General features: G+C 63.8%; 58 protein-coding genes (2 of these 58 cut by a window edge). 35 read left to right on the forward strand and 23 right to left on the reverse strand.

Going from position 1 to position 56592, the window contains the following annotated elements:
* Position 1: a 1-nt sliver of an MBL fold metallo-hydrolase gene (locus tag G4G27_RS13975; protein ID WP_183109224.1), read on the reverse strand. 1115 nt of this gene lie to the left of the window's left edge; only 1 of the gene's 1116 nt is visible here; the start codon is cut by the window's left edge — 1 of its three bases falls inside, at position 1; its stop codon lies beyond the left edge, outside the window.
* An 82-nt stretch (positions 2-83) separates the two neighbouring features.
* Positions 84-764 (reverse strand): DUF1013 domain-containing protein, encoded by a 681-nt coding sequence (locus G4G27_RS13980; RefSeq protein ID WP_183109225.1) that lies wholly within the window; start codon positions 762-764, stop codon positions 84-86.
* 193 nt (positions 765-957) lie between these two features.
* Here G4G27_RS13980 and G4G27_RS13985 point away from each other — a divergent pair, with 193 nt between their 5' ends.
* Together G4G27_RS13985 and G4G27_RS13990 are read left to right on the forward strand one after the other, a co-directional pair.
* Complete coding sequence (locus G4G27_RS13985) at positions 958-1803, forward strand: YwqG family protein (RefSeq protein WP_183109226.1); 846 nt, start codon at positions 958-960, stop codon at positions 1801-1803.
* Positions 1804-2042: 239 nt separating this feature from the next.
* Positions 2043-2420 (forward strand): VOC family protein, encoded by a 378-nt coding sequence (locus tag G4G27_RS13990; RefSeq protein ID WP_183109227.1) that lies wholly within the window; start codon positions 2043-2045, stop codon positions 2418-2420.
* A 13-nt stretch (positions 2421-2433) separates the two neighbouring features.
* Here the strand turns inward: G4G27_RS13990 and G4G27_RS13995 are convergent, their stop codons facing one another.
* The 4 genes from G4G27_RS13995 to G4G27_RS14010 all read right to left on the reverse strand — a co-directional run bounded on the left by G4G27_RS13995 (position 2434) and on the right by G4G27_RS14010 (position 5819).
* Positions 2434-3459, reverse strand: coding sequence for a glycosyltransferase family 1 protein (locus G4G27_RS13995; RefSeq protein ID WP_183109228.1), 1026 nt, complete (start codon positions 3457-3459; stop codon positions 2434-2436).
* 5 nt (positions 3460-3464) lie between these two features.
* A complete protein-coding gene (locus tag G4G27_RS14000; protein ID WP_183109229.1) occupies positions 3465-4367 on the reverse strand; it encodes a UDP-2,3-diacylglucosamine diphosphatase in 903 nt (300 codons plus the stop codon).
* A 91-nt stretch (positions 4368-4458) separates the two neighbouring features.
* The gene (locus G4G27_RS14005) at positions 4459-5076 is read right to left on the reverse strand and encodes a glutathione S-transferase family protein (protein WP_183109230.1); all 618 of its coding nucleotides are present in this window, start codon (positions 5074-5076) and stop codon (positions 4459-4461) included.
* Positions 5077-5249: 173 nt separating this feature from the next.
* A complete protein-coding gene (locus tag G4G27_RS14010) occupies positions 5250-5819 on the reverse strand; it encodes a hypothetical protein (protein ID WP_183109231.1) in 570 nt (189 codons plus the stop codon).
* Positions 5820-5911: 92 nt separating this feature from the next.
* Between G4G27_RS14010 and G4G27_RS14015 the strand changes: the two genes are divergently transcribed.
* On the forward strand, positions 5912-6880 hold the full coding sequence (locus G4G27_RS14015) for a WYL domain-containing protein (protein WP_183109232.1): 969 nt from the start codon (positions 5912-5914) through the stop codon (positions 6878-6880).
* 4 nt (positions 6881-6884) lie between these two features.
* Here G4G27_RS14015 and G4G27_RS14020 read toward each other — a convergent pair whose 3' ends face one another.
* The 4 genes from G4G27_RS14020 to G4G27_RS14035 all read right to left on the reverse strand — a co-directional run bounded on the left by G4G27_RS14020 (position 6885) and on the right by G4G27_RS14035 (position 10959).
* The gene (locus tag G4G27_RS14020) at positions 6885-7466 is read right to left on the reverse strand and encodes a hypothetical protein (protein WP_183109233.1); all 582 of its coding nucleotides are present in this window, start codon (positions 7464-7466) and stop codon (positions 6885-6887) included.
* A gap of 58 nt (positions 7467-7524) precedes the next feature.
* Positions 7525-9234: a flotillin domain-containing protein gene (locus G4G27_RS14025; RefSeq protein ID WP_183109234.1), complete on the reverse strand. Its 1710-nt coding sequence runs from the start codon at positions 9232-9234 to the stop codon at positions 7525-7527.
* Between the two features lie 5 nt (positions 9235-9239).
* The gene (locus G4G27_RS14030; RefSeq protein WP_183109235.1) at positions 9240-9851 is read right to left on the reverse strand and encodes a YqiJ family protein; all 612 of its coding nucleotides are present in this window, start codon (positions 9849-9851) and stop codon (positions 9240-9242) included.
* 82 nt (positions 9852-9933) lie between these two features.
* Positions 9934-10959, reverse strand: a complete 1026-nt coding sequence (locus tag G4G27_RS14035; protein ID WP_183109236.1) for an NAD(P)H-quinone oxidoreductase — start codon at positions 10957-10959, stop codon at positions 9934-9936.
* A gap of 216 nt (positions 10960-11175) precedes the next feature.
* Between G4G27_RS14035 and G4G27_RS14040 the strand changes: the two genes are divergently transcribed.
* Both G4G27_RS14040 and clpA read left to right on the forward strand, forming a co-directional pair.
* Complete coding sequence (locus G4G27_RS14040) at positions 11176-11373, forward strand: DUF1192 domain-containing protein (protein WP_183109237.1); 198 nt, start codon at positions 11176-11178, stop codon at positions 11371-11373.
* A gap of 126 nt (positions 11374-11499) precedes the next feature.
* Entirely contained in the window at positions 11500-13818 is a 2319-nt protein-coding gene (gene clpA, locus G4G27_RS14045; RefSeq protein WP_183109238.1) for an ATP-dependent Clp protease ATP-binding subunit ClpA, read from the forward strand.
* Between the two features lie 50 nt (positions 13819-13868).
* On the opposite strand, the gene G4G27_RS14050 is transcribed toward clpA, so the two are convergent.
* A complete protein-coding gene (locus G4G27_RS14050) occupies positions 13869-14324 on the reverse strand; it encodes a UrcA family protein (protein ID WP_183109239.1) in 456 nt (151 codons plus the stop codon).
* A gap of 132 nt (positions 14325-14456) precedes the next feature.
* Here G4G27_RS14050 and G4G27_RS14055 point away from each other — a divergent pair, with 132 nt between their 5' ends.
* Positions 14457-14798: a hypothetical protein gene (locus G4G27_RS14055; RefSeq protein ID WP_183109240.1), complete on the forward strand. Its 342-nt coding sequence runs from the start codon at positions 14457-14459 to the stop codon at positions 14796-14798.
* A gap of 22 nt (positions 14799-14820) precedes the next feature.
* Here G4G27_RS14055 and map read toward each other — a convergent pair whose 3' ends face one another.
* On the reverse strand, positions 14821-15609 hold the full coding sequence (gene map / locus G4G27_RS14060; protein WP_183109241.1) for a type I methionyl aminopeptidase: 789 nt from the start codon (positions 15607-15609) through the stop codon (positions 14821-14823).
* The gene (locus tag G4G27_RS14065) at positions 15593-15817 is read right to left on the reverse strand and encodes a ParD-like family protein (RefSeq protein WP_183109242.1); all 225 of its coding nucleotides are present in this window, start codon (positions 15815-15817) and stop codon (positions 15593-15595) included. The genes map and G4G27_RS14065 overlap by 17 nt, the downstream gene beginning before the upstream one ends.
* A 206-nt stretch (positions 15818-16023) precedes the next feature.
* On the opposite strand from G4G27_RS14065, the gene G4G27_RS14070 reads away from it, so the two are divergent.
* The 4 genes from G4G27_RS14070 (at position 16024) to G4G27_RS14085 (ending at position 20822) form a co-directional block, all read left to right on the forward strand.
* Positions 16024-17730: a diguanylate cyclase gene (locus G4G27_RS14070; protein WP_183109243.1), complete on the forward strand. Its 1707-nt coding sequence runs from the start codon at positions 16024-16026 to the stop codon at positions 17728-17730.
* A 232-nt stretch (positions 17731-17962) separates the two neighbouring features.
* On the forward strand, positions 17963-18163 hold the full coding sequence (locus G4G27_RS14075) for a hypothetical protein (protein ID WP_183109244.1): 201 nt from the start codon (positions 17963-17965) through the stop codon (positions 18161-18163).
* A 149-nt stretch (positions 18164-18312) separates the two neighbouring features.
* Positions 18313-19935: an AMP-binding protein gene (locus G4G27_RS14080; RefSeq protein WP_183113798.1), complete on the forward strand. Its 1623-nt coding sequence runs from the start codon at positions 18313-18315 to the stop codon at positions 19933-19935.
* A 155-nt stretch (positions 19936-20090) separates the two neighbouring features.
* A complete protein-coding gene (locus G4G27_RS14085; protein WP_183109245.1) occupies positions 20091-20822 on the forward strand; it encodes a class I SAM-dependent methyltransferase in 732 nt (243 codons plus the stop codon).
* 77 nt (positions 20823-20899) lie between these two features.
* Here G4G27_RS14085 and G4G27_RS14090 read toward each other — a convergent pair whose 3' ends face one another.
* Positions 20900-22258, reverse strand: a complete 1359-nt coding sequence (locus G4G27_RS14090; RefSeq protein WP_183109246.1) for an NAD-dependent succinate-semialdehyde dehydrogenase — start codon at positions 22256-22258, stop codon at positions 20900-20902.
* Positions 22259-22377: 119 nt separating this feature from the next.
* Between G4G27_RS14090 and G4G27_RS14095 the strand changes: the two genes are divergently transcribed.
* The 7 genes from G4G27_RS14095 (at position 22378) to G4G27_RS14125 (ending at position 27346) form a co-directional block, all read left to right on the forward strand.
* Positions 22378-22617 (forward strand): exodeoxyribonuclease VII small subunit, encoded by a 240-nt coding sequence (locus G4G27_RS14095; RefSeq protein ID WP_183113799.1) that lies wholly within the window; start codon positions 22378-22380, stop codon positions 22615-22617.
* 4 nt (positions 22618-22621) lie between these two features.
* Entirely contained in the window at positions 22622-23521 is a 900-nt protein-coding gene (locus G4G27_RS14100; protein ID WP_183109247.1) for a polyprenyl synthetase family protein, read from the forward strand.
* 29 nt (positions 23522-23550) lie between these two features.
* Positions 23551-23904, forward strand: coding sequence for a hypothetical protein (locus tag G4G27_RS14105; protein WP_183109248.1), 354 nt, complete (start codon positions 23551-23553; stop codon positions 23902-23904).
* A 100-nt stretch (positions 23905-24004) separates the two neighbouring features.
* Positions 24005-24505 (forward strand): pantetheine-phosphate adenylyltransferase, encoded by a 501-nt coding sequence (coaD, locus tag G4G27_RS14110; RefSeq protein WP_183113800.1) that lies wholly within the window; start codon positions 24005-24007, stop codon positions 24503-24505.
* Positions 24506-24609: 104 nt separating this feature from the next.
* Entirely contained in the window at positions 24610-25389 is a 780-nt protein-coding gene (locus G4G27_RS14115; RefSeq protein WP_183109249.1) for a peptidylprolyl isomerase, read from the forward strand.
* Between the two features lie 36 nt (positions 25390-25425).
* Positions 25426-26505, forward strand: coding sequence for a tRNA preQ1(34) S-adenosylmethionine ribosyltransferase-isomerase QueA (queA, locus tag G4G27_RS14120; protein WP_183109250.1), 1080 nt, complete (start codon positions 25426-25428; stop codon positions 26503-26505).
* Between the two features lie 172 nt (positions 26506-26677).
* Positions 26678-27346 (forward strand): hypothetical protein, encoded by a 669-nt coding sequence (locus G4G27_RS14125; RefSeq protein ID WP_183109251.1) that lies wholly within the window; start codon positions 26678-26680, stop codon positions 27344-27346.
* A 253-nt stretch (positions 27347-27599) separates the two neighbouring features.
* On the opposite strand, the gene G4G27_RS14130 is transcribed toward G4G27_RS14125, so the two are convergent.
* From G4G27_RS14130 to G4G27_RS14140, 3 genes are all read right to left on the reverse strand, one after another.
* Positions 27600-27902, reverse strand: coding sequence for a hypothetical protein (locus tag G4G27_RS14130; RefSeq protein WP_183109252.1), 303 nt, complete (start codon positions 27900-27902; stop codon positions 27600-27602).
* A gap of 183 nt (positions 27903-28085) precedes the next feature.
* Positions 28086-28589 carry an SRPBCC domain-containing protein gene (locus G4G27_RS14135; protein ID WP_183109253.1) on the reverse strand — a complete coding sequence of 168 codons (504 nt, stop codon included), beginning with the start codon at positions 28587-28589 and terminating at the stop codon, positions 28086-28088.
* The gene (locus G4G27_RS14140) at positions 28576-28932 is read right to left on the reverse strand and encodes a metalloregulator ArsR/SmtB family transcription factor (RefSeq protein WP_183109254.1); all 357 of its coding nucleotides are present in this window, start codon (positions 28930-28932) and stop codon (positions 28576-28578) included. The genes G4G27_RS14135 and G4G27_RS14140 overlap by 14 nt, the downstream gene beginning before the upstream one ends.
* A 1109-nt stretch (positions 28933-30041) precedes the next feature.
* Here G4G27_RS14140 and istA point away from each other — a divergent pair.
* Together istA and istB are read left to right on the forward strand one after the other, a co-directional pair.
* Positions 30042-31556 (forward strand): IS21 family transposase, encoded by a 1515-nt coding sequence (istA, locus tag G4G27_RS14145; protein WP_183109255.1) that lies wholly within the window; start codon positions 30042-30044, stop codon positions 31554-31556.
* On the forward strand, positions 31556-32287 hold the full coding sequence (gene istB / locus G4G27_RS14150) for an IS21-like element helper ATPase IstB (RefSeq protein WP_275944100.1): 732 nt from the start codon (positions 31556-31558) through the stop codon (positions 32285-32287). Before istA ends, istB begins: the two co-directional genes overlap by 1 nt.
* Here istB and G4G27_RS14155 read toward each other — a convergent pair.
* A complete protein-coding gene (locus G4G27_RS14155) occupies positions 32271-33533 on the reverse strand; it encodes a S41 family peptidase (protein ID WP_202049576.1) in 1263 nt (420 codons plus the stop codon). The two genes, istB and G4G27_RS14155, sit on opposite strands and share 17 nt — an antisense overlap.
* A 50-nt stretch (positions 33534-33583) precedes the next feature.
* Here G4G27_RS14155 and G4G27_RS14160 point away from each other — a divergent pair, with 50 nt between their 5' ends.
* The 5 genes from G4G27_RS14160 (at position 33584) to G4G27_RS14180 (ending at position 38829) form a co-directional block, all read left to right on the forward strand.
* Complete coding sequence (locus tag G4G27_RS14160) at positions 33584-34135, forward strand: XRE family transcriptional regulator (protein ID WP_202049577.1); 552 nt, start codon at positions 33584-33586, stop codon at positions 34133-34135.
* A gap of 774 nt (positions 34136-34909) precedes the next feature.
* Positions 34910-35734: a phytanoyl-CoA dioxygenase family protein gene (locus G4G27_RS14165; protein WP_202049578.1), complete on the forward strand. Its 825-nt coding sequence runs from the start codon at positions 34910-34912 to the stop codon at positions 35732-35734.
* A gap of 1015 nt (positions 35735-36749) precedes the next feature.
* Positions 36750-37919 carry a DUF2157 domain-containing protein gene (locus tag G4G27_RS14170; protein ID WP_183109258.1) on the forward strand — a complete coding sequence of 390 codons (1170 nt, stop codon included), beginning with the start codon at positions 36750-36752 and terminating at the stop codon, positions 37917-37919.
* Positions 37916-38521 (forward strand): GDYXXLXY domain-containing protein, encoded by a 606-nt coding sequence (locus tag G4G27_RS14175; RefSeq protein ID WP_183109259.1) that lies wholly within the window; start codon positions 37916-37918, stop codon positions 38519-38521. The genes G4G27_RS14170 and G4G27_RS14175 overlap by 4 nt, the downstream gene beginning before the upstream one ends.
* A gap of 107 nt (positions 38522-38628) precedes the next feature.
* The gene (locus tag G4G27_RS14180) at positions 38629-38829 is read left to right on the forward strand and encodes a hypothetical protein (RefSeq protein ID WP_183109260.1); all 201 of its coding nucleotides are present in this window, start codon (positions 38629-38631) and stop codon (positions 38827-38829) included.
* Between the two features lie 391 nt (positions 38830-39220).
* Here the strand turns inward: G4G27_RS14180 and G4G27_RS14185 are convergent, their stop codons facing one another.
* Positions 39221-39619 (reverse strand): hypothetical protein, encoded by a 399-nt coding sequence (locus G4G27_RS14185; RefSeq protein ID WP_183109261.1) that lies wholly within the window; start codon positions 39617-39619, stop codon positions 39221-39223.
* A gap of 93 nt (positions 39620-39712) precedes the next feature.
* Positions 39713-41194 (reverse strand): hypothetical protein, encoded by a 1482-nt coding sequence (locus tag G4G27_RS14190; protein ID WP_183109262.1) that lies wholly within the window; start codon positions 41192-41194, stop codon positions 39713-39715.
* Between the two features lie 367 nt (positions 41195-41561).
* Between G4G27_RS14190 and G4G27_RS14195 the strand changes: the two genes are divergently transcribed.
* The 6 genes from G4G27_RS14195 to G4G27_RS14220 all read left to right on the forward strand — a co-directional run bounded on the left by G4G27_RS14195 (position 41562) and on the right by G4G27_RS14220 (position 46203).
* A complete protein-coding gene (locus G4G27_RS14195; RefSeq protein ID WP_183109263.1) occupies positions 41562-42086 on the forward strand; it encodes an EF-hand domain-containing protein in 525 nt (174 codons plus the stop codon).
* Positions 42046-42816 (forward strand): HAD hydrolase-like protein, encoded by a 771-nt coding sequence (locus G4G27_RS14200; protein ID WP_244624336.1) that lies wholly within the window; start codon positions 42046-42048, stop codon positions 42814-42816. Before G4G27_RS14195 ends, G4G27_RS14200 begins: the two co-directional genes overlap by 41 nt.
* Before the next feature lie 3 nt (positions 42817-42819).
* A complete protein-coding gene (locus tag G4G27_RS14205; RefSeq protein ID WP_183109264.1) occupies positions 42820-43626 on the forward strand; it encodes a nucleotidyltransferase domain-containing protein in 807 nt (268 codons plus the stop codon).
* Positions 43619-44755, forward strand: a complete 1137-nt coding sequence (gene tgt, locus G4G27_RS14210; RefSeq protein WP_183109265.1) for a tRNA guanosine(34) transglycosylase Tgt — start codon at positions 43619-43621, stop codon at positions 44753-44755. Before G4G27_RS14205 ends, tgt begins: the two co-directional genes overlap by 8 nt.
* A gap of 53 nt (positions 44756-44808) precedes the next feature.
* Positions 44809-45015 (forward strand): hypothetical protein, encoded by a 207-nt coding sequence (locus G4G27_RS14215; RefSeq protein ID WP_244624337.1) that lies wholly within the window; start codon positions 44809-44811, stop codon positions 45013-45015.
* A 159-nt stretch (positions 45016-45174) separates the two neighbouring features.
* On the forward strand, positions 45175-46203 hold the full coding sequence (locus tag G4G27_RS14220) for a cell wall hydrolase (RefSeq protein ID WP_244624338.1): 1029 nt from the start codon (positions 45175-45177) through the stop codon (positions 46201-46203).
* A gap of 132 nt (positions 46204-46335) precedes the next feature.
* Here the strand turns inward: G4G27_RS14220 and G4G27_RS14225 are convergent, their stop codons facing one another.
* Both G4G27_RS14225 and G4G27_RS14230 read right to left on the reverse strand, forming a co-directional pair.
* Positions 46336-46695, reverse strand: coding sequence for a hypothetical protein (locus G4G27_RS14225; protein ID WP_183109266.1), 360 nt, complete (start codon positions 46693-46695; stop codon positions 46336-46338).
* Between the two features lie 183 nt (positions 46696-46878).
* On the reverse strand, positions 46879-48132 hold the full coding sequence (locus G4G27_RS14230) for an N-acetylmuramoyl-L-alanine amidase (protein WP_183109267.1): 1254 nt from the start codon (positions 48130-48132) through the stop codon (positions 46879-46881).
* A 507-nt stretch (positions 48133-48639) separates the two neighbouring features.
* Between G4G27_RS14230 and G4G27_RS14235 the strand changes: the two genes are divergently transcribed.
* From G4G27_RS14235 to G4G27_RS14255, 5 genes are all read left to right on the forward strand, one after another.
* Positions 48640-51369, forward strand: a complete 2730-nt coding sequence (locus tag G4G27_RS14235; RefSeq protein ID WP_183113806.1) for a ribonuclease E/G — start codon at positions 48640-48642, stop codon at positions 51367-51369.
* A gap of 356 nt (positions 51370-51725) precedes the next feature.
* A complete protein-coding gene (locus tag G4G27_RS14240) occupies positions 51726-53078 on the forward strand; it encodes a M48 family metalloprotease (RefSeq protein WP_183113807.1) in 1353 nt (450 codons plus the stop codon).
* Between the two features lie 139 nt (positions 53079-53217).
* A complete protein-coding gene (locus G4G27_RS14245) occupies positions 53218-53886 on the forward strand; it encodes a DsbA family protein (protein ID WP_244624713.1) in 669 nt (222 codons plus the stop codon).
* Between the two features lie 186 nt (positions 53887-54072).
* Positions 54073-55017 carry an ABC transporter ATP-binding protein gene (locus tag G4G27_RS14250; protein WP_183109269.1) on the forward strand — a complete coding sequence of 315 codons (945 nt, stop codon included), beginning with the start codon at positions 54073-54075 and terminating at the stop codon, positions 55015-55017.
* Positions 55014-55790: an ABC transporter permease gene (locus G4G27_RS14255; protein WP_183109270.1), complete on the forward strand. Its 777-nt coding sequence runs from the start codon at positions 55014-55016 to the stop codon at positions 55788-55790. The genes G4G27_RS14250 and G4G27_RS14255 overlap by 4 nt, the downstream gene beginning before the upstream one ends.
* Before the next feature lie 146 nt (positions 55791-55936).
* Here G4G27_RS14255 and G4G27_RS14260 read toward each other — a convergent pair whose 3' ends face one another.
* Positions 55937-56592 carry the end of a CocE/NonD family hydrolase gene (locus G4G27_RS14260; RefSeq protein ID WP_183109271.1) on the reverse strand. Its footprint extends 1213 nt past the window's final position, so 656 of the gene's 1869 nt are visible here — the last part of the coding sequence; its start codon lies off the right edge, out of view; the stop codon is at positions 55937-55939.

Below are 56592 nucleotides of genomic sequence, written 5' to 3' on the forward strand. Positions count from 1 at the left end.
TAGGTTGCGGGTAGCAACGGAATGCGCCCAGTGCCAACCTTCTTGTTGTTCTTCCCCGGCCTGCGCCGGGGGAGAACGTCAACTTAGCGCTTGAACAGGTTCTCGGCGGTCGGTTCGGCGGAGACCGGCGCGTCGCCCGCCTCGACCGCTTCGGCATCGAGCACCGCCTGGGCACGCTGCGCGCGCAATTCGGTGATCAGTGCCTCGCGATCGCCCTCGAGCCGCGTATCGACTGGGGCTTCGAGGCCGGCCGCCTTGGCTGCCTTGCCGACTGCCGCGTCAAGCTCGCGCTGCGTCGTCAGGCCGAGGGTCACCGGGTCCTTCGGCGTGATATTGGCAATGTTCCAGTGGCTGCGGTCGCGGATCGCGGCGATCGTGGTGCGGGTCGTGCCGATCAGATTGCCGATCGCGCCATCGGTGATCTCCGGATGGTTACGGATGATCCACGCGATGCCATCGGGCTTGTCCGAACGCTTCGACACCGGCGTGTAGCGCGGCCCCTTGGTACGGCGGACCTGCTCGGGCCCTTTGAGGATCTGCAGCGAATAATCGGGGTCGGCCTGACCCTTGTCGATCTCGTCCTGCGTCAGTTCGTGCGCACGCACGGGGTCGCGGCCAGTGAGCTTGGTCGCGGCGGTATCGTCGGCGATCGCCTGGATTTCGAGGATGTGCAGGCCGCAGAATTCGGCGATCTGCTCGAACGAGAGCGAGGTATTGTCGACGAGCCACGACGCGGTCGCATGCGGCATGAGCGGCTGAGCCATGGGGAAACTCCTTAAAAACAGAAAGGGCCGCCCCTTTCGGAGCGGCCATGTGCTAACGCCCGACTTACTGCGGATGGCGCGGGGTGGCAAGGTGCGAGCGCCTGTTGGCGAACCAGGACGAAAATGGCCGAGGCTGATATCGTAAGGTCATCGACCCTAAACTCGAATGGACCCGCTGCGAATGTTGTCCTTCATGCGACGTTTCTTTTCCCGCCAGGCCCAGATCACCGAGCGGCAACCATCGACAGTTGCAGCCACGTTGCTCGCCGAGATGGAGCGCGAGGCCCTTCCCGCAGTGGTGATCGAGCATGACGATGGCAAAGGCGCGTCCAGACTGGGCGGTTTGCCGGATTTACCCGAACGCCATGCCTGGCCGATTTGGCGAGACGCGCCACTCGCCTTTCTGGCTCAACTCGATTGCAGCGAGATCAGGGCGGCGAACGGGCCAGCCTGGTTACCCGATCAAGGTGTGCTCTTCTTTTTCTATAATGCCGAGCAGGAGACTTGGGGTTTCGATCCGGAGGATCAGGGGAGCTGGGCAGTCATTTACGACAGTGCAGCCACGCGGGACAACGCGATCAAGCCGCCGACCGATCTCAAACTGGTATTTGAGGCAGTTCCTCTGCGTTTCAGGTCGATAGCATCGATGCCAAGCGTCGATAGGATCATTAGTCCGCACGATACGCTCGAAGACGCTGATTGGGATCACCTGTACGATGCACGCGCGGCGCTTTTTGGCGGAAACCCACATCATCAGGTCGGTGGTTTCGCCGATCCGGTGCAGGGTGACGACATGGAACTCGACTGCCAGCTGACATCGAACGGCATCTATCTTGGCAGTGGTGATGGATACAGATCACCCGAGGCAAGATCACTTAAGGCAGGCAAGGGTGATTGGCGCCTGTTGCTCCAACTCGATACCGACGACAAAGCCGACATGATGTGGGGCGATGCGGGCATGCTCTATTTCTGGGTACGCGAACGCGATGCTCTCGCGAAGGAATTCGGCTCGACCTGGATGATACTGCAATGCAGCTGATCAGCTGACCGATCTGCGCGCAGAGCCGGATTGCGTCAGCCTGCTTGACGAGTTATTCCCGTCCTGTCGAAAAAGGCAGGGTCGGATCACGGTAAGCCCGACCCCTTCCAACTCGGAAGCTCTGCTCCACGCATCCGCGTGAGAACCCACGACGCGAGCCCGGCCTGTGCCGGGGGCTCGCGTTGGGTGTGCCGGTCGTCTTCTGGTTCCAGCGCGAGCTCTTTGTTGGAGCCTGTACCATGCGACTGAACCATCTCGACCTTCATGTGCCCGATATTGCCGCGACACGCGATTTCCTAATCGACCATTTCGGCTTCAGCGAAGTTGAAACACGCGGCAATGACGGATTGGCGATCCTGACCGACGATGCCGGCCTTGAGCTGGTGATCAGCCGGCCGATCGCGAAATTCGGAGGCTCGGATCAGGTCTCGATCGGCTGTGCGACCTATCATATCGGCTTCATCCTGCCGCAGCGCGAGGCGGTGGACGCGCTCCACGCCAGGCTGGCTGCGGCGGATGCCGAGATCTGGAATGCGCCCAGCGCGATCCGCGGCGGCTGGGTATTTTATTGCTTTGCCCCGGGCCATATCCTGATCGAAGTCGGGTGGCGCCCCTGAAACCCTTTTCGTGTCAGGCCGCGATCGACGCGGCGTCGAATGCGGGCACGAGCGCGCTCAGGAACTGATGCGCGCTCGCTTCCCAAGTGAAGGTCCGGCCATAGGCGGCACAGGCTGCGCGGTCGCGGGTCAGCGCGATCGCGATGGCGCTGTCGAGGTCATCGTCCATCGCGCCGGTCTCGGGCGTCAATATGTCGATCGGGCCAGTCACCGGATAGCCCGCGACCGGCACGCCGCAGGCCAGTGCCTCGATCATCACCAGTCCGAACGTGTCGGTCTTGCTGGGAAAGACAAACACATCGGCGGCGGCATAACAGGCGGCGAGATCGGCGCCGAAACGCGGGCCGAGAAATTTCGCCTCGGGGTATTTCGCCTCCAGCGCCGCCCGCGCCGGGCCGTCGCCGACCACCACTTTGGTGCCGGGCTGGTTGGTCTGCAGGAACGCCTCGATATTCTTTTCGACCGCGACCCGGCCGACATAGAGCTGGATCGGGCCGGGCAACGCCTTGATCTCCGGATCGGACACGACATGGGTGCCGAACATCGCGAGGTCGACCCCCCTGCCCCAATGCTTGATCCGCGTCAGGTCATGCGATTTGAGCGTCTCGACGATCGACGGGGTCGAGGCGAGGATCGATTGCGCGGGCGAATGGAACCAGCGGATATAGCGCCAGATCCATTCCGGATTCACGCCGGTGCGCGCCGCGACATAATCCGGAAACTGCGTGTGATAGGCGGTGGTAAAAGGAAATTCACGGGCGAGGCACCAGCGTCGCGCAGCGACGCACACCGGCCCTTCGGTCGCGAGATGGATCGCGTGCGGCGCGAAATCCTCGAGCATCTTGCCCACCGCATGCGTGCTGGCAAAGGCCAGGCGAATCTCGGGATAGGTCGGGCACGGCACCGAATAGAACAGATCGGGCGAGACGATCAGTACCTCATGCCCCTGACGTTCAAGCTCGGCACGGACCATTTGCAGGGTCCGCACGACCCCGTTCACCTGGGGCGTCCACGCATCTGTGGCGATCGCGATCCGCACCTTGGTCAGGCCGCCAACATCTCGATCTCCGCGGTCGCTCGCCCCGGCGCGTCATCGGGCAGTTCGCGCTTGGCGATCTCGTCGGCCCAATGGAGCAACTCCATGCGGCCATCGAAATGCTCGACCAAAGCGGTGCAGCCCTCGACCCAGTCGCCGTCGTTATAATATTCCACGCCGCCGATGTCGCGGAACTCGGCGGTGTGGATATGGCCGCACACCACGCCATCGACGCCGCGGCTGCCCGCCGCCTGCGCCACCACTTCCTCGTAATTGGAAATGAATTCGACCGCGTTCTTCACCTTGGCTTTCGCGTGTTTCGACAACGACCAGTAAGGCAGGTCGAAAAAGCGTCGATACGCGTTTACCCAGCGGTTCAGGGCCATCATGAATTCATACGCCACATCGCCGACATGCGCCAGCCAGCGGTGAGTCAGCGTGATCGCGTCGAATTCGTCCCCATGCAGCACGAGCAGGCGGCGACCATCGGCGGTCTCATGGATCGCCTTGCGGCGGATCGACACGCCGCCGAAATCGAGCCCGGAGAATTGCCGGAAGACCTCGTCATGATTACCCGGAATATAAATCATTCGCGTGCCGCGCTTGGCGCGCTTGAACAGCCGCCAGACAATGTCGTTATGCGCCGACGGCCAGTAGAATTTCTTCTTCAACCGCCATCCGTCGATGATGTCGCCGACCAGATACATCGTCTCGCTGTCGACATGGTCGAGAAAATCGATCAGCATCGCGGCGTTGCAGCCGCGCGTGCCGAGATGCACGTCGGAGATCCAGATCGTCCGGTATTGGCGCCGCTGCGGCACGATCTTTTCCGGAATCACCGGATTGGAATTCACGAAATCGCCGAAACCGGCCAGTGAACCATCCATCGCGATCTTGGTGACGACGTTCATGACGTATCCCCGAATAGCTGCCCCAATACATGCCGCTATGACGAGGTCGTGTTACATTTAGAATCGCGACGCGTGACAGTTTCGTGGCATTTCAGGCATCTAGTGTGACGTGCCCGGGCAACGCCGCGACACGGTCGAGCCATTTGCCGAGCGCCGGATAGCGCGCGAGGTCAAAGCGCCCCTCATGCGCGACATGGGTATAGGCATAGAGTGCGATATCGGCGAGCGTCAGGCGATCGCCCACGAAATAGTCACGGGTCGCCAGATGGTCGTCCATCAAGGCGAGCGCGGCTTCGCCCGCCGCGCGCTTGGCCGGAAGCTGCGCTTGCCGCACTTCGTCGATCGCGTCCTCGCCAATAAAGACATACCAGAAGCGCAGGGTCGCGATATTGGGTTCGTGATTATATTGTTCCCAGAACATCCAGCGCATCATGTCGGCGCGATCGAACCTGTCGTCGGGGATCAGCGCCGATCCTTCCGCAAGATACAGGCAGGCCGCGCCGCTCTCCGGCAGGAAGCGGTCGCCGACCTGCAGCACCGGGATGCGGCCATTGGCATTAACCCCGCCGAGGAACGCCGGCGTGCGCGTCTCGCCCGCCATGATGTCATATTCGCGCCGCTCGATCGGAATGCCGAGATGAGCGGCGGTCAGGCGGATCTTGTAGCAATTTCCCGAATTGGCGAATTCGTGAAGGATCAGGCTGGACATATCGGCTCCCCCGGGCTGGCGCGCCCTTCATGACGCGATGACGTGGCGCGTCAAATCAAACGAGCGCGCCGATCGACAAGCAGGCCTTGTCGACCGCAGGCCCAGTCGACTGCAGGCCCAGTCGACCGCAAGCCTTATCGACCGCAAGCCCTGCCGACCATTGCGCCGCATCCTCAGGCGATACGGGTCCAGTCCATGAACCAGTTCTCCTTCCAATTCTTGCCGCCATCGCGCGACATGCGCTGATACCAGCGGCACGAGGTCGGCGTGATCCGGTCCCAGATGCCGTGCACCGTCACCTTGGTATCGCCATCCATCTCCTCCGACACAAAAGTGCCGACGCCATCGACGAACACGCCGATCTGGCCGGGCACGGTGACCACGCCCGACCGGCCATCGACCCAATGATCCGACCAGATCTTTTTCTCGACGTCGAGCAGGCGCAGTCCCATGCCGGAGAAATTGCGTGCCGGAATGCGCAGTTCCTCGACGCTGCACACGCCGGCCAGGATCGGCCGGACCGTCGCTTCGCCGGGAAATTCGATCCACTCGCTATCGGTGCCGGGTTTGATCATGCGGTTATGGATCCGCCATTCGCCGGTGAGGAAATCGAAATCGCCCGGCTTGCCCGGCGGTTGCGGCGCCGGCGATGCCGCGCTCACCGCTGCGCCGCCCAGCGCGATTTGCGCAACGATCAACCCTGCCGCGCCCTGAAGAACCGTCCTGCGCCCAATAGTCGTCATTGCCCTGTCCCTTTTGCCATTCGATGCGAACCGCTATGGACCGTGCTACCTGACACTTTCCGTCAGTTATTATCGGGCATAGTGCAAAAATCATGCGCGCCAGCCGGCTCCTCTCGATCCTGATCCTGTTGCAGCTCCGCACGCGGCTGACCGCGAAAGCGCTGGCCGAGGAATTCGAGGTGTCGGAGCGGACGATCTATCGCGATGTCGATTCGCTCAGCGCGGCGGGGGTGCCGGTCTATGGCGACCGCGGTCCGGGCGGCGGGTTCCAGTTGCTCGACGGGTATCGCACGCGGCTGACCGGGCTCGCCAGCGATGAGGCGGAGGCAATGCTGATGATTGGCCTGCCTGGCCCCGCGGCTGCGCTCGGCCTGGGGCCGGCGGCATCGCGCGCCAGGGGCAAGCTGCTCGCGTCGCTGACCCCCGGCTCGATCGACGGCGCGGCGCGGATCGGCGCGCGTTTCCATCTCGATCCGGTCGACTGGTACCGCGACGACCAGCCGGCCGAGCATCTGCCGCGCCTGACGCGCGCGGTGCTCGACCAGCGCGTGATCGACATGCGCTACGAAAGCTGGACCGCGACGCATGACTGGCGGATCGAGCCGCTCGGTTTGGTGATGAAAGCGGGCGCCTGGTATTGCGTCGCCGCCGCTCGCGGCAAGACGCGCATCTTCAAGGTGGCCAATATCCTGTCGGCGGCGACGCTCGACACGGTGTTCGAACGGCCCGTGGGGTTCGAGCTCGCCGCTTTCTGGTCGGACTCGACCGAGCGGTTCGAAAGCGGGTTGCGGCAGGAACATGCAATGCTGCGCGCTTCGCCGGTCGGCCTGAAGCGGCTTGCCCGGCTGGGCGGTTATGCGGTTCGCGCTGTGCAAACCGCCGGGCCGGTGGAGGAGGATGGGTGGGTCCGGCTCAGCCTGCCGGTCGAACGGCCTGAACAGGCGGCGCTCGACCTGCTCGCCATTGGGCCGGAGATCGAGGTGATCGATCCGCCGGCATTGCGTGCGGCGTTGCATGAACTGGCCGGGCAGATGATCGACCGCACCGCGCCGCAGGTTTGACCGGTTACATGATCCCCGTCACGGCACGCCGCCGCCCCGCCGCACCGAGTTCGAACAGCCCATAACCACCGACCGCAAGCACGAACAGCCAGCCCCACATCTGCGTCCAGAGCGGGAAATCACCATCGTCGAGCGGTTTTGCCCGCTTGATCCCGACTTGCCGCAGATAGTCGTCGGTGATCGGCGCCACGACGAACTCACCGCCATTCTCGTAATAGATGACATGGCCATGCTGTTTGCGGACAATGAACGGCATCGCCGCGAGGTCCTTCTCATAGAAGGAATAGCCATATCTGAGCGGTGGCCTCTCGTCGGTCAGGTCGGTGATCGGGACATTCATCGGGATCGTCCGCTGACGGCCGAGTTTGCGGATGTGGATGCCATAGCCATCGATCGCCCGTGCATAATCCGGCGGCAGATCGCGATCGGCGATGCGCGCGCCGGGCAGCACGCCCGACTGAGTACCGATCAATCCCGGCCGCCGCGACAGGACGATCGTCGTCGCGACCGCCAATATCAATATACCGAGGAGCACAGCGCGAATGGTCGCGTCCCGCTTGATCACCGGATCGTCTTTTATCGCCATCGTCCTGCTTCCCCCCGGAATTTCCGACTTCAAGTTGATCTGCGGATCGGAGGCGTCGTCACTCCTCCTCTGACGCGGCGGCGGCGGCGGGCGCGATCACCGACGCGATGATCGGTGCCGCCGACGTAGCCGCGACCGACCGGGTCATCGCCTCGAGCGACGATCCGTCGATGCCCAGTTCCTTCATCAGCCCATCGATCAGCGGCGCCTGGGCACGGTAGCGCAGCGCCGCCGAGACCGCCGAATTGGCGAGGTTGCCATTCCCGCCATCGCCGTCGATCGCCACGCCGGCGCCACCATTGCCTTGCAGCCCTTCGACCTGAACGATCTTGATGCTGTCGATCGACTCCATCGGCCGTGCCGCTTCGCGGATCAGTTCCGGCAGCACCTTGAGCAAGGCGAGCTTGGTCGCCATCGACACTTGGTCGGACGAGAGCAGGTTCGCCGCCTCGTTGACCGCGCGCTGGCCCGCCGCCTCGACCTCGAAGCGGACCCGGTCGCCTTCGGCCTTGAGCTTGGCGGCTTCCGCTTCGCTCTCGGCGGTCAGGCGCACCGCTTCACCGCGGTTGGCGGCGGCGTGCTTCTCGGCCTCGGCCTGGACCTTGATGCCGATCGCGGCGCGTTCGGCTTCGCGCGACGCGTCGATCAGCTCGATGCGCTTCTGGCGCTCGGCGATCTCGGTCTCGCGCGCGGTGCCGACCTGTTCCTCGGCGGCAACGGCTTCGGCGCGGGCCTTGTCGGCCTCGGCGCGCGACTGGCTTTCTTCGCGGCTCTTGTTCTGCACCGCGATCTGCTGCTCCTGCCGAGCGAGCGCGAGCGCCTGTTCCTGTGCGATCTGCGCTTCCTTGACCGCGCGGTCGGCTTCGATCTGCGAGCTGTCGACCTTCTGCTTGGCCTCGATCTTCGCCTGATCCGCCTCGCGCGTGCGCAAAGCCTGTTCGCGCGCAACTTCGGACGCCTGGCCGGCGCGTTTCAATTCGATCTCGCGCTCCTGTTCGAGCCGGGCGAACTCGGTATCGCGGCCGATCAGGAACGACTGGCGCTCAGCCTCGAGATTCTTGGTCTCGATCTGGATCCGCGTGTCCTGCTCGATATCGTTGCGTGCTTTCTTGCGCAGTTCGATCTGCTCGGTCAGCTTGGTCAAGCCTTCGGCATCGAACGCGTTGTTGGCGTTGAAATGCTCGATCGAGGTCTGGTCGAGCCCGGTCAGCGAGACGGATTCGAGCTCCAGGCCGTTCATCGCCAGATCGGCGGACGATACCTGCTGCACCTTCTGCACGAAATCGGCACGCTGTTCGTGCAGCTGGTTCATCGTCATGCCCGCCGCGACCGAGCGCAGCGCGTCGACGAACTTGCCCTCGACCAGTTCCTTCAGCGCATCCGGGTGCATGGTGCGCATGCCGAGCGTCTGCGCGGCGGTCGCGATCGACTGGGCGTCGGGACGCACGCGGACGTAGAATTCCGCCTTCACATCGATGCGCAACCGATCGAGCGTGATCAGCGCGTCGGTGTTCTTGCGCTCGACCGCGAGCCGCACCGTGTTCATGTTGACCGGCATGGTTTCATGGAACACCGGCAGCACCAGCGCGCCGCCGTTGATCACGACCTTCTCGCCGCCGAAGCCGGTGCGCACGAAGCCGATCTCCTTCGAGGCACGCTTGTAGAGCTTGGCGAGGATCATGCTGAGGATGATCGCCAGGACCAAGAAGATCCCGGGATAGACCAGATACGGGATGACCGAACTCGACTGGGCAACGACGTCGTTCATGAAACTCAGACTCCGATATACGGCAGGCGATGGTCGCCGCGGGAAATGGCACGAAAGATCTGGTCCTCGCGGCGCACGAGCAGGATACGCTCGCCCTCCTCAAAGACCTGGTCGGGCGCGTTGGGCTCGACCATGACGTAATGGGCCTGGCCATGCTCGTCCTCGACCCGCGCGCGGGCGGGCGAGCCATGGGCGGCGCGGCCAGTGACGATGCTGCCCGTCTCGCCGACTAGGTCGTCGAGCGAGATGGCGGTGGTGTGATCGCGCGGCAGGATGCGCGCGAGACCGCGCGCGGCGAGACCGGTCGCGGGTAGCGCGGCGGCAAGCGCCGCGGGAATCGCAAACCACGGATCGAGCAACGCGCCGCTGCTGTCATGGATCGCCTGCTGCCCGATCAGCCCGATAATGCCGAACAGCGCGAGGAACACCACCAGCAGCATAAGCAAGGGCAACCGCCCGACGCCGAGCCAGCTGAGCAAGTCCGGGTGCGAATCGAAATCGCCATCGATATGGGCGTCATGGCCGAGCCCGACCATCTGCACGACGCCGATCAACAGCATCAGGACGATGGCCGAAACGAAGACGAAATTTTCCGGCGCCCCGAGAAACGCTAACATGCCACCCTGCCCATGGCAGCGATTGTAATGGCCTGTACGGGGCGCGCTACCGAAATCGGACCGGTTATGGCGATTCAGATGGTTAGCGAAACCTCCTCTCGCCCAAGCCCTCCATCACCAGCACGATCTTGCCGACGTGATCGCCCGCCTCCATCCGCTCATGTGCCGCCGGCGCGTCCGCCAGCGGGAAGGTCTTGTCGATCACCGGCTTCAACCGACCCGCCTCGACATGCGGCCATACCGTGCGCGCCAGTTCGTCCGCGACCAAGCTCTTGAACGCAGTATCGCGCGGGCGCAGCGTCGATCCAGTCAGCGTCAAGCGGCGGCGCATGATCTCGAAGATCGGGATCGTCGCGGTCAGGCCGCCCTGTACCGCGATCGAGACGTGGCGGCCATCATCGGCGAGACACTGCATGTTGCGCGGCAGATAATCGCCACCGACCATGTCGAGCACCACCGCGCAACCCCCGCCGCCAGTGATCGTCTTCACCTCGGCGACGAAGTCCTGCGTTTTGTAATTGATCGCATGATCCGCGCCGAGCGCCTTTGCCGCGGCGCATTTCTCGTCCGATCCGGCGGTGACGATGATCGTCAGGTCGAACAGATTGGCGAGCGCGATCGCCATCGTGCCGATGCCGCTGGTGCCGCCATGGACCAGCACCACATCGCCCTCCGACGCATAACCGCGCTCGAACAAATTGGTCCACACGGTGAACAGCGTCTCGGGCATTGCCGCGGCTTCGACCATCGACAGCGCTTCGGGCACCGGCAGGCACTGGCCCCAGGGCGCGACGGCGTAATCGGCATAGGCGCCGCCGCTGATCAGCGCGCAGACCGGCTGGCCGAGCGCCTCGGCCATGACACCTTCCCCAAGCGCGACGACGGTACCGGATATCTCCATGCCAAGGATCGACGGTGCGCCGGGCGGCGGCGGATACAGCCCTTTGCGCTGCATCACTTCGGGCCGGTTGACCCCGGCCGCCGCGACACGAACCAGCACTTCGTCGGGACCGGGCACCGGCACCGGGCGCTGGACCAGGACCATGACCTCCGGCCCGCCGGGCGCCTCCGGATCGATCGCATTCATCATCGTCGGAATGCCATTCATCGACTTACCCGCTGTTATAGTGCTGAGACTGAACCTGAATGCCGAAGAAGCAGTGCTAACTAGGGTCCACGATCATCGCTGGCAATGCACGGGATCGTTTCGAAACGCGGTAAAACCCGGTGGTGAAGACCGCGTCCGTCAGCCCGCTGAGATGCTCGCGACCTTGCGCCGCCAGCGTCTTGACATCCGGCCGTAGCAAGGCGACCTTCCTCCATTATGGATTTGGACGAGATCCTTCCGAAAAGAGGCGGCGACCCGCTGGCCGAGCTGACCCGGCAGGATCTCGATCCGCTGTCGGTCGCCGAGCTTGAGGCGCGCATTGCCGCGCTGGAGGCGGAAATCGAACGCACGCGCGGAAAAATGCAACGCGCAGTTAACCATCGTGAAAGCGCCAACGAGTTATTCAAGCGATGAGCATTGGCGCTCCGGCAGGCTGGAAGAGCCGGGGCGTTTTTCAAGTGCTTGATGCGGGCGTCTCGCCTTCCAACATTAGTGGAAAGGGCCGTCCGCATTCGTAGCGGCCCGCATGGAGTAATCTGAATGCCTAGTTTCGCCTCCGCGCTCGAGACCACGCTTCATAAGGCGCTCGAAGCCGCGTCGTCGCGCCGCCATGAATATGCGACGCTGGAACATCTCCTGCTCGCGCTGGTCGATGACGAGCACGCCTCCAACGTCATGTCGTCATGCGGCGTCGATCTCGGCGAGCTGAAAGCGACCGTCGCGCATTATCTCGATACCGAGCTCGAGGCGCTGAAGGTTGACGCCGCCACCGATCCCTCACCGACCAGCGGTTTCCAGCGTGTCGTCCAGCGCGCGATCCTCCACGTCCAGTCTTCGGGCCGCGACGAAGTGACCGGCGCCAATGTGCTCGTCGCCCTGTTCAGCGAGCGCGAAAGCTATGCCGTCTATTTCCTCCAGCAGCAGGACATGAGCCGTCTCGATGCCGTCAGCTTCATCTCGCACGGCGTCGGCAAGGGCGGCGCAATTCCCGAAGCGCGTGAAGTGAAGGGCGCGGAAGAGGAAAAGACGCAGAAGCCGGGCGGCGAGAAGGGTAAGAGCGAAAGCGCGCTCAAGCAATTCACTGTCGATCTCAACGAGAAAGCGAAGAACGGCAAGGTCGATCCGCTGATCGGGCGCGGACCCGAGGTCGATCGCACGGTGCAGATCCTGTGCCGCCGCTCGAAGAACAACCCGCTTTATGTCGGCGATCCCGGCGTCGGCAAGACCGCGATCGCCGAAGGTCTGGCGCGCAAGATCGTCGAGGGCGATGTGCCCGAGGTGCTGTTGCCCGCAGTAATCTATTCGCTCGACATGGGCGCATTGCTCGCCGGCACGCGTTATCGCGGCGATTTCGAGGAGCGGCTGAAGGCGGTCGTCAACGAGCTCGAAAAGCTGCCCGATGCGATCCTGTTCATCGACGAGATCCATACCGTGATCGGTGCCGGCGCGACCAGCGGCGGCGCAATGGACGCGTCGAACCTGCTGAAACCCGCTTTGTCGGGCGGCACGATCCGTTGCATCGGATCGACCACCTACAAGGAGTTCCGCAATCACTTTGAGAAGGACCGCGCGCTGCTGCGGCGCTTCCAGAAGATCGACGTCAATGAACCGACGATCGAGGACACGATCAAGATCCTGACGGGCTTGCGCACCGCGTTCGAGAATCATCACTCGGTCAAATACACGCCCGACGCGATCAAGTCGGCGGTCGAGCTGTCGGCGCGTTACATCAATGACCGCAAGCTGCCCGACAAGGCGATCGACGTGATCGACGAGGTCGGTGCGATGCAGATGCTGGTGGCGCCGAACAAGCGCAAGAAGACGATCACCACGCGCGAGATCGAAGCCGTGATCGCGACGATGGCGCGCATCCCGCCGAAATCGGTCTCGACCGACGACACCAAGGCGCTGGAAAGCCTGGAGACCGATCTCAAGCGCGTTGTGTTCGGACAGAATGCCGCGATCGAGAAGCTTGCGTCCGCGATCAAGCTCAGCCGTGCGGGCTTGCGCGATCCCGACAAGCCGATCGGCAATTACCTGTTCACCGGCCCGACCGGCGTCGGCAAGACCGAAGTCGCCAAGCAGTTGGCCAGCATCATGGGCATCCCGCTGCAGCGTTTCGACATGTCGGAATATATGGAGCGTCACTCGGTCAGCCGGCTGATCGGCGCACCTCCCGGTTATGTCGGATACGACCAGGGCGGGTTGCTGACCGATGCAGTCGATCAGCAGCCGCATTCGGTGCTGCTGCTCGATGAGATCGAAAAGGCGCATCCCGACCTGTTCAACATCCTGTTGCAGGTGATGGACAACGGCAAGCTGACCGACCACCACGGCAAGACCGTCGATTTCAGGAACGTCATCCTGATCATGACGACCAATGCCGGGGCGTCCGACATGGCGCGTGAAACGCTTGGCTTCGGCCAGCTGTCGCGCGAAGGTGAGGACGAGCAGGCGGTGCAGAAGATGTTCACGCCGGAGTTCCGCAACCGGTTGGATGCGATCGTGCCGTTCAGCTATCTACCGACCGACGTGGTCGCGCGGGTGGTGGAGAAGTTCATCCTCCAGCTCGAACTGCAGCTCGCCGACCGCAATGTGCACATCACGCTCGACGACGAATCCAAGGCGTGGCTGACCACCAAGGGCTATGACAAGCTCTACGGCGCGCGCCCGATGGGCCGTTTGATCCAGGAAAAGATCAAACAACCGCTCGCCGAGGAATTGCTGTTCGGCAAACTCGTCCATGGCGGCGAAGTGACGGTCAAGATGAAGGACGGCGCTTTGGTCTTCGAGATCACCGCGGCGGCACCGAAAAAGCCCCGCAAAAAGGGCAAGGCCGAAACCGTCAGCGCGAAATAAGATCGCGTATCAGCAATGCAGAAGGGCCGGGCGAGAGTCCGGCCCTTTTGCTATTGGCGATAATAAGCGACGGGCCCACCACCCGACCGCACCACCACGGTCACCGTCGTGCCGGGCGGTACCGCATAGGTGACGGGCGGCGACGCGGGCGGTGGATAATAGGCCTGCACCGGCGCCGGCTCGCAACCCCGCCAGCCACAGGCGCGCAATTGCGCCGCGCGCTCGCGCGCCAGCCGGCGCATCCATTTATCCTGAGCGATCGCCCATGACGCCTGATCCTCGGTGCTTTCCCAGGCCTCGTCGCGGCAATCACGATCGCTGCCGCACATCCGGTTCACGGTCCGGTCGACCCGGCGGTAAAGCTCGGCGATCCCCGCGCTGGTCGACAAGTCGAGATCGGCGGCGGCGACCACGACCTGCCGCGTTTCATAAGTGTCGCCCCAGCCGGCCTCGGCTGTGCCCGAAACGGCCGCAAGCGCAGCCACGATCAGCAATTTCCGCACCATGTCCGACTCCCCGGATTATGATGGTTAACATTAGGCGCCAGACGACGGCGAATGACAAGCTGTCCTGAGCGCCCAGTCTCTCCTTCGGGTCTCGGATCTGGACAGACTTGAGCGGCCAAGGAGGCCTTGGCCATGCCGTTCAGCATCGATCAAGCTGACCAGGTTCAGCCTCAGCATTCATTTGATGGCGGGAGTGGCGCGACATGCGGAAATCCGGCGGTCAACCTGCCGCTGCCCGATTTCACCGCGGAGAGCCTGGCGCGAGTGATCGGCCCCGATACGAGCCGGCCGATCTACATCTATTGCAACAATAATTTCCGCAACAATTTCGCCCCGGTGGTGACCAAGTCGCGGCCCTTGGCGCTCAATATCCAGACCTTCGTCAATCTGGTCGGCTATGGATACAAGCAGGTCTGGGAACTCGGCGAAGCGGTCGACATGAATGATCCGGCGATCGGCTGGGTCGAGAGCTAGGGCAGGAGGCCTATTTCTTCGGCTACGCGGCAAGTCGCCCGCTCGATCCGGAGACCCGTTCGTCAGCGCGCAGCGTCAACACCGACACACCGGACGCCGTAACGGCGACGGTGTGTTCGAACTGCGCGGAAAGCGACCCGTCGCTGGTCACGACCGTCCAGCCGTCAGCCTCGGTCCTTACGCTCCGTCGACCTCGATTGAGCATCGGTTCGATCGTGAAGACCATGCCCTCGCGCAGCGCGAGGCCAGTTCCCGGCTTCCCGAAATGCAGGATCTGCGGTTCCTCATGCATCTCCCGGCCGATGCCGTGGCCGCAATATTCACGAACTACGGAATAGCCGTTTCGCTTGGCATGTCGCTCGATCGCCCAGCCAATGTCTCCAAGCCGCGCGCCCGGGCGGACCGCGCGGATGCCCATCCACATTGCTTCGTAGCTGGTTCGGACCAGCCTCCTGGCGGCTGGGGTCACCTCACCGACAAGATAGGTTTTGCTGGAATCCGCGATATAGCCGTTCTTCTCGAGCGTGATGTCGAAATTGACGATGTCGCCGTCCCGAAGCACCTCCGATGACGATGGAACGCCGTGGCAGACGACGTGGTTCACCGAGGAATTCAACACAAAGCCGTAGCCGTACTGGCCTTTGCTCGCGGGCCGGGCGTGGAGATCGTCGACGATGAAACGCTCGACCATTTGATCGATCTGAAGTGTCGACATGCCGGCGAGCGCGGTTCGATCCAGCAGCTCGAATACGGACGCCAGCAGCCGGCCGGATTCGGCCAGCAACGCCAGTTCCTCAGGCTGCTTCGTCATGCTTTACCAGTGCCAATGGTTGCGCCGAAACGCCTGCCGACCTGAGTTCGCGCTCGATGATCTCGGCGAAACCGAGCGTCGGATTGGTCTCGCACAGCATGCCGACTTTGATCCAATAGGCGGCCTGCGCATTGATCGACCGAAACGACACCTTGCTCGCCCGGCGCACCTGGTCGTGCAGATCATCATCTATGTTCACGATGCCCATGCGAGTCCCTCTATACGATTCGTATATGAACCGTATAGGAGCCATATAGCAGAAAGCCCAGAGCGGTTTCGAACCGCTCGAGCGTCGGAACGCGCTGCCGGCGGAACGGTGAAAGGCGGCCCTTTTCGCGCGCCGGATGCGAGCAATCGGCCCGATGCAGCGCCGCTCTTTACCTTCTGTTCGGCATCTCTGGTTAAGACGCTCGCATGTTGCGGGCATTGTTTTTCAATCTGTTGGCGCTGACCTGCTTCAGCTTCGCGACATTGTTCGCGATGAGCGCGCCCGCGCATGCGCAGGCCGGAACGGTGGGCAAGCCGATCCACCTGTGCATCCTTCGCGCTGCTCCCGACATGACCGCCGCGACCCTGTTCCGGTCGCCCGCCGCGTTCGACTGCACTACGCCACAGCCGAGCTTCGGCTCAGGCAATTTCTGGGCGATCAGCCAGCCGATGTCGGTCTCCGATCCACGCCAGCGGATCGGCGTGCGCGTGCTCAGCCAATGGCAGGACAGCATGACGCTGTATGCGCTCTATGCCGATGGCAAGGTCGCGACGATTCGCACCGATGCCCATTCGGCGACGCGCCACCTGCAGCTTGGCGCGATCGTGCATCGCTGGCTACCGCGGCGCGACGTCCCGGTGGTGCGGCTGTTATGGCATGTCGAGGGCAGCATGAACTTGCGCGGCATTGTGCTCGGCGCGACGATCGCGACAGGAACCGAGGCGGCGATGTCCAATATCGTGCTGGCCGCGATCTATTCCGGGTTCGGTGGCCTGTGCCTCGCTCTGCTGCTTTACAATCTCGGCCTGGCCCGGGCGCTGCGCCAGGATTACCTGCCGCTCTATTGCATGATGCTCGTCGCGCTGATGCTCTACGCCTTCTCATCGTCGGGCGCGCTGGCCTGGGCTTTTAACGATATCGATAACCGGGCGCGCCTGCGCGTCAACTATGTCACGTTGGCGATGGTCGGCGTGTCGGCGGTCGCGTTTCTCGGTTATTTCTTCGAACATGGCGTGATGACGCCGCGCCTGCGCGCGCTGAGCCGGATCGCTTCGGTCGCGGTGGCGCTGCCGGCACTGGGTGTGGCGCTCCTCGCACCCTGGGGGATGCGCGTCTTCGATACCGCCTTTGCGCTCGGGTTCGGCTTGCTGATCCTGTCGATCTTGCCGATCCTGTACAGCGCCTGGCGGCACCGCAGCCCCTATCTCTGGCTGTTCGTCGTCGCATGGTCGGCGCCTATCGGGCTCGCCGCGCTGCGCACCGCCTATAGTTTCAACTTGCTGGAGTATAGTTTCTGGATCGATAACTCGACCGTTGCCTCGATGGCGATCGAGGCGGTGCTGTCGTCGATGGCGATCGCCTATCGCATCCTGATGATCAGCCGGGAACGCGACGAAGCGCGCCAGCAGGAGACCGCCGCGCGCCTTCTTGCCGATACCGATCCCCTGACCGGCCTGCTCAACCGCCGCGCTTTCCTCAACCGTGCGATCGGCCGAGACGGCGATCAGGCGCTGCTGCTGATCGACATCGACAATTTCAAACGGGTCAACGACACGATCGGCCATGATGGCGGCGATGAGGTGCTGCGCGTGGTCGCACGGATCCTGCGCGCCACGACGCATCCGCAAGCGCTGGTGGCGCGGATCGGCGGCGAGGAGTTCGCCGTGGTGACACCACGCGACCGCCAGATCGAACCCGAATCGATCCTTGCCGGTTTCCGCAGCGGCCGGATGCCGTTCGATCTGCTGGTCACCGCCAGCATCGGCGTGTGCGTTGGCCCGCTGACCAAAGAGGCCGATTGGAAGGCGCTGTACCGCGCCGCCGATCGCGCCCTGTTCGACGCCAAGGAAGCCGGCCGCGACCGGGTTCGCGCCGCAGGATCGCCACAGCTGAAAAGGGCCGCCGCGGCCTGAGAGTCTGTTTGGAAATGCGCTGAAGGCGCATTTTGGCGGTGCCGGCCCACTCCCGCTCCCGACCACCCATTCAGGATATGCTGTGGGTGGTCGGGAGGGGGAGCGGGCGGGACCGCCTTCAAAACTCGCTCTTTCGCGAGTTTTCAAACGGGCTCGGCTCCACTTGTCGTCGCGCCGTTCGATCGTTACACCGGAATCGTTACGGGGGCTGATCTACGGAAAGGAGCGTCTGGTGCGCGACCGTCGAATTGGCCTGCTCGTTGTCGCAGCTTTGCTGCTGATGCTTTCCGTGCGCCATCCGACCGCGGATATCCGGATTATCACTCATGACCGGACCGACCTGACGCCGCAACGTGTCCAGGCCGCACTCGATCTCGGTGTCTTCGCGGTATCTGTGCTGGTCACTTGGACCAGGCATCTGCCAAGTGTCTGAAAACGTGACTCTTGCACGGTCCGAAACCGCTGCTTACACCTATGTCAATGACTAACCCGACCTCATCCCTGATCGCGACACCTACGGGCGCCTGGGCCGATGCCTATCGCCATCCCACACGCTGGGATACGCCGTTCCCGCCTTTGTCGATGGTCGAGTTGTTCGACCGCGCCGCCGCGCTCACCGGCCAAGCGCCGCTGATCGATTTTCTCGGCCGACACTACAGCTATGCCGAGACACTCGACGGCGCCAACCGCGTCGCGGCGGGGCTGGCCGGCCTCGGTTATGGGCCGGGCGACCGGATTGGGTTGTTCCTGCCCAATGTGCCGCATTACCTGGCGGCCTATTACGGCATCCTCAAGATCGGCGCGACGGTGGTCAATTTCTCGCCGCTCTACACCATCGACGAACTGGCGCATCAGGTCGCGGATTCGGGCACGCGCATGCTGTTCACCGTCTCGGCCAGCGCAGTATTGCCGACCGCGTTGAAAGTCCTTGAACAAAGCGGCCTCGAACGGCTGGTGGTAGGGTCGGTTGCGGGCGCGCTCTCCCCGGCAAAGTCGCTGCTCTATCGCCTGTTCAAGGGCAAGGAGACGACCAAACGGCCCGACGATCCGCGCATCATCGCCTTCTCCGCGTTGATCGACAATGACGGCCAGCACACCGTAGCAGAGATCGATCCAGTCGATCATGTCGCGCTGATCCAATATACCGGCGGCACCACCGGCACACCCAAGGGCGCGATGCTGACTCATCAGAACCTGTCGGCCAATGCGCGTCAGGTGATGGGACTCGATCCGCATGCCGGCGCGGCCGACCGAATCCTTGGCGTGCTGCCGCTGTTCCATGTCTTCGCCAACACCTGCGTGCTCAACCGCACCGTGCTCAATGGCGGCTGCATCGTCATGCTGCCCCGCTTCGATGCAGGGCAAGTGCTCGCCGCGATCCACCGCACCAAGGCGACCGCGCTGCCCGGCGTGCCGACCATGTACCAGGCGCTGCTCGATCATCCCAAGGTCGGCCAGACGGATTTCTCTTCGCTGCGGATCTGCATTTCGGGCGGCGCGCCGCTGTCGGCCGAATTGAAGGCGAAGTTCGAAACCGTCACCGGCGCCACCGTGGTCGAGGGCTACGGCCTGTCGGAAAGCAGCGGCGTGGTGTCCGCCAACCCGTATGAGAATGAAGGCAAGCCCGGCACGATCGGTCAGCCGATCCCGGGCACCAGCGTCGCGCTGGTCGACAAGGGCGACCCCGCTTTACCCGCGCCCGCGGGCGAGCCCGGCGAACTGGTCATTGCCGGCCCGCAGATCATGAAGGGGTATTGGGAAAAACCTGAAGCGGACGCAGAGGTGTTCGTGACCGACGACAAAGGCGTACGCTGGCTGCGCACCGGCGATGTCGGGACGATCGACCCCGATGGCTTTGTCCGTATCGTCGACCGGCTGAAGGACATGATCGCGGTCAGCGGTTTCAAGGTCTTTCCGAGCCAGATCGAGAATATCCTCTACCGTAATCCGGCGGTGAAGGAGGCGTTGGTGATCGGCCTGCCCGATGCCTATCGCGGCGAACAACCGCGCGCTTATGTGACGCTCGCCGACGGACGGATCACGACCGGCGAGGAATTGCGCGACTGGCTCAACCCGCAACTCGGCCGGCATGAGCGGGTCGATGAGGTGGTCATCCGCCTGACCATGCCCAAGACGATGATCGGCAAGCTCAGCCGCAAGGATCTGGTCGCCGAGGTCATGGCCGAGACGCCGGCCGGCGGCTGATCCGACGCGCCGGTGTTTAGGGCGCCTGCGAATGTGCCAGTCCGGCACGCTTTCCTCATCACCGTGTTAACCATCTCCATTAGCTTCGTTTTATCCATCTTTCGGCGGCGCGATGGCGTAGTTTCTCGATCGTGGACCGAGGGAATACAAATGAAATGCGATTCGTCCTTTCGCGGTTACGTGGCCGCAGCGCCGGCCAGGTGTTGCAGCTGATCGTCAAGAATATCCGGCACGCGATCGCCGGCCTCTCGCCCGAACGGCGCGCGCGGCGCATCGCCGATCTGGCGTTCGACCGGCGCTGGGGCACCGAGACCAGCCGCAGCGTCAGCATCCATGAACTTGGCATCGCCCGGTCGCGTATGGCGCAGTGCAACCGGTACGATCCAAGCAGCGCCGGAATGCTGACCGATCCGCTCGCCGCGCTCGACCTGGACCCCACCGCGCATGATTTCATCGACTATGGCGCCGGCAAGGGCCGGGTGATGATGCTGGCGATGGAGCTTGGCTTTGCACGTGTAACGGGAATCGAATTGTCGACGCGGCTGTGCGAGGTGGCGCGCGCCAATATCGAGCGTTTCAGGAGCCAGCATATCGGCATGCCCGCCGGCCGGGTGATCGGCGCCGATGCGACGATGTTCGTGCCGAGCGGACGAGACATCATCGCCTATTTCTACAATCCGTTCGATGCCACGGTCATGACCGTGGTGCGGCACCGGCTGGAAAGTGCGCTACGCCACCGCACCGGCCGGGTCGTGGTGATCTACGCCAATCCCGAACATGGCGCCGTGTTCGACGCGCCTGGCTGGTCGCACGGGCCGTCCACGCCGGGCGTCGCGACGTTCATCGCCGGGGCGGAGAGTTTCGGGCGGCAGGCGCTGGCGGCATAAGCGCACCTGGCCGCCATGCCCTTTCCTGGTCATCCCCGCTTTCACCTTCGCGCGGATGACGGATGGTGGTGGCGCCCCTACCCCACCACGGTCTTCAAATTCATAAACTCGTGCAATCCATATGGCCCAAGCTCACGTCCATGGCCCGATCGCTTGATCCCGCCGAACGGCGCCTCGGGGCTGCTCGCCAGCATCTGGTTCACCGCGGTCATGCCCGCCTCGATATACCGCTCGAACTGCTCGCGCTCGGCCGGGTCGTTGGTCCAGACCGACGAGCCCAGCCCAAACGGTACGTCGTTGGCGAGGCGGATCGCCGCATCGATGTCCGCCGCCTTGAACACCATCGCGACGGGGCCGAACAATTCCTCCTTCGCCACGGCGTGATCGACCGGTACATCGACCAGGATGCCCGCCGACATATAAGCGCCTTTGCCGGGCAGCTTCTCTCCGCCGAGGATCAGTTTCGCGCCCTCCTTCTCGATCATCGCGATCTGGTCGAGTACGGTCTGGCGCTGCTCCTCGCTCGACAAGGGGCCCATATCGGTATCGGCCGACATCGGATCGCCCGCCCTGACCGCCGCCATGCCAGCCGTGAACTTCTCCAGAAACCGGTCATAGATATCGGCGTGCACGATCATCCGCTTGGCGCAGATGCATGACTGGCCGGTATTCTGGATCCGCGCGGTCACCGCGGTCTTTACCGCCTTGTCGAGATCGGCCGAGGGCATGACGATGAACGGGTCCGACCCGCCCAGTTCGAGCACGACCTTCTTCAGCGCGCGCCCCGCCGCCTCGGCGACCTTCATCCCCGCGCCTTCGCTACCGGTCAGCGTCACCGCGACGATACGATCGTCGGCGATCAGCGCATCGACCTTGTCCGACTTGATCGCGAGATTCTGGAACACGCCCACCGGAGCACCCGCCGCGATCACCATCTCCTCGATCGCCGCCGCGACGCCCTGCACGCTTGATGCATGTTTCAGCAGGCCGACATTGCCCGCCATGATCGTCGGCGCAAGGAAACGCACGACCTGCCAATAGGGGAAATTCCACGGCATCACCGCGAGCACCGGGCCGATCGGCAACCAGCGCGCGGTGGCGGTGCCGGTCGCGGTGGTGAACTGGCGCGAGGCGAGCATGGCCGGCCCCTCCTGCGCATAATGGCGGAAACCGGTGGCGCATTTCTCGACTTCGGCGAGCGAGGATTTCAGCGTCTTGCCCATTTCGCGCACCGCGATTTCGGCCAGGCGCTGGCGGTTGGCGTCGAACTGATCGGCGATCGCCGAGAGCAAAGCGGTGCGCGTCGCATAATCGGTCGTGCGCCATGCCTGGAACGCATCATGCGCCCGCTGCACCCTGGTTTCGATTTGGTCGGCGGTCAGCTCCGCAAACGATTCGCCGGGCTCGCCGGTCGCCGGGTTGATGCTGGTGAACATGGGTTCTCCGTTGATCCGCACTCGCATAACGCAGCGAGCGGTGTTGCTATCCCCATAAAAGGCCGGACGCACGGTGGCTATCCTTGACCCCCCGATACCGCCTGCCGCATAGCGGCGCGATGGAACAAGCGATCGAAGAATTGTCGTTCGAAGCGGCATTGAGGGAGCTGGAGACGATCGTCTCCCGCCTCGAAAGCGGCGATGCACCGCTCGAAGAGGCGATCCGCCTGTACGAACGCGGCGACCAGCTGCGGCTGCGGTGCAAGGAACGGCTCGACGCGGCGCAAGCGCGGATCGAGGCGATCCGGCTCGACGGCGAGGGCCGGCCGACAAGCACCACAAACTTTGCCGCCGGCTGACCCTGTGATCGCAACCTCCCTGACGCTGCAGGCCGCGCTGGGTGAGGTCGCGACCGATATCGACCAGCGCTTCGACGCGCTGCTGGCCATTCCCGACGACCCGCGTGCCGATCTCTACCGCGCGATGCGCCATGCCGCGATCGGCGGCGGCAAACGGCTGCGCCCGCTGCTCGCGCTGGCGACCGCGCAGCTGTTCGGCGTCGATCGCGACTGCGCCGGCCGCGCCGGCCTCGCGATCGAATGCATCCATGTCTATTCGCTGATCCATGACGATTTGCCGGCGATGGACGATGACGACCTGCGTCGCGGCAAGCCGACCGCGCACAAATTGTTCGGCGAAGCGACCGCGATCCTCGCCGGCGATTGCCTGCATGCGCTGGCGTTCGAGATCCTCGCCGATCCCGCCACGCATGGCGACCCGCATGTCCGGGTCGAGCTGATCCTTGATCTCTCGCGCGCGTCCGGGCCCAATGGCATGGCCGGCGGCCAGATGATGGACCTGGAAGCGGAGAAATCGAGCTTCGACCTGCCCACCGTCACACGATTGCAGGCGATGAAGACCGGCGCGCTGATCGCCTGTTCGGTCGAGGCGGGTGCGATCCTCGGCAAGGTCCCGCCCGAACAGCGCACCCCGCTGCGCGGTTATGCCCGCGATCTCGGCCTCGCCTTCCAGATCGCCGACGATATCCTCGATGTCGAGGGCGACGAGGCGGTGGCGGGCAAGAAACTCGGCAAGGATGCGGCGGCGGGCAAGGAAACCTTCCTGTCATTGCTCGGACTCGACCGCGCGCGCGGTCAGGCGCGCATGTTGGTCGATCAGGCGGTCGAGCATCTGCAGAGCTTTGGACCCGAGGCCGACTTGCTCAGGGACATTGCGCGGTTCGTGATGGACCGCGACCGGTGACACGATGGCTACACGGTGGCGTGCTACTCGTGATCGCCGCGGGGACCGGGCTCGTCGTGTTCGCGACTGTCTTTCATGCCGCCGACAATTCGGCTGGCCATCTGCTTGGCGAATTGAAGCAGGTCCTGCCCGGTATAAGCTGCGAGGATGCTGCCCTGAGTCGCATCGTGCAACGAGGACCGGGAATGGCCGTCCACGGTACATCGACCATCCATAGCGAGGTCCGCATCTCCGGATCGCCCGCCTGTATCAACAGCATTCGTCGGGAGAATGCGGTGCGCACAGAAACTGGCTTGGGGCAGGAACCCGTGGGTGATGAAAATGCCTTCACCTACGCACCGGCAGGCGACGCCGCATTGTGGACACGCGACATCTCCGAATGACCCGCGCATGTGCAGCCCTGCGACCGACCCTTGACACACGCACACGCCCCTCGCAGGCACAAAATTCTCGCGTGATCTGGCAAAGGCTGTCGACATGACCATTCGCACCGGCGTCTATCCCGGCACGTTCGATCCCGTCACGCTCGGGCATATGGACATTATCCGGCGCGGTGCGAAGCTGGTCGACCGGCTGGTCGTCGGCGTGACCACCAACCCGTCCAAATCGCCCATGTTCAGCCTCGAAGAGCGCATGGAAATGGTCAAGCGCGAGGTTGGCGAGATCGGCGGCGAGATTCATGTCGTCGCGTTCGATTCGCTGCTGATGGATTTCGCCGAGCGCGAAGGCGCCAAGGTCATCGTGCGCGGCCTGCGCGCGGTCGCCGATTTCGAATATGAATATCAGATGGCGGGCATGAACCAGCAGATCAATCCGCGCGTCGAGACGGTGTTCCTGATGGCCGATGTCTCGCTCCAGCCGATCGCCAGCCGGCTGGTCAAGGAAATCGCGCTGTTCGGCGGCGACATCCATAAATTCGTCCCCGCCCGCGTCCGCGACGAAGTCGTCGCACGGGTCGAGAAGATCGGCCGCAAGGGGTCGTGATAACGGGCATTGTTCGCTTCGATCCCTCACCCTGAAAGGTTCGGATTGGCGCACGCCCGGATTTGCTCTAGACCCCGATGATTCCTCGATATTGCGAGACCAAGATGCGCTTCATTGCCAGCCTGATTGTGTGTTTTTCGGCCCTGATCGCCGGGCCGTTGGCGGCGCAGGAGGTCTATACCCCGCCCCCGCCGCGTCAGCCCGTCGCGCCGGTGACCGACAAGGAAAACCTGCTTTATCTCGACCTGTCGACCGGCGGCCGGGTGACCATCTGGCTGCGTCCCGATGTCGCGCCCAAGACGGTCGATCGGATCAAGACGCTGACTCGCCAGCATTTCTATGACGGCCTGTTGTTCCACCGCGTGATCGACGGCTTCATGGCGCAGACCGGCGATCCCAAGGGCAACGGCACCGGCGGATCGACGCTGCCCGACCTGCCCGCCGAGTTCAATTACCTGCCGCATGTGCGCGGTGCGGTCGCCGCCGCACGCGAAGGCGCGCCCGAGGGCGCCGATGCCGCCGCGAAGAAAAAGGCCGAGGACAGCGCCAACAGCCAGTTCTTCATCGTCTTTCAGCCGCGCCTGACGCTCGACAAGAAATACACCGTGTTCGGCCGCGTGATCGAGGGCATGCAATATGTCGACACGATCGAACGCGGCGAACCGCCGATAAACCCGTCGCGCATCCTCCACGCCTATGTCGCGGCCGACAATCCTCCCGGCTATATCCCCGCCCCACCGCAAGCGGCGCCAGCGCTGGGTGCGCCGGTGATCCTGCCCGGCACCGAGGCGCTGGTCGGCAAGCCCGCGGCGACCCCCGCCAATCCTGGCGCCAAGCCCGCCGCTAAAAAACCCGTGGCCAGGAAACCCGCCGCGAAGAAGTAACCATCGTCCCGCATATGCGGGACTGACGGGGACGGCATGAAGGTCGATCTGTTCGATTTCGAATTGCCGCCGGAGCGCATCGCGCTGCGGCCGGCCGAACCGCGCGACGCGGCGCGTCTGCTCGTGCTTGATGGCGCGGGACCGGATGGCGCGACGCGCGACCTGCATGTCGGCGACTTGCCCGCGCAGCTTCGTCGCGGCGACATGCTGGTGTTCAACGACACGCGCGTCATCCCGGCGCAGCTTGAGGGCGTTCGCGCGCCACGCGCCGATGGCGGCCCCGATGCGAACCGCGATGCCGCTGGCGCGAAGATCGGCGCGACGCTGCACAAGCGTGAGGGGCCACGGCGCTGGCGCGCATTCGTGCGCAACGCGAAACGGCTGCGCGACGGCGACACGATCGATTTCGGCCAGGGCGTCACCGCGATCGCCGCCGACCGCGCCGCGGATGGCAGCTTCGCGCTGAGCTTCGCCGGCGAGGAACCGGTCGAGATCCTGCTCGAGCGCGCCGGGCGCATGCCGCTGCCGCCCTATATCGCCGCGCGCCGCGACGCCGATGCGCGCGACGCGGAAGACTATCAGACCATGTTCGCCGCCGAAAAAGGCGCGGTCGCCGCCCCCACCGCCGCGCTGCACTTCACCCCCGCGCTGATGGCGACGCTGGCCGGGGCCGGCGTGGAGCAGGCGATCCTGACCCTGCATGTCGGCGCGGGCACGTTCCTGCCGGTCAAGGTCGACGACACGACCGAGCACCAGATGCACGCCGAATGGGGCCGCATCGACGCCGCCACCGCCGACCGCCTCAACGCGGTCCGCGCCGCCGGCGGCCGAGTCATCGCGGTCGGCACGACCAGCCTGCGCCTGATCGAAAGCGCAAGCGGCGAAGACGGTATGATCCGCCCGTTCGAGGGCGACACGGCGATCTTCATCACCCCGGGTTACCGCTTCCGCGGCGTGGACGGGCTGATGACCAATTTCCACTTGCCGCGCTCGACCTTGTTCATGCTGGTCAGTGCGTTGATGGGGCGGGAGCGGATGCAAGCCGCCTATGCGCATGCGATCGCCAGCGGATATCGGTTTTACAGCTATGGCGATGCGAGCCTGCTGCTGCCGTGACGGGCGTTGGCCGTTAACGGTCTGTCCGCTTTCGGGAAAAGATGCCGGAACACGGACCCTCGCGCTACATCAGACTTGGCTGGCAGCTATGGCCCCCGTTGCGGCCGACTGTCCTGATTGAAACGGACCGGAATATCAGACATGCTCTCATCGAATGTTTGGGGAGGGGCTCATGCGCAAGCTGTTTTGGGGTCTCGCTCTGCTCGGCTCGGCGACCTTGGTTTCGCCGGCGTGGGGGCAGGCAACGACGCGCCCCTGCAGCGTGGAAGAGTCTGTAGGGCCCGCATGCCTGCTCGCACGACAAGAATTTTCTTCCCTGCCTTCGAAGTCACTTTACTGGCATCTGGACCAGTTTGCATCGAAGGAGGCTGCCCAAGCGGCTGCCATATCGACGAGCACGGTGATTGATGCATTCGGGTCGATCTGGCTCTTCACTATCGAGCGCCGTTCATGGCGACCGAAGAATGGCAAGCACATCTCCGATATTGGTCCGCTTCCCGTGCAACCTGCTTCGACCTACGCGGCCGAATATCTGCGCTCTGTCTTCAGTCCCGGCATGACTGCGCCGCTTCATGTCCATTCGGGTCCGGAAGCCTTTTACGCGGTGAGCGGCGATACCTGCCTCGAAACCCCGGAGGGCGTGCAACTTGGCCGGGGCCCCGGCAACAGCCTGTTGATCAAGGGCGGGCCGCCGATGCTGCTCATGGCGGTCGGAAAGGAGCGGCGCAGGGGTTTTGCGCTCATATTGCACGACGCCCATCAGCCGCCGACGACCCTGACCCACGATTGGCATCCGCAAGGCCTTTGCGAACGGCAACTGCCAGGCGATCAAGCAAAATAGCGTTAGGCCGCGTTCCCCCACTTCCCCTCGTTCAGCGCGCCACCGCGACGGTCCCTTGGAATGTCCAGGATCGGCGGACAGTATTTGGTTCTCTTTTTAGGCGGTCGATGTCTGGGGGCCGTTCCATGTGTCGAACTATGCATCGGAACTCGCCGCCGTCCGCGGCAGCATTGGCGAGCGTTGCGTCGTCAGGATGTCGTAGATTGCAGCCGTGAACTCAGCATCTCTGCAAACGGTAAAGACGGCTGGTGTCTCATCCGCATGTCGCACGAAGCACGCGGGCGGAAGCGGGATCGGTTTCGATCGTGACGCGATTATGGCGCAGATCGTGTGTAACGGGATCGCCAGGTGAGATTTGGCGCACGATAGTCGCGCCGGTCAGACGCATGGCATCAATGTCGGTCGGCTTGATCTCGCTGACCAGGCGTTGTGCGGCAGCGACATTGCAAACGCCGGAGACAGGCGTTTGGGGAGTGTCGGTAGTACAGCCAGCGAGTGCCAGCAGGGCCGCCGCCGCAAGCACCGGAGCGGCAAATCTTGTTGGATATTCGAGCATCGAACAGTCCTTAGAATTGTCATCCGCCTTTTGCGACCGGCAATTCTGTGGTGGGCAACTTGCCGAAAGACGCCGTTTAGGGGTTCCGGCGACCCTCCACGTAACGACCGTACGCCCGAGGGGGCAGGTCAATTGCGTGGAGTGTCGCCAGAAATGAGAACTATCCGCCTGCCCCTGCGACGCTCACGCGCCTTCCGCACCGGTGCCCAGATCGGAGAGGATCGCGTCGAGCTGCCGCAACTGCTCGCCCCAGCCGCTGGTGCTGCCGGAGGCAATCGCCTCGTCGAGCGATTCCTTTGAAGGGTAGAGGTCGTGGATAGTGACCAATGTCTCACCACCGCTCTCTTTGAACGTCACCGTTGTGACGGGCCCGTCCTGGTCACCTTCGTCGTTGGTCCAGACGATGCGGGCGTTGGGCACGACTTCAAGATACCGGCCGTGAAAAATCATCGTCTGTTCCGAAGACGGGTGGCCCATCTCGAGGCGGTAAGTGCCGCCAGTGCGGACGTCGGCCTCGTAGGAGATGATGGTCACACCGAAGGATGCCGGCGCCCACCATCGCTTGAACAGCTCGGGCCGGGCCCAGGCCTCGAACACGAGCCGCGCCGGGCCCCTGACGGTGCGCGTAACGACGAGCTCGCGGTCGGATTTTCGGTCAACGGTGGCTTCAGCATCAATCGGGCGCATCGCCTTCCTCCTTCACTCTCAGTTCCTCGACAATCTCGTCCAGGACATCGAAGCGCGCCGCCCAGAGCCGGCGCTGCTTGTCCATCCATGCCATCTCGGCCTCGAAATCGTGGCGGCCCAGCCTGCACGTCCGTACCCGCCCGACCTTTTCCGTCGTGACGAGCCCCGCCTGTTCCAGAACGCTGACATGTTTCTTCATGCCCGTGAGGGTCATGTCGAAGCTTCCGGCCAAAGCAGAGATCGACGCGTCCGCACGAGCAAGCCGCTCCAGGACACCACGCCGCGTGGCATCGGACAACGCCGCGAAAGAGGCATCAAGGTTGATCGGCGCAAACTGAACCATATGGTTCAGTGTCTAATGGCAAAGGCTGCGCTTTGCAAGCGACGGCTTTCAGGATCTTCGGCCGCGTGCGTGAACGGAAAATTTGAGCGCGAAGCGGACGTGGCTTGAGGTGGCCGTGCCCTGCCAGTCAGGTTTTGGCGCCCATGATCACGGAAGCGGACATGCGCGCGCAGCATCAACCGTGACCGCAATCGACCAACATACGCCGTTCGTAAAGCGAGTTGCGAATGGCAGCTCCCGACGGAACCCGTCATTCGACGAGGCCAGAGGACGAGCGTCAGTCGCTCGATCCTTGCCATAGAGCGCGTCCGGTAACTGGTCTTGAACGGCGTCGTTCCTGCGGTCACTCGGCACAAGCATTAAGCCAACTGGCGAGGGGCCATTGTAAGCGGGCAGCTATCGGGCGCCTCGGTGCGGATAGCTCATGTACGCGGGCCTTTTCTGCACATTGTTTTCCGAACCGGTTGATGGACATTGGCCCGCGGCAACGGCCGGCTCCGGCCGACCAGTACGCCGATGTTCAGAAAACGGCCGTTTTCTGGACAGCTCCCCTCAGCCGCGCTTTCCCACAAACGATCTATTTCCGAGAATGCCAGCTTATCGAGCGCAGACGCGGACTCGCTCGTTCACCCAGCACCCGCCCCGTTTGCGAGCCTTGCCGAGTGAATCGGAGGCGCGATCATCGGTAGGATCAGCATTCCAAGTCACATCGGCTGTGCCGTCGCCGTTCGACGACACCATCGCGAAGTGTGGGTAATGCGGCTTGCCATGATCCCGGGTGTTCAGGGTGTAGTCGCCGGCTCCCATTGGATAGACCCAGCGACCTGCTACCTTTATCTTGCCGTCGACCTCGAGTCGGCATTCCCGCTGCTGTTCCGACGAGTTAGCCGTCTGGCCGCGGTTGGAAGGCTTCGCGCGTTGAGCCGCGACAATGCGCGACAATGGGAGTCATGGGCACAAACATTGCGGCGGCACAAAGAAGGTTCAGCACACGCTGTGTTTCGGCGTGAGATTGGGGACCACCTGACCCGGTAATCGGCACCTAAACGGGGACCACCTTCCGGGTCATCTATGTTCGCCTGCTGTGTTGGCTGGCGACGAGGTGGAGGATGACGACGGTGGAGACGATAGGACGGATCAGGCGCGCGCATTTCGTGCAGAAGTTGTCGGTGCGGGAGATCGCGCGTCGACTGCATGTGTCGCGCAAGACGGTGCGCAAGGCGATCGAGGCGGAGGAGCCCGTGTTCACGTACACGCGGGTTGCGGAGCCCAAGCCGAAGCTGGGTGGCCACGCGGCCGCGCTGGAGCAGATGTTGGCCGAGAACGAACGCAAGCCACGCCGCGAACGTCTGACGCTGATCAGGTTATATGAGGTGCTGCGCGGGCTTGGATTTGAGGGCGGCTACGATGCTGTTCGCCGCCATGCCCGTCGCTGGCAACGCGAGGAAGCGGGGCGGACGGCGACCGCGTTCGTGCCACTGAGCTTCGATCCTGGCGAAGCGTACCAGTTCGACTGGAGCCACGAAGTGATCGTGATGGCGGGCGTGACGACGACGGTGAAGGTCGCGCACGTCAGGCTTTCCCACAGCCGGATGTTCTTCGTGGCGGCCTATCCGCGCGAGACGCAGGAGATGGTGTTCGATGCGCATGCACGAGCGTTCGCCTTCTTTGGCGGTGTCTGCACGCGCGGCATCTACGATAATATGTCGACGGCGGTGGACGTGGTGTTCCTCGGCAAGGAACGCCGGTTCAACCGGCGGTTCCTGCAGATGTGCAGCCATTATCTGGTCGAGCCGACCGCCTGCACGCCGGCAGCTGGCTGGGAGAAGGGACAGGTCGAGAACCAGGTTGGCCTCGTGCGCGAGCGCTTCTTCACCCCGCGGCTGCGCTTTGCGAGCTACGAGGAGCTGAACACCTGGCTGCTCGATCGCTGCATCGAACATGCCAGCGCCCATCGTCATCCCGAGTTGCGCGAGCGGACCGTCGCCGATGTGTTCGACGACGAGAAGGCGGCGCTGATGCGGCTGCCGACGACGGCGTTCAATGGCTTCCATGCGGTGACCGCGACCGTCTCCAAAACACTGCTCGTGCGGTTCGATTACAACAAGTACTCGGTCGCGGCCCGCGCACTGGGCCGCCCGGCGGAGGTCCACGCCTATGCCGACCGGATCGTTATCCGGCAGGGTGATGATATCGTTGCAGAGCATGCGCGGCGCTACGGTCGCGATCAGACGATCTACGATCCGTGGCATTACGTACCGGTGCTGGCAAAGAAGCCGGGTGCGCTGAGGAACGGCGCGCCGTTCAAGCAACTCGCATTGCCGTCAGGACTGGAGCGTCTGCGCACCCGTTTGAAGGAGAGCAGCGATGGCGACCGCCAGATGGTCAAGATCCTCACCGCCATTACCGTCGATGGTCTTGACGCCGTGGAGAACGCCGCTGCCGAAGCACTCGCGAACGGGGTGGCCAGCGCCGATGTGGTGCTCAACATCCTGGCCCGGTCCCGATCGGCGCCGGTGGAGCCCACCATTGCAACACCCGACCATCTGCGGCTTGAGATCGAGCCGATCGCCGATGCAGGCCGCTACGATCGCCTGCTGACCCCGCTTCGTGAGGCGGCGTGATGATGGAGCGCCACCAGATCCTGGAGTTGATGGGCGACCTCAAGCTCGCCGGTATGCGCCAGGCCTATGACGAGGTGATCGCCGATGCGATCAAGCGCCAGTATCCCGTTCAGCATGTCGTCGGCGATCTGTTGCGGGCGGAGATCGCCGACAAGCATGCCCGCTCGATCAAGTATCAGATGACGATCGCCAAGCTGCCGCTTGCAAAGGAGGTCGCCGAGTTCGAGTTCGCCGGCACGCCGATCAACGAAGCGCTGGTTCGCGATCTCGCCACCGGGGCGTTCCTCGCCAACCAGCGCAATGTCGTGCTGGTGGGCGGTACGGGCTCGGGCAAGACGCATCTGAGTATCGCCATCGCGCGCAGTTGCATCCGCACCGGTGCCCGCGTTCGCTTCCACAATACCACCGATCTGGTGAACCGGCTCGAGATGGAGGTCCTTCAGGGCCGCACCGGCAAGCTTGCCGAGCATCTGTCGCGGCTGGACCTCCTGATCCTCGACGAACTTGGCTATCTGCCGTTCGCACGCGCTGGCGGGCAGCTGCTGTTCCACCTCATCAGCCGACTTTACGAACACACCTCGGTCATCGTCACCACCAACCTGGCGTTCGGCGAATGGCCGACCGTGTTCGGCGATGCGAAAATGACGACCGCGCTGCTCGATCGACTTACCCATCACTGCGACATCGTCGAGACAGGCAACGAGAGCTGGCGGTTCAAGAACCGAAGCTGAGCGCCGTCGCTGCCGCTGCCAAAGAGGATGTCGTTCTGGGGGATGTCGGCTCCGGGCTACGCCCTACGCCGACATCCCCCAGAACGACGGCACGTGAGTGGTCTCCTTTTACATGCCGATCCCGGTCCCCGTTGCCGCGCCGATTGACAATCAAGCCATGCGGCGCTGTGTTGCGCCGCGCCCAGCGCCCGTTGTGGATCGGGCGTTGCTGGTCCTTGTCGTCCTCATCGAAGACCTCGGTCTCGAACAGCTTTCCACTGAGGCTTGTCACGGCGATGTGTCGCGCGCGCGCCTCCACTGCGGCATATTTGTGCAGCGGCTTTTCGACGAGATAGGAGAACAGGATGCTCTCGTTGGGCTCCGAGCCGCCGCCGTTTTCGCGCAGGTCGAGGATCAGGTCTCTTGCGCCGCGCTGCCGGATTTCCCCAAAAAGGGCATGGATCGCATCGGGTAAATTCGCCCCCACCGCGCGCATGCGGGCGTTGCTGAAGGTCGGAACGTTCAGATAGGCGGTGCGGCTGTCGAGCCATTCGAGCATCGGTAGCGGGGTTGGATCATCGCCTTCCGGCGGGCGGGCGGAACGCGACACCGCTATGACATTGCGCTCGGTCTGCCCGGCAGGGCTGTCGAGCACGATATGGAAGCGCGATTGCGCTCCCCGCAAACGATACAGCATTGCCGCGAAGCCGCGCCCCGAGATATCGCGCATCGTGCCGGTGCGGATCACGCCGTCATGCGGGGTGACCGCCACCATCTCGCGCAGCAGTTCGACGTCGCTGATGCCATCGACCGACACCAGCCGCGTGCCCTTCGCAATGTCGGCGGCCGTGCCATAGCCGGCGAGGACGAAGGCACCCTGCTCGGTCCACAGCAAATCCAGCGGGAAACGCGGCGCATCGCGGTACCGCTGGTTCATCGCATCGCTGGGCTGGACGCTCAGATGGCCCTCACCGATCTGGCCGAGGAGCGGGCGCACGATGCGCCACAGACCCTCACTGTCGGTAACGCCCGCGACGCTGGCGCGCGCACGGGATTTTGCCGCCGCCCATGCGCGGCGACTCTGATGCCAGTAGATATTCGGCATGGCCGCCTCCACCGCAGCGATGGCGAGTTCCAGATCCTCCTTTGCGCCGGCCTGGGTCAGCGCGGTGGTGGCGGGCCCCGGCGTGTCGGCGATCGCCGGCCCCGCGGCGAACATGCAGGCGGCGGCGAGGAGGCGGCAGCGTCGCCAGGGAGTTGGCATCATCAGGAAAGTCCGATACGCAAAATATTGCCTTATTTATTGGAGGCAATATTTTGCCTAGTCAAGTTACGCCATCCTTCCTCACCCATGTCGCGGCCAATGTACGAGCGCGCCGCATCGCCGCTGGCCTGAGCCAGAAAGGCTTGGCGGACGCCTCCGGCGTCAGCCTGCGCATGGTGGGGGGAATCGAAAATGGCGCGACCAGCGTCAGCACGGCGACGCTCGACCGGATCGGAATCGCCCTGGGTGCCACGCTCTCCGAGCTGGTCGCGGACCCCCTGGCAGCGCGGAGTGCCCGGATCGACCGGGTTGGTTGGAGCGGAGACAAGGGCGGCGAAGCGGTGTTGCGGTGGAGCATCGATACAAGGCGGGAGGTCGAACTGTGGGAATGGCGATTGGAGCCGGCCGAACGCTATCAGGCCGTAGCGGACCCCGTTGGGTGGCACGTGATGATCTTCGTGGTCGAGGGGCGACTGACGCTGGAACTCGAAGCGGGGACGGTCGAGGTGAGCGCGGCAAGCCATGTGTTCGACAGCGCGCAGACCCACGCCTTTGCCAATTTGGGAAAGGACGTGGTTCGCTTCTTCCGCTGCACGGCGTGGTAACAAGGGCAGCCCGGGAGACTGGCCGCAGACAAATCCGGCTGTGCCGACCGCAATTGATGCACGACGGGAATGTCCGTTTCATCAATCGGCCGATTCTAAAAGCTGCCGTTCGTCATCTGGCTGCCTGAAGGCTCGAATGGCTAGCTTTGGGAGATTTGGCCTGTAGCTTTTCGGTCGTCGAATGCAGGCATCTCGCGGCCCGTAGGATGGCGCGAGACTTTCCGCCGCGGAAGTGCGGAAATATTTCGCTGAAGGTGGAATGAAACCAAGAGGTTGAGCGCTGTTCCCGCTATGTTCTTCATTAATAAGTCATGCCGCAACTTGAAGGCGGAGAAGGGTTGAATGGGGTTCGAACGCAACAGCGACGATGACCCGCAGCGGAACGCGAGTAGCCGAACAAATGTCCGCTACCTGCCTTCTCCCGCTTCGAAGCCGCCGTTCTTAACGGCCCAGCTTCAGCCATGAAGCAGCACCTGAACCAACGTCCGGTGTTGGAAGCGCTCACGCGCTCGCGAATGTCGTTTTGTGGGTCCACGCGGCCGCGGCCCGCCTGGCTGGAGTCGACCAACTCGCGACGTTCGCCCGTGCTGGAAAGCGCGTCCATATTTGACATGAGCCGGCGTTCGAGCGTCGTGAAGCCTGCCAGTCCGTAGTTGCGCCAACTTCACATCGCATTATGATGACCGCATGAAATTCATCACTCTCAATCGCGCGTCCGCTTCCCCGCTGATCTAAGCGGGCCGGTTTCCGCTCACTCGGCGGTTATGCCGCCCGATGACCCACGCCTTTTTGAGAAACATTATGCGAAACCAATCAGATCCTGCGCTCAGCGCAGATGACATTGTCTCGTTCGTGCGGGACGGCTTCATCCGTATCGATGAGGCCTTCAGCGAGCATATCGCAGAGCAAGCGCGCGCGATCTTGTGGAAAGCCACCGGTTGCGACCCTGATGATTGTTCATCATGGACCCGGCCGGTCGTGCGCCTGGACCAGTTCGGCCAAGCCCCGTTCCGGGAGGCAGCGAATACGCCGAAGCTGCGCGGGGCTTTCGACCAGCTCATCGGAGTTGGCCGCTGGCGTCCTCGCGACAGCCTTGGCACCTTTCCAGTCCGCTTTCCCCACGAGGACGCGGCCGGCGACGATGGCTGGCACATCGACGTCAGTTACGGTTATGAACACCCGGACTTCATGGAGTGGCGCGCCAACGTGTGCAGCAAGGGACGAGCCTTGCTGATGCTGTTCTTGTTTTCGGATGTTGGCGTCGATGATGCGCCGACCCGCATTCGTGTCGGCTCGCACGCTGACATCGCCAGGCAACTCGCGCCGGCAGGCGAAGCTGGCCTGACCCTTCGCGACCTTGCCGCCGATGGGTTCGCCGGCTCGGCACATCGGCGAGAGAAACTAGCGCTGGGTAAAGCTGGCACGGTATATTTGTGCCATCCTTTTCTCGTACACGCTGCGCAACGGCATCGGGGAACAGCGCCGCGATTCATGGCCCAACCGCCATTGATGCCGCGCGAGCCCATCTCTCTGTGCCGGGAGGACGGAGACTATTCCCCGGTCGAACAGGCGATCCTAAACGCGATCTCCCACCGATAGGGAGGATTTGATCGGCCCGTCTGCTTTAAGCTCCCGACGGCGAAAAGCGGACGGGCCGTAAACCAACCAAGAATTGCGCATCGAGCCGTGAGCTAGTTTGCCCGCCGGGTCGACCGCTTTTGGACGAAGCTGCCGTTCGCTGAGCGCGTGACGAACGACGGCTTCGTCCCATAGCCGGTCGTATGGCGCGGAGGCGGATGCGTGAACGGACGGCCGCTTTCGGGCGCGCCGATCGGCAAGCTGAACGGCGAGCGTGAGGCGCAAGGCGGTCGTAACCAAGGCTGACCATCGCAGGGTCCGAGCGCAAGCCCCGCACCGACACGCCGTGCAGGGCAGTCACGCAATGTACCGACCCAAAGGCCGCCATGGCTGACGATTTAGCGGCGTGAAACCGCACCGGCCGCCGCCGGTAAAGGTCCGGTCCGATTCAAATCTCTCTCTGGTGCCGTCATTCACGCTCTACCGCGCCGTTCTCACGGTACGGATAAAACCCATTCGACCAATTGATTGAATCAACACCCCCTGAATCGAGCCAATCATGAATTCGCCGAAAACTTCCCGTGTTTCCCGTAAGCGCCCCGCAAACTTCCCGTGCGGTCACGCCGGTTTTCCCGCGGTTTTTCCCGTAGTTTCCCGTAAAACGTCCCAAAAAACATTCTCCCGTAATCATTCCCGTGGCTATGGGAATTCGGGTCGAAATCGCGGCGCACCGGATCGCTGCGGCTCGGACCGTGAAGGCGCCGCCGATTCAAACCCGCCCCGCTCGCCGCTAAGCCCTCATCGCCACTCGAACACCGCCGACCGCTCTTTGACATGTCCAGCATCACTGCGATCCGGTTGCATCGACAACCGGGCGAACCCGGAATTGCGGTGCCAGTCGACCAATTCAGCCGTCAGAATTTTGAGCCTCGGTCACCTGAATGGCCGCATCACCACTATAGCCCGCCCAAGACAATTCGATTGTCATGCGCTCCCACGCGGCTAGTCTGCATCCTGACTATTTGACCGGGGGGCTATGTCGGAGCGGAAACTCAAGGCGTGGCAACAGGCGGGTCTGATCGACGCCGATACCGCCGCGCGGATCCAGGCATGGGAAAGCACGCATACGCGGCCCCTTGGGGTGTGGGCCATGGTCGGGCTCGGCGCGCTGGCGATCGGCCTGGGGATCGTGTCCGTCGTGGCCTCCAACTGGGATGCGATCCCCGGCGAGGTGCGGCTTGGGCTTCACTTCGCGCTGATGGCCGGGGTTGCCGCCTTGCTCTGGTGGCGGCTGTCGAAAGCATCGGGCGAAAGCGACTATGTCGGCGACGCCATGTTGTTCGTCGCCGCGGTGCTGGGGCTGACCTTCTTCGCGCATATCGGGCAAGTCTATCAAACCAGCTCTCCCTTGTGGCAGCCATTGCTCGTCTGGCTCGCCATCTTCTCGCCCTTGCTGCTGTCGTTCGGGCGGGGCTGGCCGGTTGCCGGGCTGTGGATGGCCGGCGTGCTCGGCACCGCATGGTCGCACGCCGATGACTATGGCCATTTATGGCTGCTGGATGGTCGCGGCGGCGAGCAACTGCCTTATCCAGTCCTGTACTGGGGTCTGATCGCCAGCCCGCCGATGATCGTCGCGGCATTGGCGGCGGTCATGCGCGGCCACAGCACCCGGCCGATATTCTGGCGCCTGCTCGAACAAGTGGCGATCGTCACGATCCTGATCGCACTGAGCATTATTTTCATCACGCGCGGGTGGAGCGGCCAGACGGATTACGTCACGGGCAGCAGCGTCATCCAGAGCCTGTTCCTGGCTGGCGCGGCGGGCATGATCTACCTCGTGCGGCGCACCCGAACCGGGGAGGCCAGCGCCGCCATTCTGTGTGTCGGGGCGGTGCTTCATTTCGTCATGGCGATGGTGCGGGATTTTCGCGGCGCGGTCGACGATCCGTGGATCCCGGCGCTCCTCTTCCTCGCGCTATGGGGCGCGGTGGCCGGTGGTGCGCTTTATGCCGGCTGGCGTTGGGTGTTCCAGTGCGCCATCGGGGTGATCGCGGTGCGGATCATCATCCTGTCGTTCGAACTCAGCGATGATTTGCTGGGGAGCGGCGTCAGCCTCATCGCCTCCGGGCTCTTCGCGATGCTCGTCGCCTGGGCAAGCGTGAGGATCTCGCGGCGTTATGCGCCGCGACGGGAGGCCGAGGCATGATCAAGGCCGTGTCGAATCGCCTCTGGCTCGCGGCGGCGCTTGCCCTGCCATTGGCTGCATTCGCCTATAGCTGGGCGAGTACCTATCGGCTTGCGCAACAGGGACAGGAATGGCTCATCCCGATCCAGGGCTATGATCCGCGCGACTTGCTGCGCGGGCATTACATTACCTATCGCTACGACTGGCCGGTCGCCGCTTCACCAAAGCGACGCGACGGCGCGCCCACGATAGTCATGGATTATTATCTGGGCGGATTGTGCATCGAGGGCGTCGCGCCGAACATCACCAGCGTACGGGCCGTCGATACCGTGCCGCGACGGGCGGGAGAACCGGTCGGACAAGGATGCGCCATCATCGTCCGGGCCGCGCTTGGCACGCGTCAGGAAGTGCGCGGGCTGGACAGCGGCATCTTGTACGCGTCGCAGGCCCGGGCACTCGAACTGTCGCGGCAGCTGGCCGACCGCAAGCAGCAAGGGCTGCTCCGTGTCAGGATCAGGCCGGACGGCGTCATGCGCCCGGTCGACCTGGCGTTCAGGCCGATGCCTGCGCCAACGCCGGCTCCAGCGCCGGCCCCAACGCCGACTGGCGATCCCGCACGATAGCGGCGCAAGCCAGTTGTCGTGAACCCGGTCAGCCGCGGAATCACGACCGCGAAAAAACCCGCCGCATCGTCTGGACGCCGCCGCCCCGGCCCCGCTATCGGCACGCGATGAGCATCATCGCCACCATCATGAATACGTCCACCGGACAACCTATCCAGCGCATGACCTTCGGGCGCATGCCCAAGCCCTGGGCCTCGTTCAATCTCGAAACCGGCGAGCTCGTCACCGCCGACCGCGTCCATGTCGGCAAGCCCGCGCCGGGCAAGTTCGTCGCACCGGTCGAGGTGTGGGTCACGCCCAAAGGTTGAGCGGCGGCAAGCGATTCAACACCAACGTCACCTGTGCCAGCATGGAATCGGGCGAATATTCCGCTGAATCCCGTCCCGGCTCTTTGACATGCCCGGCTCTTTGACATGCCCGGCTCTCTGAAATGATTGCGAAAAATCGGGTCTCCCCGCCTATTCCAGCCGGAACAGGTGACGCCGGTCCTGTTATCACCTGTTATCGTGCTGTTATCGTGCTGTTATCGTGCTGTTATCGTGCTGTTACTCAATAACAGGTGAACAGCCATCAAGTTACTGAATACAGGCCATGAATTCCGGGTCGATTGCCGGCATGACAGCCAGAAAAAATTATTCCGCATAACAGGTAAAAACAGGACAGCGCGCAAACCTCGACCGGCCGCACCCGTTGCTGAACTTAGCAGGTTTTTGATTGGACTGCCGTATCCGCCTGGCTGTTGGGGCAGCCGTCGTTGATCCACACCGTCAGCGCGGCGATGATGTCGGCCTGGGTCGGCGTGTCGGTATTATAGGGTGGCGACGGCTGGGGCATCGGGCCGATCGATCCGGTGTTGGGATCGAACGCGCTGCCCGCCGTGCCCGACAGCGCCATGACGATGTTCGACGCGGCGGCATTGCCGACCTCGACGATCTTGAACCCGGGCACGCCGGGCATGTCCTGGGTAATGAACTGATTATAGTCCAGGTCCTCATAGAACACGCCGTGCGGCGCGAGCGCAGGCGTCAATCCGTTCGCCGCGACGAGCGCCGACAGGTTCTTCTGAAGGTCGGCATAGTTGCTGATCGTGATCGTCATGCTGGATCTCCTTTTCTTGCTCGATTGCGCTCAAGCGCGGGTTTGCATCGGTCGGTAGCGAGTGGTCAGTGCGGCAGGGTCAGTGCGGCAGGGTCAGTGTGGTAGGGGGAAGCCGGCCGGGTTCTGCGGCACGACCGGGCCACCCGGATAAGGGCGCACGGGTTCGGGGATGAAGGCGTTGCCGGTGGCCGCGATCACGCTGAAATCGCCGCCCTGGAACTGGCCCTGCGAACCATGGCAACCAAGGCAGCCGCCGGCGGTAAAGCCGACATATTTGCCGCCCTGCAGCTTGGCGACATGCGCGGTGTTCGGCCCCGGCACATTCTGGCTCGGGCCGCCCAGGCCGCCCTGGAAGAATTGCAACGTGTCGTTGGTCTCGGTGGCGAAGTTCGACAGAAAGAATTGCTGCGCCGGCACCGGCCCGCCGGGATCGTTCTGCACCACCGCCTGGACGCCGATCAGCTGATAATTGGCCCAGACATTGGTCGCCCCGAACAGGCTGCGAACCTGCGCCTGCATCGCCTGGTTATAGGCGACCAGGTTGAACGGGCTGCCCGCACCCGGAATGGGGAATTGCCGCGCCGCGGTAATCACGCCCGGATCGGGCAGCGCGCGCGGGTAACCGGCCGGCCCGGCCACCTGGGGGTTGGTGTTGATGAAGCGGAATCCGTTCGCCTCGTTGCTGACATGCTCGAACGTCGCGAAGGTGAAGGTCGGGACGTTGGGCGTCTTCTGGATGATGTGCAGCGCGATCAGCAGCAATATGTCGTTGTTCGCGACCAGCCCGCCACTCGCATTCTTGGTGTAGTAAATGCCCTTGGTCCAATGGAACGCGTTGAGATTGTCGAGCTTGCTGTCGTAACGCCGCCAGGTCGCCTTGATCTCGATCGCCCCGCTCGGCAGTTCGAACGGCGTGCCGGTCACCGGCATGTTGGTGATCTTGGCGATCGCCTGCGCCTTGGCCTTGCGCCGCGTCGCCGCATTGTTGAACTGCGTCGTCTTCAGGTAATTGAAGATGACCGGATTGCCCTTGGCCTCATAGACCAGGCTCGCCTTGGTCTGCGCATCGAGGATCTGCTGCTGTTGCGCCGGCGTCGGATTAGGAAAGGATTTGCTCAGCGCATCCGCGGCGACCGCAAACGGCGTATGATACATGTTGGCCAGCGTGATCTCGCTCGCCTCGTCAAGGTTGTTGAACAAGGTGAGGCTGGTCTGCGGCGTCGCCTTGGTGATGGTCGTCGCTGCGCCATATTGATAGGCTGGCGCGGCATTCGGATCGGGCAATATGTTGCCGCCGCCGGTCGCATAGGTCGGGTAGAGCTCATTGCGGTGATAGAAGGTCTCCCACACCGTGACGCCGCCCGGCCCGGTCGCGCCCGACACATCGGTCGGTGATGGCTGGCCACGGAAATACCCCGATGACGGGACCGCTGGATTGACCTTTGCCGGCCAGGTCAGCGCGATGAACTCCTGCCAGGCGAATTGCGCCGCCTGCTGCGGATCGGCGGGATTGGCGATATCGGTCGGCACGGTCGCGCTGAACGCCGGCGCGGTTGCGGTTGCGCTGGGCTTCACGTCGTCCGTGGCGTCGGATCGACTGCAGCCACTCAACACCACGGTACCTAGAAGCATGGCTGGAATCGCCATTCGCGACAGTTGCCGGCCAGAATTGATAAAGAAATCATACATCATGTCTTGCCCCACCAGGTGACAGCGACCGAGTCGACCATGCGACTATTTTCGATGCCGGCGAATTTCTGCGATCGCGCCGACTATTTGTCCACCGCAACACGAGCCATCTTGGTTCTATACTGACGAACAAGGCGCAATCCGCGATACTTACCCTCGTGCATGCCGCGCGTGCGAACGCGCTATCGCGATCACCAACAAACCGGCTATCGCTGCCATGGCCATCGGCCCAGCCAGCCGTGAAAGGACCAAGATGCGCCGCCTGCCGCCCGCTTCCTTACTGCTTGCCTGCCTGCTGATCGGCGCCACCGTCCCGGCCTCGGCACAACAGGCGCAACCGATCGGCATCGCCCCGCCCGGCCCCGGCTCCAGCACTGGCCAGCCGGCCGCGACGATCGTCGCCGAGCCGGTCGCGCTGTTGATCGCCGCGTGCGACGCCAATGGCGATGCGCGCGTCACGGCGGCCGAACTCAGCGCCTTTATCGCCAGATCCTTTGCCGCCACCGAAGGCGCCGGAACCGGATCGATCGGCTACATCGCTTATAGCGACTGGGCGCTGAAATGGCTCGGCGACCGCAACGCCCTGCCCAGCCCCTTCTCGGTCGATGCCGATCATGACGACCGCATCACGCTGCCTGAGATGCAGGACCAGTTCGCCCGGTTGTTCGCGCGCTTCGATGTCGACAAGGACGGTGTGGCGACACGCGCCGAGCTGCTGACGATCAAATCGGGCCTGCGTGATCCGGTCGGCCGGGGCAAACGCGGCGGCAAGCCATGACCGCGTGACCGGCATCATGGACGGGCCCGATTGCGAGCCGGGCATGGTGGCGGTATCGAGCCTGATGCCCGTGCCGCGTTACAAGATGGTGATCCTGGATTTCGACGGTACGCTCGCGGACAGCGGCGACTGGTTCCTGTCGATCTCCGACCAACTGGCCGACCGCTTCCATTTTCGCCGCGTCCGACCCGAAGAGGTCGAGATGCTGCGCGGACAATCGAGCCGCGAAGTGATCCGCTACCTCCGAGTGCCGCGCTGGCGGCTTCCGGCGATCGGGCGCTATGTCCATGCGCTGCTCGCAACGCAGATCGACCGCATTTCGCTGTTCGACGGCGTCGCGGCGATGATCGAGACACTTGCCGCGAGCGGCGTCCGGCTGGCGCTGGTGACATCCAATTCGCAAGCCAATGCCTGCGCCATTCTCGGACGCGAGATCACTGACCGGATCGAGCATTTCGAATGCGGCGCGTCGCTGTTCGGCAAGGCACGGCGCTATCGCCGGGTGCTGCGTCGCGCGAAGCTGCCCGCCGATCAGGTCTTCTCGATCGGTGACGAAACCCGCGACATCACCGCCGCGCGCAAGGCCGGGATCGGTTCCGGCGCGGTGATGTGGGGTTACGCCAACCGCGTCGCCCTGGCCCGCCTGTCACCGGATGCGATGTTCGAAACGCCGGGTGAGGTGCTCGACCTGGTGCTGGGCCGGCATCGCAACCCCGTGCCGACCGCCTGACCGATGCGCGCTATCCCGGACAGCTTCGACCCGGCGGTGGTGACCGCGATCGACGCGCGGCTCGATGCGGTCGCGCGCGATGAACATGTCGCGCTGCCGCTGGTCGTTGAAAGCGGCAGCCGCGCCTGGGGATTCGCTTCGCCCGATAGCGATTATGATTGTCGCTTCATCTATGTCCGGCGACGGCGCGATTATCTCGCGCTGTGGCCAAAGCGCGACGTGATCGAAACGCCGCTCGACCCCGTGCTCGACGTCAATGGCTGGGATCTCGCCAAGGCGCTGCGGCTGATGGTCAAAGGCAATGCGGTTGCGGTCGAGTGGCTGCGCTCGCCAATCGTCTATCGCGGCGACCCGGTGTTCCGCGATGCGCTCGACGCGTTCGCGAACGACCATATGCCGAGCGAGGCGGTGCAGAGCCATTATCTGCATCTTGGGCTGCAACAATGGGCCCGGCATGGCGAGGGCGTCACATCGGGCAAGAAATTATTCTACGCGCTGCGCCCGGCGGCAGCGCTGCGCTGGAGCCGGTTGCACGACCAGGCCTTGCCGCCGATGCACTTTCCCACGCTGATGGCCGAAAGCGATCCGCCCGCCGATGTCGCGGCGATTGTCGCCGATCTCATTGCGCGCAAGGCAGAGACCCGCGAACTGGGCGCAGCGGTCATTCCAGTCGAGATCGCCGCGTTCATCGAAACCGAATATGAACTGGCATCCGGCCGTCAGCGCGAAGACCGCGCCGACGACCGCGCCAGGGCCGCCGCCGATGCGCTGTTCACGACCCTTTTGGAACGATTTTCTCCCGATGACTAAACCCCGTTTCGACTTCACCATCCACGCCACCGACGGCAAGGCGCGTAGCGGCGAGGTCGCGATGCGGCGCGGCACGATTCGCACGCCCGCTTTCATGCCGGTCGGCACCGCCGCGACGGTCAAGGGGATGAAGCCCGGCGATGTACGTGCAAGCGGCGCCGATATCATCCTCGGCAATACCTATCATCTGATGTTGCGGCCCGGCGCGGAGCGCGTCGCACGGCTCGGCGGCCTGCACGGTTTCATGGGCTGGGACCGGCCGATCCTGACCGATTCGGGCGGCTATCAGGTGATGAGCCTGTCCGACCTGACCACCCGGTCGGAGGATGGCGTGACCTTCAAAAGCCATCTCGACGGCACGCGCCATACGCTCAGCCCGGAACGCTCGATCGAGATCCAGCGGCTGCTCGGCTCCGACATCGTCATGGCGTTCGACGAACTGGTTCCGACCACTTCGACGCGCGAAGTGCAGGCGGCAGCGATGGCGCGTTCGATGCGCTGGGCGAAGCGCAGCCGCGCCGCGTTCGATGCGGGCGGCGAGCATGCCGAGGGCGCGGCGCTGTTCGGTATCCAGCAAGGCGCGCTCGACCCCCGGCTGCGCGGCGAGAGCGCCGGCGCGCTGATCGAGATCGGTTTCGACGGCTATGCGGTCGGCGGCCTTGCGGTCGGCGAGGGGCAGGAAGCGATGTTCGCCTGCCTCGACTTCGCGCCGGGGCAATTGCCCGAAGACAAACCACGCTATCTGATGGGCGTGGGCAAGCCCGACGATATCGTCGGCGCGGTCGAACGCGGCATCGACATGTTCGACTGCGTGCTGCCGACCCGCTCGGGCCGCACCGGCCAGGCGTTCACGCGGGCCGGGCCGATCAACATCCGCAACGCGAAATTCGGCGAGGATAGCGGCCCGCTCGACCCGGCCTGCGCCTGCCCGGTCTGCGCGACCTGGAGCCGCGCCTATCTCCATCATCTGGTGCGCGCGGGCGAAATGCTTGGCGCAATGCTGATGACCGAGCATAACCTGTATTTCTACCAGGCGCTGATGGCCGATTTGCGCGCGGCGATCGTCGAGGGACGGCTCAAGACCTTCGCCGATGCGTTCAGGACGGGTTATATGAACAAGGGTCAGTGAAGATTGGCCAATGAAGATTGGGCGAGAAGACCGACGACGTGAAGGATGATGGCGTGAGTGACGACAGCGTACCCGAGATGAACGAGATCGAAGCCGCGGCGCGCGAGGCGAAGCGCGCGCGCGAGGCGGCGGATGCGAGCGTCGAGGCGCGCGAGGACGGCGGCAACTGGCCGATCCTGCCGATCAGCATCGGCGTCGGTTCGGCCGCACTGGCGGCGGCGCTGCTCTACGCCAACCGGTCGCGCAAGAAGCGCGACTGACGCGCTCGACGGCGCGCGCCTTCGTCGAAGAATTACCTTAACCATCAAGTGTTTCGCCGCGGGACGGCGCGAAATCGGGGGCAGCCTGTTAAGGGCCTGTGCGCTATGCGGGCGCGATCGAACTCGATGTGAGTCGATATTGGCCCAAAGGCGCGCTGCTTGACGCTGGAGATGATCACCAACTGGTTGCGGATGCGGCGGCTCGGCAAGCTCGGCATCGTCGGGATCGTCGCGTTGATCTTTGCCGGCGTCTCGGCGCATGCGGCGATCCGCGCGATCGTCGAGCAAAGCGCGCCGCCGGTGACGGTCGCGCCACGCCCGGCCGGCTATGAGGCCGAGGATCATTTCCCCGGCGCCGCTTATCTCTATGTCGCCGATGAGAACGCCGCGCCCGCCAAGGGCACGACCGGCACCGCTGCGCTGCCCGACCTGCCTTTGCCGCCCGAGGCCGCGACGCTTGCCGCCGATACTTCGGTCCAGGCCGCCGCACCCTTTTCGATGCGCTTCGCCAGCGCGACCGATCGCGGCCGCGCGCTGCAATGCCTGACCGCAGCGATCTATTACGAAGCGGCGAGCGAACCCGATGCGGGGCAGCAGGCGGTCGCGCAGGTGATCCTCAACCGCGTGCGCCATCCGGCCTTTCCGGCGACGGTGTGCGGCGTGATCTATCAGGGGTCGGAACGCACCACCGGATGCCAGTTCAGCTATGCCTGTGACGGATCGATGGCGCGTATACCGTCCAAGGCCTATTGGAACCGCGCGATGCGCGTCGCCGCCCAGGCGCTCAACGGCGGCGTCTTTGCCCCGGTCGGCATGGCGACGCATTACCATACTTATGCGGTGACCCCGTCGTGGAACCGCAGCCTGGTGATGACCGCCGCGATCGGCGCGCATTTCTTCCATCGCTGGCAGGGTTATTGGGGCACGCCCGGCGCGTTCCGTCAGGTCTATCGCGGCGGCGAACCGCTACCCGGCCCGCATCCGCGCGCCGAGATTCACGCCGTCACGCTGGCCGCCGCCGCGGCGGTGCCGCCTGCGCCGCGTACCGCGCCAGCGTCGATCCAACCGGCCTATGCGCAGAGCGGCATGCCGACCGGCGGTTACGTTCCGGCCGCCGCGCCGACTGCGTTGCCGGGAGATTCGCAAATCCTCGATCGCTGGAAAGATTCGGGCAAACCACTGCACTGATTCGCGCCATCCGCGCTACCCCCTCCCCGTTCGTGCTGAGCTGGTCGAAGCACTGTTCTTCTTCCGCCCGTGCAAAGAAGAACGGCCCCGCCATCGCTGGCGGGGCCGTCCGGTCTTGTCAGTGTCCGGCGCTTAGTAGCGGCGGCCCTGACGGTCGTGCTTCTGGATCTTGATCCGCTGGCTCAGCGCATCGAAGCGGCGATCGAGATCGCGGCGCTCGGCGATGGTCAGGCCGGGGCGGCTGCGGCGATACTGCGCCTCCAGATTGGTGAGTTGACGAAACTGCGCCTTCAGCCGGCTTGCTTCGACCCGGTTAAGCGCACCGGAGCGGATGCCCTGATCGATCCGGTTGTACAGGTTTGCCTGGCGCTGATTGATGTTCTGCCACTGACCCTGGCCATGGGCCTGCGGATAAGGGGCGGCGGTGGCGGCGACGGGCAGCGCGGTTGCGGCAAAGCCGAGGCTCGCGATCAAAATGGCGATTTTCTTCATAACCCTCACTCCTTTTACTCGGCCGATCTCGTTGGCCTGAAAGGGGTTATGAAACTCATGTGTCGCGCGGATGTGCCAGCGATGCGAATAAAGTGTCGCAAATTTTGCCGGCACGCGCAGCGCCGTTCATCTTGCGGGATTCGCCGGGGAGGAGGGCGCGTTTCCCGCCCTTGACGGGAAGACTCAGTTGGACGCCAGCCGCCGCGCGAAATGGACCTCGACCGCACGCCGTACGCTTTGCGCGATGCGCTTGCGGCCATCGGGCGAATCGATGAACGCGGCATCGCTGGGGTTGGAGATATAGCCTGTCTCGAACAGGATCGACGGCATGTCCGGCGCCTTGAGCACGACCAGCGATGCCATGCGGTGGAAGTTCGCCTTGACCGGAATCAGCGGCTGCGCTTCGCGGCCGAGCAAGCGGGCGAAGCTCGCCGAACTGTTCATCGTCTCGCGCTGCGTCAGGTCGATCAGGATCGACGAGATGTCGGTCGTCGTATCGCCAAGGTTCACGCCCGAGATGATGTCGGCCTTGTTCTCGCGCGCCGCAAGCCGCGCCGATTCCTTGTCGGAGGCGACTTCGGACAAGGTGTAGACCGATGCGCCGCTGGCCAGGCCCGCGCCGACGCTGTCGCAATGGATCGAGATGAACAAATTCGCCTTCAGCTTGCGCGCGATACCATAGCGTTCCTGCAAGATCAGGAAGCGGTCGTCGTCACGCGTGAGCGCAACGCGCACTCGTCCCGAGCGCAGCAATTCGTCACGGATCGCCCGGGCGATGCGCAGGGTCACATCCTTTTCGCGCAACCCGCTATCGGGCGAGATAGCGCCGGGATCGACCCCGCCATGGCCGGCATCGATCACCACCAGCGGCCGGCTGTCGTCGCCATAGACGGTCGGCAGCAGCATCGTCTTGCTTGGCTTGGGCACGGGGATAGAGAGTTCGTAGCGGCGCGGCGCGGCAGCGGCGGTGAAGTTGCTGAACGGCGGCAGAAAGCTCATCCGTCCTTCCGCGGCCGCGCGTGCGAAGCTCGCATCGTCGACCGTGCGCAACTCCAGCGTCAGTTCACGGCCGTCGCTCGCGAAGCTCCCCTCCGTGACGATCGCCGGCTGCGAGAGATCGAAAACGACCCGCGCGCCCTGCTCGCCGCGCGCAGCCTGACGCACCGCGCGGATCGGTCCGCCGGCATCCGTCCGGCCACCCGGGGTCGCACCGGTGATGTCGAGCGCGATACGATTGGGTCCGGCGAGCATGAACATCGACGCATCGACCACCGCCGCATCGAACTTAACCACGATCCGGTCGTGCTTGACCTCGACACGCTCCACCGACGCCGCCCAGCTGGGGGTGCCGGCAAGCCAGCATGCCAGAAGGGTCAGGAAGAAGGACACACGAGCGTAATGCCGCGCCGATAGTGGCGCGGTCCAGCGAAAATACATGGGCGGGGGGTCCCATTCGAACAACAATGACTATCGCTTGGCTAAACCACCGCCCCTTCCAACACGGTGAAGCGACGGGGTTAACGCGTCGTTGGGCACGATATTGCCGGACAGCCGGCCCGAACGTGCCGGTTGCTGCGCGCAACGACCGGTGCTAGATGCGAAATTGCACCGGCAAGCGCATAAGTTCGCGCCCAATCCGGTCTACTTGGCCGCCCCTCTCTGGGCGCGGCCCTTCCAGGTTGAAGTTCGCAATGACGCATTTCCTTTCCCGCCCCCACCGACCGGTTCCGACCGGCGGGTTTGTGGGCGTGTCAGGTGCCACGGGCCATGCGCCCGGGCGTGCGCTGCGAGCAGAGGCACATTTCGACAACAGCGGCACGTTCAGGCCAGGCGGCGTTTCCGCCGGGCAGGACGGCCATTACAATCGCGCGCGGCCATCCCGGCCCAGCCTTTACCAGCTGCATCCCGGACCGCGCGCCCGGAGAATAGTCAATGACCACGCGTATGCTGATCGACGCACGCCACCGGGAAGAAACCCGTGTGGCGGTCGTCAAAGGGAACCGGATCGAGGAGTTTGATTTCGAGTCCGCCGAGCGCAAGCAGCTCAAAGGGAATATCTATCTAGCCAAGGTTACCCGGGTTGAACCGTCGCTGCAGGCGGCGTTCATCGATTATGGCGGCAATCGTCATGGTTTCCTGGCGTTCAGCGAAATCCATCCCGATTATTACCAGATCCCCAAGGAAGACCGTGACGCGCTGCTGCGCGAAGAGGCGGAGCATGCCGCCGAGGAAGCAGCACTTCGCGCCGAACTGGATGCCCAGGACGAGCTGCACGGCGACGATTATGACGACGAACATGACCATGGCGATCACGACCATGATCACGAAAGCGAGATCGACGAAGATACGGTAGAGCGTTTCGAGGATGATGGCGGCGTCGGCGCCGAAGTGGCGGCCGAAGAGGGCGGCCGTTCGCGCGGCCGTCGCAAGCGCAGCGCATCCGACGACGCGGTCGACGATTTGCGCGAACGCCGCATGAATCTGCGCCGCCGCTACAAGATCCAGGACGTGATCCGCCGTCGTCAGGTGCTGCTGGTCCAGGTCGTCAAGGAGGAGCGCGGCAACAAGGGTGCGGCGCTGACCACCTATTTATCGCTTGCCGGCCGCTATTGCGTGCTGATGCCCAACACGTCGCATGGCGGCGGGATCAGCCGCAAGATTTCGAACGCGGGCGACCGCAAGCGTTTGAAGTCGATCATGGCGGACATGAAGCTGCCGCCGTCGATGGGCTGCATCGTGCGCACCGCCGGCCTGCAGCGTACCAAGGTCGAGATCAAGCGCGACTTCGATTATCTCGCCCGGCTGTGGGATGGGATCCGCGACACGACGCTGCAATCATCGGCGCCGGCGCTGGTCTATGGCGACAGCGACCTGATCAAGCGCGCGATCCGCGACATCTATAACCGCGAGATCGACGAGGTGATCGTCGAAGGCGAGGACGGCTATCGTCACGCCAAGGACTTCATGAAGCTGCTGATGCCGAGCCATGCGCGCAAGGTGAAGCATTATTCCGACCCCGTGCCGCTGTTCCAGCGCGCGCATGTCGAGGATCAGCTTGGCGCGATGTACCATCCGGTGGTGCAGCTGAAATCGGGCGGCTATCTGGTGATCAACCCGACCGAGGCTCTGGTGTCGATCGACATCAACTCCGGCCGGTCGACGCGCGAGCATTCGATCGAGCAGACCGCGACCGCGACCAACCTCGAAGCGACGCAGGAAATCGCACGCCAGTTGCGCCTGCGCGACATGGCTGGCCTGGTCGTGATCGACTTTATCGACATGGACAACGGCTCCAACGTCCGCAAGGTCGAGAAGGCGATGAAGGAGGCGTTGAAGAACGATCGCGCCCGCATCCAGGTCGGCCGCATCTCGAGCTTCGGCCTGATGGAAATGAGCCGCCAGCGCCTGCGCACCGGCGTGCTCGAAGCATCGACCCGCCAGTGCCCGCATTGCGAAGGCACCGGTCTGGTCCGTACCGCATCGTCGTCGGGCCTGTCGGCGCTGCGCATGATTGAGGATGAGGCGGCACGCGGCCGCGGTTCCGAAGTCACGTTGCGCGCGAGCATGGAAGCGGCCTTCTACCTGCTCAACCGCAAGCGCGCGGAACTGGCCGAGATCGAGGATCGCTACGGCGTGAAGATCGAAGTCGCGCCGGACGGCGAACAGGAAGGCGCACGCATGGCGGTGGAGGTCTCCGGACCGCCGCCGGCCCATGCCCCGCGCTTCGACGCGCCGATCGAGGATCTCGACGATGATATCCCCGAGGATATCGAGGACGAGATCGACGAGGTCGAAGAGGAAGAAGCCGAAGCGCCGCGCCAGGCACGCGAACCGCGTGAGCGCGGCGAGCGGACCGAACGCTCGAGCGACGATGAAGGCAGCTCGCGCCGCCGTCGCCGCCGCCGCGGGCGTCGCGGTCGCAACCGGCCCGAGAGCGATGGCACGCCAGAGGGCGATGCCGAGGCTGCACGTGTCGCCGCGGAAGACGATGCCGAGGATGCCCTTGAGGACGCCGAAGCAACAACCGAGACCGGTGATGTCGAAGCGATGGGCGACGCGCCCGCCGGCGACGGCGAAGGCCGTCGTCGTCGCGGACGCCGGGGCCGTCGCGGCGGTCGTCGCACCGAGGGTGAGCGGACCAACGAGGCAGGCGACGTGATCGCCACCGACGAGGCCCCCGACTCTGTATCAGCCGAAGAGCCGGCCGAAGAGCTAGTGGCCGAAGCCGAGCCGGTCGAAGCGCCGAAAAAGGGTCGTCGCCGTCCCAAGGCGCGCGATGCCGCCGAGGCACCGGTGATTGTCGCCGAGACCCCGGTCGAAGCGCCGGTCGCTGAAGCCGAGGCCGAAGCACCGGCCAAGCCGAAGCGGGCGCGCAAGCCCAAGGCAGCCGCGGTCACGGTCGAAACCCCGCCCGCGGCACCGGTTCCCGAACCGGTTGCCGAGGAACCGGCGGCCAAGCCGAAGCGGCGTGCCCCGCGGAAAAAGGCCGGAGCGGCAGCCGAAGCGGCGCAACCCGATGAATCCGATATGCGGGCCATCCCGCTCGCTGACGGACTAGACGGTGCGGCCCCTGCCGATGCGGCAACAGGCCCGGACGATGCGGCCAATGATGCCGATCCCGGCGAGGCCGGTTCGACGCGTCGTGGCTGGTGGCAGCGCACCTTCGGGGCGTAAGCCTGGTTCGCTTTAGGGCGAGAGGATCAGTTAGCGGCGGTGAAGGCGATATGCCTTTGCCGCCGTTTCCTTGTTGGCCGCGCGGTTGTGTCTTGATCGCCGATAGTCCCCCTCTCCCTTCCGTCGCTTCGCTCCTCCCTCCCTCTCCCACAAGGGGAGAGGGAATTAGGAAGCGCGATTCCTAAATCTCCTCTCCCCCTATGGGAGAGGAAGGGGGCCCGCGCGCAGCGTGGGAAGGTGAGGGGACTGAGGACATGATCACACCACACCTCCCCTTCACCCCATATTCACCCCCACCAGACCACACCCCGCCCTTCCCCGTTGCCACAACCGGAAGAAGTGTCGATATGTCGGGCATGAAGCGTTTCATCGCTGGTCTGGCGGCCTCCATCCTGCTCTGGGCGCAACCCGCTTATGCACAGTCGATTCTGCGCGATGCGGAAACCGAGGCGATGTTCAACGACATGTCGCGGCCGTTGATCATCGCCGCCGGCCTGAGCCCGCGCAACGTCCGCGTCGTGCTGATCAACGACGATTCTATCAACGCCTTCGTCGCCGGCGGGCAGACCGTCTATGTCCATTCGGGCCTGATCCAGGCGGCCGACAACGCCAATGAAGTGCAAGGCGTGATCGCGCATGAACTCGGTCATATCGCGGACGGCCATGTCGTGTTGCAAAGCGACGGCGCACGGCCCGCGATGGGCATATCGATCCTGAGCATGGTCCTTGGCCTGGCGGCGATCGCGGCTGGCGCGGGCGAAGCCGGGATGGGCATCATGCAGGCCGGCCAGCAAGCGGCGATGGGCAAGTTCCTGTCCTTCACCCGAGTGCAGGAATCGACCGCCGACGCGGCCGGCGCGAAGTATCTCAACGCGGCGGGGATCAGCGGCCGCGGCATGATCAGTTTCTTCAAGAAGCTGCAGAACGAAGAATATGCTTACGGCATGGGCAATATCGACCCCTATGCGCAAAGCCATCCGCTGAGCGGGCAACGCGTCGCCAACCTGACGCACGACCTGCAAATGGGGCCGGCCTGGACCGCCAAGCCGGACCTGCCGCTGGAAGAACGGTTCAAGCGCGTCAAGGCCAAGCTGCGTGGTTATGTCGCCGATCCCAAGACGACGATGAATATCTTCCCGGAAACCGACCAGAGCGTCTACGCGCATTATGCCCGTGCCTATGCCTGGCATAAGGCGGGGTACCCGGAAAAAGCCGATGCCGAATCGGCGGCGCTGCTCAAGGCGGATCCGCACGATCCCTATTTCCTGGAGATAAGGGGTCAGATCCTGCTTGAGGCGGGCAAGCCGGCCGAAGCGCTGGCGCCGCTGCGCGAGGCAACCAACCGGTCGGACAATTCGCCGTTGATCGCCACCACCTTCGGCCATGCGCTGATCGCGACCGACGACAAGGCCAATTATCCCGAGGCGGTGAAAGTGCTGCGTCAGGCGGTCGCGCGCGACGACCAGAACCCGTTCGCCTGGTATCAGCTCGGCACGGTCTATGATCGCACCGGCGACCAGCCCCGCGCGATGCTGGCGACCGCCGAACAGGCGAGCATGAACGGCAATTCGCCGATCGCCGCTTATACCGCGCGCGGCGCCATGGCGGGCCTTACCCCCAACAGCATCGACTGGATTCGTGCGCAGGACATCGCGATGACCGCGCAGAACGACATCGATGAAAATCCGAAGAAATTTAAGCGCCGATGATCTCGGCCGATCTGGAAAAGCAAAATCGCCGATGATTGATCGCCCGACCGAAAATAGACTGACTGGAAATAGACTGGCCGGAAATCGCCTGGCCATCGCCGGCGCCGCCCTGCTTGCCGCGCTGATCGGCGCGGCGGCGATGTGGGGCTGGCAGCGTGCCGCGCCGGGGTCGCTCGGCGCGGCCGATACGGCGCGAGTCGAGGCGGTGGTGCGCGACTATGTGCTGGCTCATCCGGAGATCATCCCGGAGGCGATGGACCGGCTACGCGATCGCGAAATGGGCAAGACGATCGCCGCGAACCGCAAGGCGATCCTCGAACCCTTTGACGGCGCATGGATCGGCAACCCCAAGGGCGACGTCACGCTGGTCGAATATTTCGATTATAATTGCGGCTATTGCCGCGCCAGCCTGCCGACCATCGCGCAGCTGATCGAACGCGATCCGAATGTGAAAGTGGTATTCCGCGAACTGCCGATTCTCAGCGAGGAAAGCGTCGTCGCGGCAAAGCTGAGCCTGGCCGCCGCCGCGCAAGGCAAGTTCAAGGTCCTGCACGACGCGCTTTATGCCGGTGGCCCGCTGACGCCGCAGAGCATGGCGGCGGCGGCCAAACAGGCCGGTCTCGACATGACCAAAGCGGCCGCGATGGCGCCTCGTGCGGAGGCGGAGATTGCGGCCAACCGCGGCATCGCGCAGCAACTCGGCATGAACGGCACGCCAAGCTGGGTGATCGGCAACAAGGTCGTATCGGCCGCGCTGCCGCTCGACGAACTGGAAAAGGCGGTCAAGGCGGCGCGCGAGAAAAGCTGAGAGTCTTCTCTGTTTTTGAAAATGCGCTGAAGGCGCATTTTGCGGTGCCGCGAATTTTCAAACAGGCTGACCGCTTGGTATGAAAATGCGGGGAAGGCGGAACGGCATCGTCTTTCAAAAAGCGATGGACCCGATTGAAGCCCGGCATGCCGCGCCCTACCTAAGGCCCATCCTGAAGGGGGCCTAGTGAACACCATTCTTTCCGTCAGCGGCGTATCCAAGACCTATGGGTCGGGGACGACCGCGCTGCATTCGGTCGACCTCGACATCGCCAAGGGCGAGATCTTCGCGCTGCTCGGGCCCAATGGCGCGGGCAAGACGACGCTGATCAGCATCATCTGCGGCATCGTCACGCCCTCGACCGGTACCATCACCGTGATGGGTCATGACGCGATTAGCGAATTTCGCGCCGCGCGCCGGCTGGTTGGGCTGGTGCCGCAGGAATTGTCGGTCGACATGTTCGAAACCGTGCTGGCCACGGTCAGGTTCAGCCGCCGCCTGTTCGGCCGGTCCGGAAACGACGCCTATATCGAGCAAGTGCTGCGCGACCTGTCCTTATGGGACAAGCGCGACGCGAAGATCCGGGAATTGTCCGGCGGCATGAAGCGCCGCGTGCTGATCGCCAAGGCGCTGAGCCACGAGCCCGATATCCTGTTCCTCGACGAGCCGACCGCCGGCGTCGATGTCTCGCTGCGCCGCGACATGTGGAAACTGATCCACCGGCTGCGCGACAAGGGCACGACGATCATCCTGACCACCCATTATATCGAAGAAGCCGAGGAGATGGCCGATCGGGTCGGGGTGATTGACAAGGGCAAATTGATCCTGGTCGAACGCAAGGCCGAGCTGATGAAACGGCTGGGCAAGCGCGAGATGCTGATTTCGCTGCAGGATCCGATGAACACCATCCCCGCCGAACTGGAGGAATGGCACCTCGAGCTGGAGGATGAGGGCAAGACCTTGCGTTACGTGTTCGACGCACAGGCCGAGCGCACCGGGATTCCGTCGCTGCTGCGCAAGCTCGCCGAGCTTGGCATCGGCTTCAAGGACCTGGAGACGAGCAAATCGTCGCTCGAGGATATTTTCGTCGACCTTGTTGCCCAGGGTCAGGCCGAAGGGGTTGCGGCATGAACGGGCATAGCTTCAATGCACATGGCGTGTGGGCGATCTATCGCTTCGAAATGGCGCGCTCGTTGCGCACCTTGTGGCAAAGCCTGGTCACGCCGGTGATCACCACGTCGCTCTATTTCGTCGTATTCGGCGGCGCGATCGGCAGCCGCATGCAGACCGTCGACGGGGTCGGCTATGGCAGTTTCATCGTGCCGGGCCTGATCATGATGTCGCTGCTGACGCAGAGCATCTCCAATGCGTCGATCGGCATCTATTTCCCCAAATTCACCGGGACGATGTATGAGCTGCTCTCGGCACCCGTGTCGGCGATGGAGATGGTGCTGGGTTATGTCGGCGCGGCGGCGACCAAGTCGGTGATCCTCGGCCTGATCATCCTGCTCACCGCGATGCTGTTCGTGCCGCTGCCGATCGCGCATCCGTTCGCAATGCTCGCGTTCCTGGTGTTGACCAGCGTGACGTTCAGCCTGTTCGGCTTCATCATCGGCGTCTGGGCCAAGGGGTTCGAACAACTGAACTTCGTGCCCGCTCTGCTGATCACGCCGCTGACCTTCCTTGGCGGCGCCTTCTATTCGATCAGCATGCTGCCCCAGCCCTGGCAGACGGTCAGCCTGTTCAACCCGGTGGTCTATCTGGTCAGCGGATTCCGCTGGAGCTTCTTCGACAAGGGCGATGTCAGCGTCGGTATCAGCCTGGGCGTGACCGCGCTGTTCATGATCCTGTGCCTCGGCGCGATCGGGTGGATTTTCAAGACCGGGTATCGGCTTAAATCTTGATCCTCCCGGCACGGGGAGGGGAACCGCCCGCTTCTTCAGCGGGTGGTGGACGGGGCGCTCTCCACGAGCGCAGCACTTGCGGCCCGGCCCCCTCCACCATTCGCTTCGGCTCATGGTCCCCTTCCCCCGGTTCCCGGGGGAGGAATTTACTTGATCACCGGCAGCACCACCTTCGATCCCGTACACACACTCTGCGTCGCCTTGACGAAATCGCCCGGTTTCGCGCGCGCGATGTTGGGCACGAAACTTTGCGGGTTGCGGTCGATCACCGGGAACCAGCTCGACTGGATCTGCACCATCAACCGGTGCCCTTTGAGGAAGACATGGTCGTGGTCCTTGAGCGGCACATCCCATGCCGTCACCTTGCCCGGCACCAGCGGCTTGGGATCGGTGCCGCTGGCGAGGAACCGGCCGCGCCTTACCTCCATCGCGATCGGCAGCTGATAACCGCCCAGTTGCTGCGTATAGGCGCCAAGCGGCGCGCTATTGTCGAACGGCGCATAATCGTCAGGCAGCACATCGATCAGCTTGACCACGAAATCGCTGTCTGTGCCGGTGGTCGCGGCCATCAATTGCGCGACGATATTGCCGGTCACCGTCAGATTCTCAGATAACGGCGCGCTGACATAACTCAGCACATCGGGGCGATGGTCGACGAAGCGCTGGTCCTCGGCTTCCCACCAGCGCCATTCGGGGCGGGGATAGGTTTTCGAGATCGGGCGTGGACGGAACGGCACCGGATTGGCCGGGTCGGACAAATAATCGCGACACGCCTCCCCGGCGGCGGGCGCGGTGAAGGACA

It is taken from the genome of Sphingomonas sp. So64.6b, from assembly GCF_014171475.1.
GTDB classification, from domain to species: domain Bacteria; phylum Pseudomonadota; class Alphaproteobacteria; order Sphingomonadales; family Sphingomonadaceae; genus Sphingomonas; species Sphingomonas alpina_A.

Excerpts from the sequence above, each read along its gene's own strand:
- G4G27_RS13980 (WP_183109225.1), bottom strand. The coding sequence starts at position 764 with ATGGCTCAGCCGCTCATGCCGCATGCGACCGCGTCGTGGCTCGTCGAC.
- G4G27_RS13985 (WP_183109226.1), top strand. The coding sequence starts at position 958 with ATGCGACGTTTCTTTTCCCGCCAGGCCCAGATCACCGAGCGGCAACCA.
- G4G27_RS13990 (WP_183109227.1), top strand. The coding sequence starts at position 2,043 with ATGCGACTGAACCATCTCGACCTTCATGTGCCCGATATTGCCGCGACA.
- G4G27_RS14000 (WP_183109229.1), bottom strand. The coding sequence starts at position 4,367 with ATGAACGTCGTCACCAAGATCGCGATGGATGGTTCACTGGCCGGTTTC.
- G4G27_RS14005 (WP_183109230.1), bottom strand. The coding sequence starts at position 5,076 with ATGTCCAGCCTGATCCTTCACGAATTCGCCAATTCGGGAAATTGCTAC.
- G4G27_RS14010 (WP_183109231.1), bottom strand. The coding sequence starts at position 5,819 with ATGACGACTATTGGGCGCAGGACGGTTCTTCAGGGCGCGGCAGGGTTG.
- G4G27_RS14015 (WP_183109232.1), top strand. The coding sequence starts at position 5,912 with ATGCGCGCCAGCCGGCTCCTCTCGATCCTGATCCTGTTGCAGCTCCGC.
- G4G27_RS14020 (WP_183109233.1), bottom strand. The coding sequence starts at position 7,466 with ATGGCGATAAAAGACGATCCGGTGATCAAGCGGGACGCGACCATTCGC.
- G4G27_RS14025 (WP_183109234.1), bottom strand. The coding sequence starts at position 9,234 with ATGAACGACGTCGTTGCCCAGTCGAGTTCGGTCATCCCGTATCTGGTC.
- G4G27_RS14030 (WP_183109235.1), bottom strand. The coding sequence starts at position 9,851 with ATGTTAGCGTTTCTCGGGGCGCCGGAAAATTTCGTCTTCGTTTCGGCC.
- G4G27_RS14035 (WP_183109236.1), bottom strand. The coding sequence starts at position 10,959 with ATGAATGGCATTCCGACGATGATGAATGCGATCGATCCGGAGGCGCCC.
- G4G27_RS14040 (WP_183109237.1), top strand. The coding sequence starts at position 11,176 with ATGGATTTGGACGAGATCCTTCCGAAAAGAGGCGGCGACCCGCTGGCC.
- clpA (WP_183109238.1), top strand. The coding sequence starts at position 11,500 with ATGCCTAGTTTCGCCTCCGCGCTCGAGACCACGCTTCATAAGGCGCTC.
- G4G27_RS14050 (WP_183109239.1), bottom strand. The coding sequence starts at position 14,324 with ATGGTGCGGAAATTGCTGATCGTGGCTGCGCTTGCGGCCGTTTCGGGC.
- G4G27_RS14055 (WP_183109240.1), top strand. The coding sequence starts at position 14,457 with ATGCCGTTCAGCATCGATCAAGCTGACCAGGTTCAGCCTCAGCATTCA.
- map (WP_183109241.1), bottom strand. The coding sequence starts at position 15,609 with ATGACGAAGCAGCCTGAGGAACTGGCGTTGCTGGCCGAATCCGGCCGG.
- G4G27_RS14065 (WP_183109242.1), bottom strand. The coding sequence starts at position 15,817 with ATGGGCATCGTGAACATAGATGATGATCTGCACGACCAGGTGCGCCGG.
- G4G27_RS14070 (WP_183109243.1), top strand. The coding sequence starts at position 16,024 with ATGTTGCGGGCATTGTTTTTCAATCTGTTGGCGCTGACCTGCTTCAGC.
- G4G27_RS14080 (WP_183113798.1), top strand. The coding sequence starts at position 18,313 with ATGGTCGAGTTGTTCGACCGCGCCGCCGCGCTCACCGGCCAAGCGCCG.
- G4G27_RS14085 (WP_183109245.1), top strand. The coding sequence starts at position 20,091 with ATGCGATTCGTCCTTTCGCGGTTACGTGGCCGCAGCGCCGGCCAGGTG.
- G4G27_RS14090 (WP_183109246.1), bottom strand. The coding sequence starts at position 22,258 with ATGTTCACCAGCATCAACCCGGCGACCGGCGAGCCCGGCGAATCGTTT.
- G4G27_RS14095 (WP_183113799.1), top strand. The coding sequence starts at position 22,378 with ATGGAACAAGCGATCGAAGAATTGTCGTTCGAAGCGGCATTGAGGGAG.
- G4G27_RS14115 (WP_183109249.1), top strand. The coding sequence starts at position 24,610 with ATGCGCTTCATTGCCAGCCTGATTGTGTGTTTTTCGGCCCTGATCGCC.
- queA (WP_183109250.1), top strand. The coding sequence starts at position 25,426 with ATGAAGGTCGATCTGTTCGATTTCGAATTGCCGCCGGAGCGCATCGCG.
- G4G27_RS14125 (WP_183109251.1), top strand. The coding sequence starts at position 26,678 with ATGCGCAAGCTGTTTTGGGGTCTCGCTCTGCTCGGCTCGGCGACCTTG.
- G4G27_RS14130 (WP_183109252.1), bottom strand. The coding sequence starts at position 27,902 with ATGCTCGAATATCCAACAAGATTTGCCGCTCCGGTGCTTGCGGCGGCG.
- G4G27_RS14135 (WP_183109253.1), bottom strand. The coding sequence starts at position 28,589 with ATGCGCCCGATTGATGCTGAAGCCACCGTTGACCGAAAATCCGACCGC.
- G4G27_RS14140 (WP_183109254.1), bottom strand. The coding sequence starts at position 28,932 with ATGGTTCAGTTTGCGCCGATCAACCTTGATGCCTCTTTCGCGGCGTTG.
- istA (WP_183109255.1), top strand. The coding sequence starts at position 30,042 with ATGACGACGGTGGAGACGATAGGACGGATCAGGCGCGCGCATTTCGTG.
- istB (WP_275944100.1), top strand. The coding sequence starts at position 31,556 with ATGATGGAGCGCCACCAGATCCTGGAGTTGATGGGCGACCTCAAGCTC.
- G4G27_RS14155 (WP_202049576.1), bottom strand. The coding sequence starts at position 33,533 with ATGATGCCAACTCCCTGGCGACGCTGCCGCCTCCTCGCCGCCGCCTGC.
- G4G27_RS14165 (WP_202049578.1), top strand. The coding sequence starts at position 34,910 with ATGACCCACGCCTTTTTGAGAAACATTATGCGAAACCAATCAGATCCT.
- G4G27_RS14170 (WP_183109258.1), top strand. The coding sequence starts at position 36,750 with ATGTCGGAGCGGAAACTCAAGGCGTGGCAACAGGCGGGTCTGATCGAC.
- G4G27_RS14175 (WP_183109259.1), top strand. The coding sequence starts at position 37,916 with ATGATCAAGGCCGTGTCGAATCGCCTCTGGCTCGCGGCGGCGCTTGCC.
- G4G27_RS14180 (WP_183109260.1), top strand. The coding sequence starts at position 38,629 with ATGAGCATCATCGCCACCATCATGAATACGTCCACCGGACAACCTATC.
- G4G27_RS14185 (WP_183109261.1), bottom strand. The coding sequence starts at position 39,619 with ATGACGATCACGATCAGCAACTATGCCGACCTTCAGAAGAACCTGTCG.
- G4G27_RS14195 (WP_183109263.1), top strand. The coding sequence starts at position 41,562 with ATGCGCCGCCTGCCGCCCGCTTCCTTACTGCTTGCCTGCCTGCTGATC.
- G4G27_RS14205 (WP_183109264.1), top strand. The coding sequence starts at position 42,820 with ATGCGCGCTATCCCGGACAGCTTCGACCCGGCGGTGGTGACCGCGATC.
- tgt (WP_183109265.1), top strand. The coding sequence starts at position 43,619 with ATGACTAAACCCCGTTTCGACTTCACCATCCACGCCACCGACGGCAAG.
- G4G27_RS14225 (WP_183109266.1), bottom strand. The coding sequence starts at position 46,695 with ATGAAGAAAATCGCCATTTTGATCGCGAGCCTCGGCTTTGCCGCAACC.
- G4G27_RS14230 (WP_183109267.1), bottom strand. The coding sequence starts at position 48,132 with ATGTATTTTCGCTGGACCGCGCCACTATCGGCGCGGCATTACGCTCGT.
- G4G27_RS14235 (WP_183113806.1), top strand. The coding sequence starts at position 48,640 with ATGCTGATCGACGCACGCCACCGGGAAGAAACCCGTGTGGCGGTCGTC.
- G4G27_RS14240 (WP_183113807.1), top strand. The coding sequence starts at position 51,726 with ATGAAGCGTTTCATCGCTGGTCTGGCGGCCTCCATCCTGCTCTGGGCG.
- G4G27_RS14245 (WP_244624713.1), top strand. The coding sequence starts at position 53,218 with ATGTGGGGCTGGCAGCGTGCCGCGCCGGGGTCGCTCGGCGCGGCCGAT.
- G4G27_RS14255 (WP_183109270.1), top strand. The coding sequence starts at position 55,014 with ATGAACGGGCATAGCTTCAATGCACATGGCGTGTGGGCGATCTATCGC.